The following is a 54294-nucleotide window of genomic DNA, read 5'->3' as shown; positions in this document are numbered from 1 at the left end:
GCTCACACTCGAGCAACTCAAGGATGAGGCGGCGGCGGGCCGGATCGACACGGTCCTCATCGTCATCCCCGACATGCAGGGACGGCTGCAGGGCAAGCGCCTGTCCGCCCGGTTCTTCCTGGAGGAGGTGGCCGGGCACGGTTCGGAGGGGTGCAACTACCTGCTCGCGGTGGACGTCGACATGAACACCGTCGACGGGTACGCGATGTCCTCCTGGGAGCGCGGCTACGGCGACTTCGTCATGCGCCCGGACCTGGCCACCCTGCGCCGCATCCCCTGGCACGACGGGACCGCGATGGTCTTCGCGGACCTGGAATGGGGTGGCGGAGACGCGGCCGAGGGATCGCATGGCGCCGACGTGGTCGCCGCGCCGCGGCAGATCCTGCGCCGCCAGCTCGACCGGCTCGCGAGCCACGGTTGGACGGCCTACGTCGGCACCGAGCTGGAGTTCATCGTCTACCAGGAGTCCTACGAGGAGGCGTGGAACCGCCGGTATCAGGATCTGACACCGGCGAACCAGTACAACGTCGACTACTCGGTGCTCGGGACCTCGCGCGTGGAACCGCTGCTGCGCCGGATCCGGAACGCCATGGACGGCGCCGGTCTGTACGTCGAGTCGGCGAAGGGCGAGTGCAATCTCGGCCAGCACGAGATCGCCTTCCGCTACACCGACGCGCTGTCCACCTGCGACAACCACGCGCTCTACAAGACCGGCGCCAAGGAGATCGCCGCCCAGGCAGGCATGTCGATCACGTACATGGCCAAGCCGAACGAGCGGGAGGGCAACTCCTGCCACATCCACATCTCGCTGCGGTCCGCCGACGGCACGCCGCTGCTCGCCGGCGACGGGCCGTACGGGCTGTCGCCGCTCGGCGAGCACTTCATCGCGGGGCAGCTGGCCTGCATCAGGGACTTCACGCTGCTGTACGCGCCGAACATCAACTCCTACAAGCGGTACGCGCCGGGCTCGTTCGCGCCGACCGCACTCAAGTGGGGGCTGGACAACCGGACCTGCGCGCTGCGCCTCGTCGGGCACGGCCCGTCGCTGCGCATCGAGAATCGGGTGCCCGGCGGTGACGTCAACCCGTACCTGGCGGTGGCCGCCCTGGTCGCCGCGGGCCTGCACGGCATCGAGAGTGAGCTGCCGTTGGAGGACCCGTTCACCGGCAACGCGTACGCGTCCGGCGCGGAGCAGGTACGCCCGACGCTGCGCGAGGCGTACGAGGACTGGTGCAAGAGCTCCCTGGCCCGCGAGGCGTTCGGCGACGAGGTCGTCGAGCACTACGCCAACAACGCGCGTGTCGAACTCGACGCCTACGACCGGGCGATCACCGACTGGGAGCTGTTCCGCGGCTTCGAGCGGCTTTGACCAGGCAATCCACCGGGATAGAGATCGTGACCGACTTCAAAGTGATCAATCCGGCGACCGAAGAGGTCGTCGAGTCCGTGTCGATGGCGAGCGCCGGAGAGGTCGACGCCGCCGTCGAGCGCGCCGCCGCCGCGTACGAGACCTGGCGGAACGTCGCGCCCGGCGACCGCGCGCGGCTACTGCGCGCCTTCGCGGCCAAGGTCGAGGAGAACATCGACGCGCTGGCCGCCCTGGAGGTCGCCAATGCGGGCCACCCCGTCGGCCAAGCCCGCTGGGAGGCCGGGAACGTCCGCGACCTGCTGACGTACTACGCGGCCGCGCCGGAGCGGCTGTTCGGACGGCAGATCCCGGTCGCCGGCGGGCTCAACGTGACCTTCCAGGAGCCCCTGGGCGTGGTCGGCGTGATCGTGCCGTGGAACTTCCCGATGCCGATCATGGCGTGGGGAATGGCGCCCGCACTGGCCGCCGGCAACACTGTCATCGTCAAGCCCGCCGAGGCGACACCGCTCACCGCGCTCCACATCGGCCGGCTCGCCCTGGAGGCCGGCCTGCCGGAAGGCGTCCTGCAGGTGGTTCCCGGCGAGGGCCCGGTCGCCGGGCAGGGGCTCGTCGAGCATCCCGGAGTCCGGAAGATCGTCTTCACCGGGTCGACGAGAGTCGGTAGGCAGATCATGGCGGCCTGCGCCACGGACGTGAAACGGCTGACCCTGGAGCTGGGCGGCAAGAGCGCCAACATCGTCTTCGCCGACGCCGACCTGGAGCAGGCGGCGGCGACCGCGCCGTACGCCGTGTTCGACAACGCCGGGCAGGACTGCTGTGCGCGTTCGCGGATCCTCGTCCAGCGCGACGTGTACGACCGGTTCATGGAGTTGCTGGAGCCGGCGGTGCTGGGAGTGCGGGTCGGCGATCCGCGGTCCGACGACACTGAGGTCGGCCCGTTGATCAGCGCCGCCCAGCGGGAGCGGGTGCGCGGCTACGTCGCCGGCGACATCGCCTTCCAGGGCCGATGCCCGGAAGGTCCGGGTTTCTGGTTCCCGCCGACCGTACTCGCACCCCCGGCCGCGCCCGGAGACGAGGCGTTCCGGCGAGCCTGGAACGATGAGATCTTCGGGCCGGTCGTGAGCGTCCTGCCGTTCGACGACGAGGCCGACGCCGTACGGATCGCCAACGACACGGCGTACGGCCTGTCGGGATCGATCTGGACCCGCGACGTGGGCCGCGCCCTCCGCCTCGCGCGGGCGATCGAGGCCGGCAACCTGTCGGTCAACTCCCATTCCTCGGTGCGGTACTGGACGCCCTTCGGCGGGTTCAAACAGTCCGGGTTCGGGCGCGAGCTCGGCCCCGACGCGGTCGCCGCCTTCACCGAGACCAAGAACGTCTTCATCGCCACCGACTGATCACAGCTTCACCATCGGAGGGAACACGAATGCAGCGTCTGCAGGACCGCGTCGCCGTCATCACCGGCGGCGGCAGCGGGATCGGGCTGGCGACCGCGCGGCGCTTCGCCCAGGAGGGCGCCAAGGTCGTCGTCGCCGACCTCGACGAGACCGCGGGCAAGGCCGCCGCCGATGAGGTCGGCGGCCTCTTCGTCCGGGCCGACGTCACCAGCGAGGACGACGTCACGGCCATGTACGCCGCGGCGAAGGAGACGTACGGATCGGTCGACATCGCCTTCAACAACGCCGGGATCTCGCCTCCGGACGACGACTCGATCCTCGAGACGGGACTGGACGCGTGGCGGCGCGTGCAGGAGGTCAACCTGACCAGCGTGTACCTCTGCTGTAAGCACGTCATCCCGTACATGCGCGCGCAGGGCAGGGGCTCGATCATCAACACCGCGTCCTTCGTCGCGGTGATGGGCGCGGCCACCTCCCAGATCTCCTACACGGCGTCCAAGGGAGGCGTGCTGGCGATGTCCCGCGAGCTCGGCGTGCAGTTCGCCCGGGAGGGCATCCGCGTCAACGCCCTCTGCCCCGGGCCGGTGAACACCCCGCTGCTCCAGGAGCTGTTCGCCAAGGACCCCGAGCGGGCCGCCCGCCGCCTCGTACACGTCCCCGTCGGCCGCTTCGCCGAGGCCACGGAGATCGCCGCCGCCGTCGCCTTCCTCGCCAGCGACGACGCGTCCTTCATCACCGCATCGGAGTTCCTCGTCGACGGCGGCATCTCCGGCGCGTACGTGACGCCGCTGTAGGCCGGGATGAGCGTCCCTTCCCCCGTCGTGGGCATCACGGCGTACGTCGAGCCCGCCCGCTTCACCGTCTGGGACATGACGGCCACGTTGCTGCCCCACTCCTACGTCGAACACGTCGTCCGGGCCGGCGGGCAGCCGGTGCTGCTGCCGCCGGTCGGCGATCCGGCACCGCTGGTCGAGCGCCTCGACGCACTGATCGTGGCCGGCGGGGGTGACCTGAACCCGGCCCGGTACGGCGTCGAGGCGCACGAGCGGACTGCTCAGGTCCGCGACTTCCGCGACGAGGCGGAACTCGACCTCGTACGGGCCGCGCTCGAGCGACGGCTCCCCGTCCTCGGCATCTGCCGTGGGCTGCAGATACTGAACGTCGCACTCGGGGGGACGCTTCACCAGCACGTACCGGAGGTCGTCGGCGACACCCGGCACTGCCCGGCACCCGGCGTGTACGGCCGCTTCCCGGTGAAGATCGGATCCGGGACCCGGCTCGCCGCCGTCTTCGCGGAGGAGCGGGCCACGGTGGCGCACTATCACCACCAGGCGATCGATCGGCTCGGCACCGGGCTGGTCCCGGTCGCGTGGGCGGACGACGGCCTGGTAGAGGCCGCGGAGCTCACGGGATACCCGTTCGGGATCGGCGTTCAGTGGCACCCGGAGGCGGGCGACGACGGCGCCCTCTTCGCCGCTCTGATCGCCGCGGCGGACGGGCGCACCCGCTCGTGATCAGTACGTCCCGGCGGTGGGGTCCACCGCCGGGACGTGCTTCGAACGATCAGGCGGTGAACTCGGCGGCGACCACTTCGGCGATCTCCGCGGCGTTCAGCGCGGCGCCCTTGCGCAGGTTGTCGCCGCAGATGAACAGCTCCAGCGTGTTCGGGAAGTCGATCGCCTGGCGGATCCGGCCGACGTACGTCGGGTCCGTGCCGACCACGTCGGCGGGCGTCGGGAAGACGCCGTTCGCCGGGTCGTCCATGACCACGACGGTCGGGGCGGCGTCCAGGATCGCGCGCGCGCCCTCCACCGTGACCGGCCGCTCGAACGTCGCGTGGACGGCCAGCGAGTGGGTCGTGATCACGGGCACCCGCACGCAGGTCGCGGAGACCTTCAGGTCGGGGATGCCGAGGATCTTCCGGGACTCGTTGCGGAGCTTGAGCTCCTCCGAGGCCCAGCCGTCCTCCTTGAGCGAGCCCGCCCAGGGCACGACGTTGAGCGCCATCGGGGCCGGGAACGGCGACTCGGTCTCGCCGAGGCGGTTCTGGATCGCCTTGCGCACGTCGCCGGCGGTCTGGCCGAGCGTACGGTCGCCGGCGACGGCCTCGATCTCGGCGTACATGCGCTCCGTGCCGGCCACGCCCGCGCCGGACACCGCCTGGTACGAGGCGACGACGAGGGAGTCCAGGCCGTACTCCGCGTGCAGCGCGCCCATCGCGGCCATCATCGACAGGGTCGTGCAGTTCGGACAGCAGATGATGTTCCGGGGCCGGTTCCGTACGGCCTCGGCGTTGACCTCCGGCACGACGAGCGGCACGTCCGGCTCCATCCGGAACGCGCCGGACTTGTCGACGACCACCGCGCCGCGCTCGGCCGCGATCGGGACCCAGACCTTCGACACCTCGTCGGGCACGTCGAACATCGCGATGTCGACGCCGTCGAAGACCTCCGGGGTCAGCTCCTGGACGACGAGCTCCTCGCCGCGTACGGAGAGCCGCTTGCCGGCGGACCGGGCGGAGGCGACGAGACGGATCTCGCCGTAGACGTCCTCGCGGGAGGAAACGATGTCCCGCATGACGGTGCCGACCGCGCCGGTGGCGCCGACGAGAGCGAGAGTGGGCTTACGACTCATCGACCGGTACCCCCGTAGATAACGGCCTCCACCTGGTCGGCGTCCAGGTCGAACGCCCGGTGGGCGGCGGTGACGGCGGCGTCCACGTCGTCCTGGTCGACGACCACCGAGATCCGGATCTCCGAGGTGGAGATCATCTCGATGTTGACGCCCGCGTCGGCGATCGAGCCGAAGAACTTGGCGGTCACGCCGGGGTGGGACCGCATGCCCGCGCCGATCAGCGAGACCTTGCCGATCTGGTCGTCGTAGCGGAGCGAGTCGAAGCCGATGCGCTCCTTGATCTTGTTGAGGGCCTTGATCGCCGTCTGCCCGTCGGTGCGCGGCAGGGTGAAGGAGATGTCCGTGCGGTTGGTCGCCGCGGCCGAGACGTTCTGCACGATCATGTCGATGTTGATCTCAGCGTCGGCCAGCGTGGAGAAGATCGTCGCGGCCTCGCCGACCTTGTCGGGGACCCCTACGACCGTGATCTTCGCCTCGCTCCGGTCGTGTGCGACGCCGGAGATGATCGCTTGTTCCATCTGGCTTCCCTCGATGCTGTTCTTGACCCACGTGCCGGTCTTGTTGCTGAACGACGACCGGACGTGGATCGGCATGCCATACCTCCGGGCGTACTCCACGCAGCGCAGGTGCAGGATCTTCGCGCCGCACGCCGCCATCTCCATCATCTCCTCGTAGGAGATGTCGGGGATGCGGCGCGCCGCAGGCACGATCCGCGGGTCGGCCGTGAAGATGCCGTCGACGTCGGTGTAGATCTCGCAGACGTCCGCGCCGAGCGCCGCGGCCAGCGCCACCGCCGTCGTGTCGGACCCGCCGCGGCCGAGCGTGGTGATGTCCTTGGAATCCTGGGAGACGCCCTGGAAGCCGGCGACGATCGCGATGGAACCCTCGTCGATCGCGTCCCGGATGCGGCCGGGCGTGACGTCGATGATCCGCGCCTTGCCGTGCGTGCCGTCCGTGATCACACCGGCCTGGGATCCGGTGAACGACCGCGCCTCGTGGCCGAGGTTGGCGATGGCCATGGCCAGGAGTGCCATGGAGATGCGCTCGCCGGACGTGAGCAGCATGTCCAGCTCACGTGCGGGCGGAAGGGGGCTGACTTTGTTGGCGAGATCGATGAGCTCGTCCGTCGTATCACCCATGGCGGAGACCACGACAACGACGTCGTGGCCGTCCCGCTTCGTGGAGACGATCCGCTGGGCGACGCGCTTGATGCTTTCAGCGTCGGCGACGGAGGAGCCACCGTACTTCTGCACGACAAGAGCCACGCGTGTGCACTCCTCGGATGGGGATCAGGCAGTCGAGACCCGAGTCTACCGAGGTCAGCCCAATACCCGGCCAGATTTGTCCCGATATGCGAGATTTCCTGAAAGTCGTGTAACGCCCCGGAAACCTTGCGACGGAAATGGATCCACGGCGGATCTACCCCGGCTCTACCCCGCGACCGGCTCCTCCATCACGTCGAGCCGGGCGCTCGCCGACACGGCGTACAGCGCCCGCAGAGCCGCACCGGCGTGGTTGCCCCAGTGATTGAAGTAGCTGTACTGCCACCACCACAGCGCCTCGAGCTTGCGGTCGGCGTCATAGTGACGCAGCCCGTGCACCAGGTCGCTGGCCACGTCCACGAGATCGTCCGAAAGGCGGTACGCGGTGGTCTCGGGGTCCTTGTACGGGTCGAAGACCTCGGTGTACTCGTCGACGTCGGTCAGACGCTCGGCAAGCCCCTGACGGGTGGAATCGAGATCCGGATCCTCCCCGACGTCCGGCTCCCAGTTGTCCGGCAGGATCACGTCGGTGCTGGCGCCGAGCTGGGCCCCGGCGAGCGCGATCTGCGACACCTCGAGCAGCAGCAATGGCACCGCATGGCCACCGGCCTCGCCGCGCGCCACGGCGGTCAGCCCCGTCAGGTAGTTTCCGGCGTGCTTCGCCACACGGTCGGCGAGCGTGATCCAGCTGAGCTCAGACTTGCTGTCCTCAGACATCGAGCAGCCTCCGTCCTTCGAACGCGCGACCGAGCGTGACCTCGTCGGCGTATTCCAGGTCGCCTCCCACCGGCAGTCCGCTGGCCAGCCGGGTGACGGTAAGTCCCATCGGTTTCACGAGCCGGGCAAGGTAGGTGGCGGTCGCCTCCCCTTCGAGATTGGGGTCGGTGGCAAGGATCAGCTCGGTGACCTCGCCGTCGGCGAGGCGCTGCATGAGCTCCCGGATGCGCAGATCGTCGGGGCCGACGCCCTCGATCGGGCTGATCGCCCCGCCGAGCACGTGGTAGCGGCCCCGGAACTCCCGCGTCTTCTCGATCGCGACGACGTCCTTCGGCTCCTCCACCACGCAGATCACGTGGGTGTCGCGGCGGGCGTCACGGCAGATCCGGCACTGTTCGGCCTCGGCGACGTTTCCGCAGATGCTGCAGAACCGGACCTTGTCCTTGACTTCCCGCAGCGCCTCGGTCAGCCGCGTGACGTCGGCGGGATCCGCGGCGAGCAGGTGGAAGGCGATCCGCTGTGCGCTCTTCGGTCCGACGCCGGGCAGCCTGCCCAACTCGTCGATGAGGTTCTGGACAACCCCTTCGTACACGGCCCCTCCCTTCTCCTCGTCGACGCGCTCACCGGGAGCGCCGTCTTCGGTGGTGTCGTCCGGGAGGCTCTTCTGACCTGGGCGATGGGCGGACGATCCTCATGCGACGCTCCGCGACCATGAGTCACATCCCCGGACGTCCTTCGAGACCTCCCTGATCGAAGAGCGTCCGGCGACCGTGGCGAGGCAGGTGCCGCCGCGAGGACGGCACCCGGCCGCCCGGGCTCACATACCGGGCAGGCCCAAACCGCCGCCCAGGCCGCCCAGGCCCTCGGTCAATGGTCCCATCTTCTCCTGCGCCAACTTCTGCGCCTCTTCCACGGCGTTGTGGATCGCCGCGAGGACCAGGTCGGCGACCGTCTCCGCGGTGTCCGAAGGGTCCCCAGGGTCGATCGCGGCCGGATCAATGACGATCTTGGTCACTTCGTTCTGCCCGTTGACCGTCGCGGAGACAAGGCCACCGCCGGCGGTGCCCTCGACCTCCGCCTGCGCGAGTTCGCGCTGCAGGCTCATGAACTGCTCCTGCATACGCTGCGCCTGCTGCAACATGTGCTGGATATTCGGCTGGCCACCGGGTTCCACGGTGCTCTCCTCATTCAGATCGTCCAATGAGACGAGACTACGGGGTCCGCCCCGAATCCGGTATGCGGCTCCGGGCAACCGGTACGGCCGTGCCGAAACGCCCCCGCCGGCCCGGCGAAGCCCGTACGAAAGGCCCGCGACCGATCGGCGCCGGCGCGGCATGACCGCGTCGTTACCGATCCTTTTGCCGATCGTCAGGTGTTGTCGAACTCCTGGATGACCTTTCCGCCGAGCACCTGCTCGATCAGGGCCATTCCGGTGAGCACGGCACCGCTGTCCGCGTCGGCGTCGCCTTCGGGGTCGACCTCGTCCGCCTCGTCCACGGGCTCGGGCGGCGGTGGCGGAGGCGGGCTGGGCGGCGGAACCGGCGCCGACTCGGGCGGCGGCGTCGTACGGGTCTCGCGCGTAGGGGCCGCCGGGGCACCCCAACCACCGGGATCCGGTGGCGGCGGCGCCGGCCGCGAGGCCTGCCCCGAACCGCCCTCGAGGACCGCGTCGATGCGCCACTCGACGCCCAGGATCTCCTTCAGCGCGTCGCGGAGGACGGCGTCCTTGCCCCCGGTCGTGAAACCGCGCCGCTTGCCCTCGTTGGCGAACGCGAGGGTCAGCACCTCACCCTGCAACGACGCGACCTCAACGCCCTCCATGAGGACGATCCAGGCGACCTTGCTCCGCTGCTTGACCGCCTCGAGAATGTCGGGCCACATCCGCCGGATCGCGGCGACGTCCACCCCACCGGCCGGGGCACTGGGGGCCGCCGAAGGCTCGGAGGCGGACGACTGGCCGTACGAAGGCGCAGATCCGGACGGCTGCCCCGAGGGTGCAGCGCCTGGGGGCCGGCCGGGCGCCGATGCCGATGGCTGACCGTACGAGGACGCCGGGCCGGCATCGGATGGCCGGCCGGACGACTGCCCACCGCTGGAAGGCCGAGCGGGAACCGGCCAGTCCGCACTCCCGCCCTGGGCGCCGGCGGGCCCGTCGCCCCCGGGCTCCCGTGCGGCGGGCCGCCGGTCCCCTTGGGACGTCCGGGTCTGACCTGTGGCCTGCGGCCCGGGCGCGGCGGAGGGCTGGGGCCGATCGGCCTCGGGCGGAGCCGCGACCCGTGCCTGTGGAGACTCCGGCTGCGGCCGAGCTTGAGCGGCCGGCGGCTGAGACGAGGGCTGCGGCGTGACCGACGGCGGCACGGCTGCGACCGGGGCCGGGCCGCCGACCGCGATACGGCGCTCGAGCCGCTCCAGGCGGGTGAGCAGCGACGCCTCGTCGTCGTACGCGTTGGGCAGCAGGATCCGGGCGCTGATCAGCTCGAGCAGCAGCCGCGGCGACGTCGCCCCGCGCATCTCCGTGAGGCCGGTGTGCAGCAGATCGGCGGCGCGCGTCAGCTCGGCGGAACCCAGCCGCGACGCCTGCGCCTGCATCCGCTCCAGCTCGTCCGGCGGAACGTTCAGCAGGCCCGTCGCGCCGGAGTCGGGGACGTTCGACAGGATGACGAGGTCACGGAAGCGTTCCAGCAGGTCGGCGGCGAACCGCCGCGGGTCCTGCCCGCCCTCCATCACGCGGTCGATCGCCGCGAACACCGCCGCCCCGTCATGGGACGCCACCGCGTCCACGACCTCGTCCAGCAGGGCCGAGTCGGTATAGCCGAGCAGCGACACCGCGCGGGCGTACGTGATGCCCTCCTCGCCCGCGCCCGCCAGGAGCTGGTCGAGGATCGACTCGGAGTCACGCGCCGACCCCGCGCCGGCCCGCACGACCAGCGGGATCGCGGCGGGCTCGTACGGCACGGCCTCCTTCTGGAGAATCTCCTCCAGCAGCTCACGGAGGGTGCCTGGCGGGATCAGCCGGAACGGGTAGTGGTGGGTCCGCGACCGGATCGTCCCGATGACCTTCTCGGGCTCGGTCGTCGCGAAGATGAACTTCAGGTGCGGCGGGGGCTCCTCGACGAGTTTCAGCAGCGCGTTGAACCCCTCACGGGTCACCATGTGCGCCTCGTCGATGATGTAGATCTTGTAGCGCGCCGCCACCGGCGCGAAGAACGCGCGCTCCCGCAGATCACGGGCGTCGTCGACACCACCGTGGGACGCCGCGTCGATCTCGATGACGTCGATGTGGCCCGAGCCGGAGGGCCCGAGCGCCACACAGGACTCGCACACGCCGCACGGATCCGGAGTCGGACCCTTCTCGCAGTTCAGCGAGCGGGCGAGGATGCGCGCACTCGAGGTCTTGCCGCAGCCACGCGGCCCGCTGAACAGGTAGGCGTGATTGATGCGCCCATTGCGCAACGCCTGCTGAAGCGGCTCGGCGACGTGCTCCTGCCCCTTGAGCTCGGCGAACGTCGCTGGCCGGTACTTGCGGTACAGAGCCAGACTCATGGGGGTCCGTCCTCGTCGAAAAAGAGGACCCCCCGCACACCCGTCAGAGCCTGCTTATCCTTGCTGCCTTCCGGCCCTGGGGAGGTTCACAGGATGGACGCCGTGCGAGGGGTCTGCCCCGAGTCTATGGCATCCGGTGGACGGGTTCGGCCCGTACGCTCTGCTTCATGGCAGGGGATCTCGAGGAGACGCGGACACCGATCTTCCACATCGCCGAACGGTCGGAATGGGAGGCCGCACGCGACGCCGGCCGCCCGTACGAGGTGTCGACCCGCGGCCGTACGCTGGCCGAGGAGGGCTTCATCCACGCCTCCCGGGACGAGGACCAGGTACGCAAGGTCCGGCGCGCCTTCTACGCCGACCTCGACGATCTCGTACTCTTGGTCATCGATCCGGAGGGTCTGGACGTCCGGCACGAGCCCGTCGGAGACGACGTCTTCCCCCATGTTTACGGCCCGATCCCGCCGAGCGCGGTTATCGAGGTTCGCGCACTGCCGGAGAACCGGTAGGCTCTGCGGCGGAGGATTCGCCTAGTGGCCTAGGGCGCACGCTTGGAAAGCGTGTTGGTGGCAACGCCTCGCGAGTTCGAATCTCGCATCCTCCGCCACTCTGAGCAGTAGAAACACAGGGCCGGTACCCAACGGGTACCGGCCCTGTGTGCTCTGTGGTCTCGGTTTTGCTCTCAGTTGGCCTCGTTAGAGCGGTGTCGTTGGGGGTCGGTCACCGGGCCGACCGCGCACAGCAACGCGTCGGTCGGCTCGAACAGCGCGTCCCCGCGCACGGTCAGGCAGTCGAAGAGGTCGTCCCGGAAGTGTGACGCCACCGCGAACGCTTCCCGCCGGACAGGTTGCAGCAGACTCATCCCCCCACGGCCTTCGCGCTGGTCAAGTGCCCCTGGTCGGAGCACAGGATCAGACGAAGGCCGTGTTCGCATCCCTGGAATCCTCGTACGAGCGGTCACGTTCCGCGGAATCGTTCGAGGTCAGACGATGAGGAGCAGGTCAGCGCATCCACACCAAGTAGTAGTTGGGGAGGCCGGGCTTGGGGTAGCTCTGGCAGGTGGCCTCGTGGTACTGGGGGTTCAGTGGCAGGTCCCTCTGCGCCTGGGCGACGCAGTCCTGGAAGGAGTCGTACGAGTCGCCACCGACCTGCACCCAGCCGTCATTGGGCGCAGTGTCGGCGAAAGCGCTCGTGGCGGCCAGCGGCACGGTGGCCGCTGCGGCTCCCGCGACGATACCGAGAGCGGCGAGACCGAGAGCGATACGAGAGCGCCAGGATTTCATGAATTCCTCCATCGGGTGTCTTCGGGTCTTTCTACGCGCAACTCTCCCGGGAAGTGCTGCGGCTGAAAGCCCCTCGGCTCTGTGCGTCGTTCACTAGGTTGGAAGCGCACACCGGGACAGAAGTTCACTAAAGTGGCGATTTTTTCGGGCCGGTGTGTTCCGTGGGCTTCTCGGCGCCCCACAACAGCCCGCCGATCTGGTGAGCGACGTCCAGCCGGATTGAGTCGATCACGTCTGATACCTCTTGGTCATGACTGCGCTCGACCGACCAATGACGGCCATGAAAGTGGGGGTCGAGAACGCCCACAGACCTTCGGCGGATCACCCACGAGTTCCCCGGCAGATCGCCCACCAAGGCTCCGGCAGATCGCCCACACGACGGAATTACCGCGACCGCGACAAAGTCGAGGTCGATATGACGCTTGAGCACCCTTGCGAGTTCGGATCTCGCATCCTCCGCCAGCTGATCAGGCAAGACGTCGGGCCGGTACCCCTGGGGTACCGGCCCGACATGCTTCCTGGTCTCAGTTGTCGCCGAGGGATGGCGTTACTGAGCCGACCTATAGACGCGCGGGCGGCCGCCGGTGATGAACGGCCGGACGACACGACCCAACCGGCCTCACGAAAGGTCGAGGCCAGGGAGCCCTTTCACCAGGGGTACAGTCCCCAGCCGCCGTCGTACGGCTGGCAGGAGAATCCGTGCAGCTTGCCCTGTTGGGCGAGGACGTTTCCGGCGTACTGACACTCCCCGTACGACGAGTACCACCTGGGAGACCAGCCCCCGTCGGCCGCAGATACGGATGCGGATGCGGATGCGGCGCCGGACAAGGAGAGTGCCGCAGCCGCCGCGGCGATGCCCAGTCTGCCAAGAGCAGCACGTCGCATGGGTTTACCTCATCTCGAAAGTCGACGGTCCTACCGAAGGTCTGATTCGACGAGAATGACAGGGTCATCACTCTGCGATCGCCCCGCAATGACGCCGAGTGGACCTCAATGCAATTTTGCACGTAAACGCCTATCCTGTCTCGGCCTAACGAGCTATTGTGATATACCACACAAAGCGGCATATTCGAGGTTTGCGCCAGAGAGCCTTCCGCCCCGTTGACCTGCGAAAATAAATCGCCTCCGACATGTCGCGCGGCCAGCCCAAAAGTCGCGACAGAAAAAGTCGCATCCGCGATTGAACGATTTCGCCGCCACATCCGTATACGACATCAACCCTCATCAGTCGGCCGGTCTCAATCGCCCCGCCGCCGAGCATCGCAGCCCGGCGTCTTTGAGCAGGTCTTTTCATCCGTGATAGTCGGTGTTCGGGTCCAGAGTGGACGCCCCACCGGTCACAGCGCGGTCACAGGTTCACGGACCGGGGTGTGACCGCCCGTTGTCTAGAACGGTTCACGACGTGAAGCCAGAGCAAAGGATCTTCGTTGTGAATCGTGCGACAACGGCCGGGATCGCTGGTGTGGCCTGCGCGATGCTGACGCTGAGCATCGCCGCGCCCGCCAGTGCCGCCACCTCCAGGCGGGCCGGCCTCAGCCGGCCTCCGGTCGGGAGTGTGCAGAAGGCGATGGACGCCCTCGCCAAGACCACCGGCGTGGTGGGCGCCATCGGCGAGGCGTACGTCGACGGTAAGCGCGTCGGCAAAGGGTCGGCCGGCTCTCGCCTGCTCGGCGGTAAGGGCGGCAGGATCCCCGCCGGCTCCCGCTACCGCATCGGGTCGCAGACGAAGCAGATCACCGCCACAGTGCTGCTGAAACTGGTCCAAGAGGGCAGGCTCACCCTGGACGACAAGCTCAGCAAGGTCCTGCCGGAGGTGGCTGCGCAGGATCTGGTGGAGCGGGCCGATGACATCACCGTGCGGGAGTTGATCCGGCACACCTCCGGCATCCCGGATTTCTTCGACAGCGGACGGTTCGACGACTTCGACTTCACGACCTACTACCGCCCGATCGACCTCGTGAAGGCCTCCCGGAGTCTGCCCCGGACCGGGGAGCCGGGGGAGAAGTTCTCCTACTCCAACACCAACTATGTGCTCATCGGCATGATCATCGAGCGGCTCACCGGCCATGCCCTGTCGGATGAGCTCACCCGGCGGATATTCGCGCCTCTCGGAATGAAAAGCACGTATCTGACCTTCAGGCCTCCGCAGGGCGTCAAGGGGCCGCACGGGCATGGCTACTTCCCCGATGCCGAAGGCAGGCCACGCGACATGGACCGGCAGAATGCGAGCTTCGGCGGCGCGGCCGGAGGGATCGTCTCCACCGCGCATGACATCAGCGTCTTCCGGCGCGCATTCAGCCAGGGCCGACTGCTGCCGCCAGCGCTTCAACAGGAGATCGTGCCGCCGGCGCCCAAGCCACAGGCGAGTGGGGCGACGCCGCCCCCTCGTATATGCGGAGGTAAGCCCGCACTGGAGATGCAGGCGGGAAGTGGGCCGGGATTCGCCGCCGTCACCTTCGCCACACCCGACGGCCGCCTGCAGTTCGCCGTGTCGGCCACGCTGAGCGTTTCCAACATGACCTTCAACCCGGCCGCTCTCAACAAGGCCGCCGAAGCGGTGCTCTGCCCCACGAACTAGCCTCGGTCGGCCGCACCTGGCGGACTCAGATCACCAGGCCGTTGCGGTAGGCGTAGACCACCGCCTGCACGCGGTCGCGCAGGTCGAGCTTGGTGAGGATGCGGGACACGTACGTCTTGACGGTCTCCTGGCTGATCACCAACGTCGCGGCGATCTCGCGGTTGGACAGGCCATCGGCGATGAGGCGCAGGACCTCCAGTTCGCGCGGGGTCAGCGCATCGTCGTCCGGCGTGCTCTCGGCGGGGCGGATCCGCGCCGCGTACCTGCCGACGAGCTGCCGCGTCACCTCGGGTGCCAGTAGCGCGGCGCCGCTCGCGATGGTGCGGATGCCGTGCAGCCGTTGCGCGGGTGGGGCGTCTTTGAGCAGGAATCCGCTCGCTCCCGCGCGGAGCGCCTCGTAGACGTACTCGTCCAGGTTGAACGTCGTCACCACGAGCACTTTGGTGGGATGTTCCACCCCGGCGCCGGCGAGCAGGCGGGTCGCCTCGATGCCGTCGAGGACCGGCATCCGTACGTCCATCACGACCAGGTCCGGGTTCAGCCGGCCGGCGAGGTCGACCGCGGCGCGGCCGTCTCCGCACTCGCCCACCACCTCGAGATCGGGTTGCGCGTCGATGATCGTGGTGAACCCGGTGCGGATCAGCGCCTGGTCGTCGCAGATCAGGACCCGGATCGGCGCGCTCACGACGGGTTCCGCGCGGGGATGCGCGCCCGTACGAGGAAGCCGCCGTCCGGCTGCCGGTCCGCGCTGAACTCACCGCCCAGAGCCGCGACGCGTTCGCGGAGCCCGGCCAGGCCCCGGCCGCTCCCGCCGAGGGAGCCGGTCTGCGAGCCGGAACCGTCGGTGCCGACCTCCACGGTGATCTCTCTTTCGTCGTAGCGTACGCGGACCACGGTGCGGCTGCCGTGGGCGTACTTGAGGGCGTTCGTCAGGGCTTCCTGCACGACCCGGTAGGCCACGAACTCGGCGCTGCGGACCGAGTTCGCCGGCCTGCCCTCCTTAGTGAACTCCACCGGGTGCCCGGCCCGGCGGGTCTGTGCCACGAGGGTGTCGACTTCACCGACGGACGGTGTCCTGGTGTCGGTGTCGTGATCGGGTTTGAGCAGGTCGAGCAGCTGCCGCAGGTCGCTGATGGCCTTGCGGCCGGTGTCGGTGACGGCGTTCAGGGTCTCATCGAGGCGATCGGGTGCGGCGGTCAGGTAACGTGCCGCCTCGGCTTGGACGACCATGGCCGTCACGTGGTGGGTCACGACGTCGTGGAGTTCGCGGGCGATGCGGGTGCGTTCGGCGGTGCGGGTGGCCTCGGCGATACGCCGGCGGCGTTCGGCCTCGGCGGCCCGGGTCGAGCGCAGCCAGCACCCGGTCCCCCAGGCGAGGACCAGCGCCAGGTAGAACACCACGAATCCGGACAGCCGCTCGGCCCCGCCGAGCCGGTGAAGCGCGACCGCCAGCGGAACGTACGCCACCGAGAAGAGGACCGCGGTGACGCGCCGGTGACGTTCCAGATGGGCGGCCGTGCTCAGCAGCGCGATGGGCAGAGCGGTGCCCGCTACTTCGTGGTAACCGCGGAGCTGATCGAGGGCGAAGCCGACCACCACCAGGACGGCGCAAACGGCCGGCCACCGTCGGCGCACGGCGAGTGGGAGGCACTCCAGGACGACCGCCACGACGGCCAGCGCGTCGAAGGGGCGGGTCGGCAGGTCGCCGAGCTGCGTCCCGAAGCCGTGGAAAGCCGGCAGGAGCGATCCGACGGTCAGCACCAGCGCGAGCGGGAGATCTCGGACTGTGACGTCACACCGCCGCCACAGGTCCGGGACCCGCCGGAGATCGATCACTGGGCGAGGTTAGCGGCCACGGCGGCCCGGGCGCTGCGCCGACGGGGCACCAGGTTGCCGCGCCGGTGGGCCACCCACAGGAAGACGATCGTCAGCAGCACACCGAACACGACCGTGTACGGGCTCGCCTCCGGTCCGAACCGGCCGCCGGTGAGCAGGGCCGAGCCCGAGGTCACGCCGTGCAGCAGCCCCTCGGTCTTGCCATTACCGGACACTTCGGTGCCGAAGATCCCGGCCTCGGCGAAGTTCCAGCCGAAGTGCAGGCCGATCGGCACCCACAGGGTGCGGGTGGCGGCGTACGCGGCGGCGAGCGTGCCGCCGGCCTCGATCGCGATGGCGATCGCGCCCCATACGGTGGCGTCCGGGTTGAGCAGGTGCCACCCCCCGAAGAGCACGCTGGTCAGCGCCAGCGCCATCCACGTGCCGCCGCGTTCCTCGACGATCCGGAACAGGACGCCGCGGAACATCAGCTCTTCGGTCACGGCGGCGGCGGCCATGAAGCCGAACAGCCCTGCCGCGCCCGCCACCGACCCGAAGCCGTCGACCCGGTAGCCGCGCAGGAAGGCGATGTTCACGATGACGGCCGCGAACCACCCGACGCCGATCAGCACCCCCAGGCCGATGCGGGCGGTGGCACCCTTGGCCGCCACCTCCACCGGCGCGCGGCGCTCGGACCACCGCACCATCCAGGCGTACACGAACACCGCGAGCACGGCCGTCGCGACACCGAGGACCAGGCTCAACAGCGCATTCCCCTGCACCGCCGCCACGCCCTGGCCGCCGACGAAAGCGACCACCATGACGGGCACGAGCTGCTTCAACAAGCGCATGACGACTCCCTTGCACGATTCCGTTACGCGATTTCGCGGCCGGAGCGCCGCGGCGACGTCGAGAACGCTATGGATTCGACGGCTTGGAATCGTCACCGCGCGGTGGACACTCGCGGGTAGCTCGCACGGGGGACAAAGGGATCCCGTCAGGGGTCGCTGAAACAGGTCGACAGACCGGTCAGGAATCGAGAAGCGCCGGTCAGCGGGCCACGCCTAGCGTTGCGGCCATGGACATCACCATTCACTGGACCTTCCTCCCGCACGACGACCCGGACGCCTCCCTGGCCTTCTACCGCGACACCCTTGGCTTCGAGGTCCGCCAGGACGTCGGGAGCGGCAAGATGCGCTGGATCACGGTCGGCCCTGCCGGCCAGCCCGGAACGTCGATCGTCCTGCACCCGCCGGCCGCCGACCCCGGCATCACCGAGGACGAGCGCCGCACCATCGCCGAGATGATGGCCAAGGGCACCTACGCCCGCCTCGTACTGGCCACCGCCGACCTCGACGGCACCTTCGAGAAGGTACGGGCCGGCGGCGCCGAGGTCGCCCAGGAGCCGACCGAGCAGCCGTACGGGACTCGCGACTGCGCCTTCCGCGATCCCGCGGGCAACATGATCCGCATCAACGAAGTCCGCTGAGCCTCCCGGCGAGGCTGGAGACACGCAAGCCCGGCATCTCCCGATGCCGGGCTTGTCGATCTCGACCAGGGCGCCTCTGCGCGCGTCCCGATCGCCGATGTCAGATCCGAGTCGTCAGCACTTGATCATGTACAGCCCGGACTGACGCTTGTCGCCGATCTGCTCGTGGTTCTTGTTCTCGAACCACGCCACCGACTTCACCCCGTGCCAGATGCCCTTCTTGCCACACTTGATGTCCTTCGACCCGATGCCGCCCGAGACAGGGTGGGGGACCGAACCGCAGTTCCTGGTGGACTTGTAACTGCTCACCTGCACGCAGACCCTGGTGATCGAGGTCTTGCCCTTACTGAGCTCGTAGTAGGCGCTGGCGTGCAGCCATACGACCTTCTTCTTGACGAGGCGAGACGGCCTCTGCGCCGTAAGCTTCACCGACTGCACGCTGACGGAGCCCTTTGCCTCGGTGGCGGCGTCGGCGGCCGGAGCGGCCAGTGTCATCGCCGCGAAACCCGCGGCGACGGCCACAGGCACCAGCTTGGCTCGTTTCATAGGTCACTCCTCCTTGGCGGGGGGGAAGCTGCGTACAAGAAGTTGATCTTGCCCGACCCGCGGCGGTCCGAGACAGAGTCCGGAGGCCCATCTATCCGGGCTGCGAGTTGAAGCTCAGGACCTATGAAGAATGTCGGATCGCCCTACACGAGCACGTCCGGTGCCGCTACGCGCCGGGGGCCGACAGTGAGGCGTTGATGTTCGCGACGCGGCCGTACTGGTCGAAGTCGATGGCCGCTTCGAGGCCGGGCCCGGTGAGGGTGAGCTTGGCGTAGTCCGGGCTGAAGGCCGCGCCGAGCTGCCGCCGTACCGCGTAGGCGTGCAGCGCGCGCCGGTGGTCGGTGATCCAGAGGCCGGAGAGCGCCTGCTGGATGAGGCGCATGACGCGGGCGGGCTCGGGCGGTGGCAGTTGGAAGTCCGGGTGCTCGATGAGGAACGCGGCGCGCGTACCGCCGCCGACGGGGCCGTTGTAGGAGGTCCAGTTGGCGCTCACGGCCTTGGCGGCGTCGGTGAGGAGGCCGACGACCACGGCCGGTTCGGTGGGTGAGCCGGGCAGCGCGTCGAAGGGGACCTCGGGGGACGAGAGCTCCGCGATGCCGTGCTGTTGCCCGAAATCGCGCAGCGTCGCGGACAGCGCCGTCACCGGCTCCGGGAATCCGGACGGGTTCGCCCAGGCCCACATCCACGACTGTGGGCCGGGCGCGGCGCTGCCGAGCAGGTGGAGGCCGGTGCAGGTGAGGGGCCGGCTCCCGGTGAATTCGAACAGCGGAGCCTGTAGGTCGGCGTGCCAGCTGCTCTCGCCGATGACCTCCCCCAGGTGCAGTTGGTGTTCGAGGGAGAAAATCGCCGCGTCGTCGAGGACATTGGCCAGAGAGAGGGCTTCAGGCATGTGCGGCAGCGTACTTCTCGTCCTCGAGCACCCAGGCGCAGACCTGATCGGCCGTGGCCGGGGCGGTGGCGCTCGTCGTGTCCAGGAGCCGCACCGGCGGTGCCATCGAGGCGGCCTCGGCACGGACCCAGTCGTTGTACTCCAGCATCTCGGCGATCCGCGGCTCAGACCATTCCCGCCACGCCGGACGCGTCCGGAGCCGGGCGGCGAGGACGTCCGGGTCGCAGGTCAGCGCGAGGTATCTGATCTCCGTGAACAGCGCCCGCTCGGGCAGCGGCTCGAACTCGGGCGGCACGACGGTGCCGCACAGCAGCACCGGCCGGCCGTTCTGCTGAATCATCGCGGCCATCGCCAGCCACGCCGAGCGGAAGCGTACGGGGTCGCGGAGGCCCGCCTGCCAGAGCACGTCCTGCTCCAGAACGACGAACCGCCCGCCCAACCGCTCGACGAGAAGCCGGGCCACCGTCGACTTGCCGCAGCCGCTGGGGCCGGTGAGGGACCACAGGGGGAGCCGGACGAACGGCTGCCGGTGGCCGCACGCGGCGCAGACGACGGCCGGCGGCTCGGCGATGACCTGAGGTGAGTCCGCGCGGGCCTCGCAGCGTGCGCAGATGAGCGGATTCACCGGGCGGTCAGTCGAAGAGATCCTCGAGGAAGCCCCGTCTGCGACCTTTGCGGCCGTACGGCGGGGGTGAGTCCTTGTAGTGCCCGTGGTGGGGGGCCTGGCCCGGGTGATACGGGGGCGGCGAATCACGGTGCCTCTGGTACGGGGGCGGAGAGTCGCGATGCCCCTGGTACGGAGGCGGAGAGTCGGAGTAACCGCCGGGGTAGGGCGGCGGCGGCGCGGCATAGTGCCGTTGCTCTGCCATCACGATCTGCTCGAGCTCGCCACGATCGAGGAAGATGCCGCCGCAGCCGGCGCACTGCTCGATGTGGATCCCTTGTCGGTTGAACGTCTGCATCGGGCTGTGGCACTTGGGGCAGGTCACAGCACAAGAGTAAACGATTGGCAAAGTCCCCTGGTAACAGATCGGGCGATCCGGCCGCAGCGGGTCACTGCGCGCCGGGAGGCCAGGAGCTCCCGAACGTCGTTCCTTCGGTTCAGCGCCCCAGGCTACGTACGCCCCGGGAGCTTTGGGGTGCCCTGTCATTACATGTAACGGCAGAGCCTTCTTTGCCCTGAACACCGGCTGTTACATGGGTAGTGCGAGCGAAGCCACGCCTTGCCGCCGGTCGCCGACCAGGAGCGACCCGGCCGCCGCGGCCGGCGGGACGCCTGAGCCGCACCTCACATATCCGCTTCCGCCGTGAGCGCCGAAGCGGCAACACCTCACCTCAGCGCGAAATCAAGGAGAACACGATGGAACTGCTTAAGCAGCCGCCGACCGCCAAGGGGCCGGCCGAGTGGTTCACCGGTGACGTCTGGTTCAACGCGATCTACCGGGGCGACGAGCCCTCTCGGGCTCGGGCGAACCTGGTCAGGTTCACGCCCGGGGCCCGTACCGCCTGGCACTCGCACGGCCTGGGCCAGACGCTCTTCATCGTCGAGGGCGTCGCGCTGATCCAGTCCCGTGGCGGGGAGCTCATCGAGGCCCACCCGGGCGACGTCGTCCACACCCCGGCGGGTGAAGAGCACTGGCACGGGGCCGCCCCGGACCGGTTCATGAGCCACCTCGCGCTGTGGGAAGGCGACGACGTCTCCTGGCTCGAGCACGTCACCGACGCCGAGTACGAGGGCCCCCGCGTCAGCACACGCCGCTGACCCACCGATCGCACCGACCGGGCGGGCACGGCCCGCCCCAAGAGCAAGGACACCATCATGCGCGGAGCCGTCATTCACGCTCCCGGGGACGTGCGCTTCGAGCAGCGCGACGACCCGAAGATCATCAATCCCACCGACGCGATCATCCGTACCGTGGCGACCTGCGTATGCGGGTCGGACCTGTGGGCGTACCGGGGCATCGATCCGGTCACCGAGCCACAGCCGATGGGCCACGAGTACGTCGGCGTGGTCGAGGAGGTCGGCGGCGAGGTGACCTCGGTCAAGCCGGGCCAGTTCGTCATCGGCTCGTTCCACCTCGGACAACACCTGTCCCAACTGCCGCAACGGCTACCAGTCCTCCTGCGTGAACCGTGAGTTCATGAGCACCTGCCAGGCCGAGTACGTCCGCATCCCGCAGGCTCAGGGCACCCTGGTGGCCACCCCCGACCGGCCCGCCGACGAGCTCGTGCCCAGCCTGCTCACGCTCTCGGACGTCATGGGCACCGGCTGGTACGCCGCCGTGGCGGCCGAGGTCAAGCCGGGCTCCACCGTCGCCGTCGTCGGTGACGGCGCCGTCGGCCTGTGCGGGGTGATCGCGGCCAAGGAGCTCGGCGCCGAGCGCATCATCGCGATGAGCCGCCACGAGTCCCGTCAGAAGCTCGCCCGCGAGTTCGGCGCGACCGACATCGTCACCGAGCGCGGCGACGAGGGCGTGGCCCGCATCAAGGACCTGACCGACGGTGTCGGCGCCGACTCGGTGCTCGAATGCGTCGGCACCAGCGAGGCGATGCGGCAGGCCCTGCGCTCGACCCGACCCGGCGGGAACGTCGGCTTCGTCGGCGTTCCGCACGGCGTGGCCGTCGACGGCGAGGAGCTGTTCTTCTCCCACGTCGGGCTGCGCGGCGGGCCCGCGCCCGTGCGCGGCTACCTCCCCGATCTCATCGACCGGGTCTGGGACGGCCGGATCGACCCCGGCAAGGTCTTCGACCTGACCCTGCCGCTCGAGGAGGTCGCCGAGGCGTACCGCGCCATGGACGAACGCCGCGCCATCAAGGCACTCCTGCGCCCCTAGGGAGCTGAGGTGGCGGCCGCTACAGCGCGACCTACGTCGACCCGATGGTCGCCCCCGACGCACGCGCGACGACCCTCCGGCTCGTGCCGCGTTGAGCGGAGGTTCCGAGGGCCTGTGACGGGCGATTGAGCCCTCGTGCACCAGATCAGGGGGCGCTGATGCCGAGGACCGACCGTACGACGTCGTCGGTGTCGGAGAGGTCGGCTAGGACGAGTTCCGCGCCGGCCGCCCTGAGCGCCGCCTCATCGCTCGCGCCGGTCGCCACGGCGACGACCCGGGCACCGCCCCGGTGACCGGCCAGGACGTCGTGCGGCGTGTCACCGATCAGAACGGTGTGCGCGGGATCGAACGAGCCGCCGTACTTCTCGGCCGCGCGTGCGCGGGCCAGCCCGACGAGCGGCGGGCGTTCCACGCCGTCGAACCCGAAGGCGCCGATGTCCAGGTCGACGAAGCGGTGCAGGCCGAAGGCGGTCAGTTTGGCGGACGCGATCGAATCCATGTTGCCGGTGAGGACGGACTGCACGACCTCGGGCCGGGCCGCCAGCGCCGACAACGCCTCTTCGACGCCCGGAAGGATCCGGCCGCGCCTCCGGAGGTCATCGGCGCGGTTCGCGAAAGATGCCGCCAGCGCGTCGCCGAAGGCGGTCATCACGTCCTCGGTGGGCGTGAGGGAATGCAACCCCAGCGTTTCAGAGATGATCGCGCGGTCGGTCCGCCCGGCCATGTGCGCGAGGCGTTCGAGAGGGCGGCCGGTGATCTCCTGGAACACCGCCGCGTAGATCTCCGCGCTGAGTCCGGCGATGCTGACCAGCGTGTGGTCGATGTCCCAGAGGACCAGTGTCCGCACGCCGGAATGCTACTGGTGGCGGTCGGCCCGGCGCCGCAGGAGCTCGGCGGTGGCCTGGTCGGCGGGCAGGAAGGCCTCCAGGTGGAGTTCGGCGAGCGTGATGTCGGTCGCGGTGGCGAATGACGTCAGCGTGGTGATCAGGCGGAGTTCGCCGTCCGCCGACGCCAGCCGCATCGGCACGGAGAAGCCCAGGTGCTCCGGGCCGACCGGGACTTCGGGTACGTATCCGGCAAGTTCCTCGACGAAGTCGTCGAGGCGGGGGTCTGGGCTGCGGCGTGCCCGGGCGCGGAGGTTCTCGATGACGTGCCGGCCCCACTCGCCCAGATTGCTCACCCTTCGGCCCATGCCGTCCGGGTGAAGCATGAGCCGCAGCATGTTGACCGGGGGCTCGAGCAGTGCGGGAGACGCGCCCTCGGTGAACACCTCGACGGCGTCGTTGACCGCCACCGCCCGGCCGTACGGGGCGATGACGAGCGCCGGATAGGGCAGATGGCCGTAGAGGATCTGCTCCAGCGCGGTCCGGATCGGGCGCAGGGCCTCCTCGTCCAGGCCCGACTCGCTGAACACCGGTGCGTAACCGGCCGTGGTCAGCAGGTCGTTGCGCTCCCGCAGCGACAGGCCGAGGGACTCGGCCAGCCGGATCACGATCGCGCGGCCGGGCTGGGAGCGGCCGCTCTCGATGAAGCTCAGATGCCGCTGGGTCGTGCCGGTGAGGATGGCGAGCTCGAGCTGGCTCAGCCGTCGAGCCCGGCGCCAGCGCCGCAGCTCCGCGCCGATGCCGATCCGCTCCGTCGTAATGGTCACAAACGCAGTTCTACCGGGCGTTCGGGGAGGCCGACGATTCCCTCGAAGGAATTGCCGGACGTCAGGTGCCCTCCGGAGGATCACGTCCGGCGGCCCGCCGTGGGCCGGCCAAGACGCTGAGAGGCCGTTCGATGAAGAGCTATCACCTTGACCCGGGCCGGGGACTCGCCGGTCTGTCAGTCCAGGAGCACACTGAGCCCGAGCCCGGACGGGGGCAGGTGGCGGTCAGAGTACGCGCGAACGCCATCGGCTTCCGTGACCTGATGGTGCTCGCCGACAACTATCCCCTGCCGATCAGACCGGGCGTGGTGCCCGGGTGCGAGGGGGCCGGAGAGGTCGTGTCGGTCGGGGAGGACGTCGGCCGGGTCAAGCCGGGCGACCGGGTGGCGGCCACCGTCTTCCCGTACTGGCTCGACGGCCCGTTCCGGCGGGACAACGCCGCGCAGCTCGGCACGATGATCGACGGCATGCTCACCGAGTACGCGGTGCTGAGCGAGGACGGCGTCGTACCCATCCCGGAGCACCTGTCGTACGAGGAGGCCGCGGCATTCCCGCTGGCGGCGGTGACCGCGTGGAACGCCCTGACCAGCGGCGGCGCGCCCCGTCCCGGCGAGACCGTGCTGACGCTGGGGTCCGGGGCGGTGTCGCTGTTCGTCCTGCGGTTCGCCAGGCTGGCGGGCGCCCGGGTGATCGTGACGACGTCCAGCGCCGCCAAGGCCGCGCGGCTGCGGGAGCTGGGCGCCGACGAGGTGATCGATTACCGGGAGAACCCCGAGTGGTCGGGGCGGGTACGCGACCTGACCGGTGGCGTGGGCGCCGATCGCGTCGTCGACGCGACGGGCCCGCTGGAGCAGTCGTTGAAGTCCGCCGCGCCGAGCGGGCAGGTGGCCTTCGTCGGCTACTGGCTGTCCGGCGCGGACGGGGCGAAACCGATCGATCCGGGGCTTCTCTTCGGCGCGGGCGCCGCGCTCCACCGCGTCGCCACGGGCAGCCGGGCGCACTTCCTCGAACTGAACCGCGCCGTCGCGGCGCATCGGCTGCGCCCCGTGATCGACCGGGTCTTCCCGTTCGAGAAGGTCCACGACGCCTTCGCCTACTGCGAGTCCGGCGGCGGCTTCGGAAAGATCATCATCAGCCACGCCTGACGGGCGATTAGGTCGTGGGACCTGGTCGGTGGCGTGAGAATCGGGTCTCACGGATCTAGTTGACACCCTCTTTTCGCTGCCAAGATCACCACTCGTTGCATCTACGGACGGTCGAGTGAGGCGTTCCGACCCCGGATCGTCCGATCGGCCGTGATCACCGCTTCGTGACGAGAGGATGTCGCATGTCTCGAATCGCACGTGCCGGCGCTCTGCTGGGGACCGGCGTCGCGCTCACCGCGGCGCTCAGCGGTGTCGCCCACGCCGCCCCAGCGCCCAAGACGCAGGCGGACTGCTATGTCATTGTCTACTCGGGGAAGAACTTCACCGGTCATCGGGCCTGCATCTCGGGGTCGGGAAACTTCGCCGGCGTCGCCTGGCCCGGTACCCGGTCGTCCATGGACAACAGCGTCAGGTCGATCAAGATGGACAAGGCCTGCACGGTGACCCTCTACCAGAACCCCTACTTCAGAGGTAAGCACACCACCTGGAAGAAGCTCAAGCCGCGTCCGGGCAGTGGCTGGCAGAAGGACGGCAACCTTTCCAACAACGCGGTGGGCGACAAGAAGGCGAGCTCGATCAAGCGAACCTGCTCCTTCGACACCTGATGCGATGAGCGGCGGCGCCCCCGGACCCCACGGTCCGGGGGCGCCCGCATGTTCAGGGGCCGGCCGGACGATGACGCGACACGTCAGGTCTCTTCGGCGCAGCTTCCGTCGTCGGCGCCGGGCCGGACGCGTTCGAGGATGTGCTGCAGCGCGGCGAGCTCGTCGGGGGCCAGGTCGGCGAACAGCTCCGCCTCGACGACCGCGACGGCGCGGTCGACCTCTTCGAGCAGCTCCTTGCCGCGGTCGCGGATCTCGACGATGTGCCGGCGGCGGTCGGCCGGGTCGCGGCGGCGCTCGGCCAGGCCCGCGCTCTCCAGGTCGTTGAGGATGGCCACCAGCACGCTCGGGTCGACCCGGAGCTCTTCCACGAGGGCCTGCTGCCCCATGGCGCCGTTGCCGATGAGGAGCATCAGGACGTGGGAGTGGGCGGGCTTGAGACCGTGCGCCGCCAGGGCCTTCTTGATCCGACCGTTGGCGATCTGCCCCGCGTAGGCGAGGGCGAGGCCGGGACGGTCTGAGATCACTCCTCGATGATACAAGCCGCAGATAGTCGGCGGATCTAGATCATTGAAAGTCTTCAACGATCTGCTACCCTCCATGCTCCACATGTTCCAATCATCGGGAGCCCCGCAATGTTCGTCGCCTATGCCATCGTCGGCCTGCTGCTGACGGTCGCGCTGCTGTTCTCCGCGTTCGGCAAGCTGACCCGCCAAAAGATGATCGTCGAGGGCATGACCGCCGTCGGTGTGCCGCTCGGCATGTTCCCGTTCCTGGCCGCCTGTGAGATCGCCGGCGCGGCGGGCCTGGTCATCGGGCTGTGGTACGGCCCGCTGGGGGTCGCCGCCGCGATCGGCGTCGTCCTCTACTTCATCGGCGCCGTGGGCGCCCACCTGCGCAAGAGCGACTTCAAGGGCCTGCCCAACGCGCTGGTGATGCTGATCATCGCCGCGGTCGTCCTCACCCTGCGGACGCTGTCTCTTTGACGCGACCTTCGGTGCACCACGCGAGGAGGGCCAAGACGGGCAGGGCGGCGCCGAAGCCGGCCAGCGCGGTCCAGCCGCCCTCGTGGTACGCGACCGAGCCGAGCTGTGACCCGACCGCGCCGCCCAGGAACAGGGTCGCGATGTAGGCGCTGTTCAGCCTCGCGCGGGCGGTGGGGTCCAACGCGTAGATGGTGTGCTGGCCGAGGACGAGCGTGGTCTGCACGGCCATATCGATGAGGATCGCCGCGACGGCGAGCAGGATCACGCTGTGCCGGCCCACCCCGGCGACGACGAAGGAGAGGGCGGCGACGACGAAGGCGACGGCCGTCATCGGGCGGGTCAGTCCCCGGTCGGCCCAGCGTCCCGCCCAGGGGGCGATCAGCGCGCCACCCGCGCCGACCAGGGCGAACAGTCCGACGCCGAGCTGGGAGTAGTGGAACGGCGGGCCGGTGAGGACGAAGGAGATCGTCGTCCAGAAGGCGCTGAACATCGCGAACATCGCGGCCTGGTAGAGCGCCCGCCGCCGCAGCGGCGCGTGGACGCGCACGAGGTGGGCGGTGGTGCGCAGCAGCCGGCCGTACGAGAGACCCGTGCTGGGGGCGCGGGTCGGCAGGGCCGAGCGGAGCACGAGCGCCAGGACCGCCATGAGGACGGCCGACGTGAAGTAGATGACGCGCCAGCCGGCGAGGTCGGCCAGCAGGCTGCTCAACGTGCGGGAGAGCAGGATGCCGGTGAGCAGGCCGCTCACCACGCGTCCGACGATGCGGCCGCGGGAGTGGTCCGGGGCGAGGTCGGCGGCGAACGGGACGAGGATCTGCACGACGACGGAGGTCGCCCCGCTGACGAGCGAGGCGGCCAGGAGCACGGGGAACACCGGCGCGGTCGCGGAGACGAGCAGCGCCGCGCAGGTCAGCAGGAGCAGGGTCGAGACGAGCCGCCGGTTCTCGACGCGGTCGCCGAGGGGGACGAGGAACACCATGCCCGCCGCGTATCCGACCTGAGTCACGGTGATCAGGCCACCTGCGGCGAGGCCGCTGATGCCGAAGGAACGGCTGAGTTCGGCCAGGAGCGGTTGGGCGTAGTACAGGTTCGCGACGGTCAGGCCGCAGGAGACCGCGAGCAGCAGCACCAGCCAGCCCGGCGGCCCGGATTCGGGCGCGGATCGGGCGGATTGTGATGCCTCGGTGGGGGGAGAGGGTCGGGGGGACACGGCACCTCACTAGCAGAACCGATTTAACTGGTTCTCTAGACGGTACCAGTTAAACCGGTTCCGGCGTTAAGGTGGGGTATGGCCACGACGAGCGACACCGTGCGGTTCCGGGAGGGAGCAGGCCGGCTGTGCCTGGACTTCATCCGTACGCTGCGGTACCGAGGGACGCCCTCGGAGGCGGAGGAACTGCCCGACGGCGCCGCTCTGGCCGCCTGGATCCGGCAGTGCGGCTCGTACCGGCTCGACGAGACCGTCGCGCCGAGCCCTGACCAGGCCGCCGGTGCCCGTGAACTCCGGGAGGCGGTCCACGCCCTGGTCATCGCGGCCGTCCGTACCGGAGACCCGGCGTCCTGCGGCGACGCCGCCCGCGATCACCTCAACCAGGCCGCCGCCGCCCCCGTACCGGTGCCGAGCCTCGACGCGTCCGGGCAGGTCCAGTGGCGGGCGGACGACCCCGTCACGGCGACGCTCGCCCTGATCGCGCGGGACGCCCTGGACCTCGTCACCTCGGCCGCCATCGCCCGCGTCCGCGAATGCGCGGGCCCGCGGTGCGGGGCGCTCTTCCTCGACGGTTCACGACCGGGCACCCGGCGCTGGTGCTCGATGGGGACCTGCGGCAACCGCGCCAAGAAGACCACCCTGCGCGACAAGGCGAGAGCCGCCTCACCCGAGGTTTGATCTTCGTCCTGTGGGAGATCTCTTGGGCGTCTCGGGGGGACGCGGATCTACCTCAGGAGGCAACGATGTTCGTCTTGGTCGCGGCGGCCTGCTTCGCCATCGCCCTGCTCGCGGACTGGCTCGGCAAGGGCTCTGACTTCTTCAACTATCCGACCCTCGACACGCTCGGACTGCTGTTCATCGCGCTGCACCTCGCCGGGTTCGGCACCCGATACGACTGGCGGGCGCGTGGCCGGGCCTGGCGGACGAGGCGCCGATGAGGTCGTACCCGCATTAAACTGCATGGCGTGATCTTCAAGGCAGTAGGCGAGGGCCGCCCTTACCCGGAGCATAAGTTCAGCTCCCGGGACTGGGCGAACGTCCCCCCACGCCAGGTCCGCCTCGACCAGTTGATCACGACGAAGGCCGGGCTGGACCTGAACTCCCTGCTGGCCGAGGACTCCACCTTCTACGGTGACCTGTTCCCGCACGTCGTGCAGTGGCGCGGCCAGCTGTACCTGGAGGACGGCCTGCACCGGGCGCTCCGGGCGGCCCTCCACCAGCGCCTCGTGCTCCACGCCCGCGTGCTCGACCTGGACGAAGTCGCCCGCTAGTCAGCACTTGAGACCGGGCCCCGGCGGGCAGGGAGTGGCGTTCCACAGCCGTGGCGTCGCCCACTCGAACATCTTGGGGAACGCCTCCCGCCAGGCGCCGTAGTTGTGCTGGCCGCCCTTGATGATCAGGAACGGCACGTCCGGCTGGAACCGCTTCACCAGGTCGACGAACGCCTGCGCCTGCACCAGGTCGACCTGGACGCCGCTGCCGGTCATCACCCAGAACTTCGGCATCCGGCCGTTCAGGCGCGGCTGTGCCAACACCTTCAGCGGGGAGTTCGCGTCGCGCAGCGCCTTGTTGCGGGCGAACGGGTCGACCGGCTGCGGCAGCCGGTTGTGTCGCAACGGCTCGTAGTAGCCGCTCAGCGAGGCCGCGATCCCGTACCGGTCCGGGTGACGCAGCGCCAGGTTGGCCGCGCAGTAGCCGCCCTCGGAGAACCCGGCGATTTCCCAGGCGGGGCCGGGCGGCTCCACGCGCAGCCGCGAGGCGACGAGGTCCGGCACGTCATAGGCCACGTACGTCTCGTCCTGCTCGCCGCCGACGGTGTTCAGGCACTGCGTGGTCCGGTCCGGCCCGCCGCCGACGTCCGGGATGACGAGCACCGCCGGCTTGGCCTTGTGCGCGGCGATCAGCTTGCGGAACATCCCGGAGATCTTCAGCCTGCCCTCGTAGTCACCCGGGTTCCCGGGCGCGCCGTGGATGAGCTCGATGACGGGGAGCCGCTGCGCCGCGTACGGCCGCTGGAAGTACTGGGGCGGCAGGTAGATCATGCCCTGACGGGTGATGTTGCTCTTCACACCGGTCAGCACGGTCTCGAGGGCGAACCCGTTCTTACGCGCATTCCGTTTCTTCACCGCCTCGTTCAGCACCTGGTCGAGGCGGTCACCGAGGTCGGGCACGCGCGCGACGCTCGCCGGTGCCTGGTTGGTCAGGTCGCGCCAGGCGTCGTCCCAGCTCTGGTAGTAGCCGTAGAACTTGTTCACCAGCGCGACCCCGAACAGCATCGCCGGGGCGAAGGCGACCACCCCGGCGACCATCTTCAGGGCCAGCATCCGCGTCCTGACCAGCCAGTACAGCGCGCCCATGAAACCGATCACGAGCACGGTGAAGGTAAAGAAGCCCTGTGGACCGAACACGACCCTCCCTACCCCCGTGGCGCTCGGCCGGACGACTCCGGTCAGTAAGCATGACGTCCGTGGCGACGTGTTAGTTCGCGATGCGGGCGACCCGAGCGCCAAGTTTCCTTTACCTTCGGGACAGGTCGTCAGCACCTCCAGTCGACCGAGAACGCCCGCGCCGGGTTCGCCACGAAGATCTTTTCGGCGACGTCCGCGCCCAGATCACGGATGATCCTCGGCCGCATCACGCGCAGTAGGTACGGTATCCCGGGCCCGCCACCGGTCGACGCCCTGGCGGCCGCGGTCGTCGTGTCACCACCCAGCAGCAGCCGGTCCGCGTGCCCCTCCTCGACGAGCGCGGCGAGCAGGTCGAACAGCCGCCAGTCGGTCGCGTGGTTGGCCCTCGACGGACCGTCGAACGCCAGGAACGCACCGGCCTCGCCCGCCTCCGCGTGCACACGCGGGTCCGGGAAGCGGTTCAGGTGCCCGAGGATCACCCGCTCCGGAGGCACGCCGTGCCGACCGCAGAGCAGATCGAGGACGTGCAGCGACGCCGTCCCGAGCTCATGGTGCACGCCGATGGGCGCGCCGGTCGCCTGATGGGCCCGCGCCGCAGCGGCCAGCACGGACCGGGCGTGCTCGTCCAGCCCGTGGAAATCGCCCGCCACCTTGATCATCCCGGCCCGGGGGAGCCCGTCCCCGCGCATGCCCTCGGTCAGCTCCTCGACGAACAACTCGTCCAGCCGCCCGCGCACCTCCCGGAGGACCTCCGGCTCATAGTGCACCGCCTGGTGCAGCCCGGTCGCGGCGATCACGTGCACGTCCCCGGCCCGGGAGACCTCCGCGAGCGCGTCCGCGCGCCGGCCCATCCCGTACGGCGTCCACTGCACGACCGTACGGCCGCCCAGCGCGTGAAACGCCCGCACCTCATCGGTCGCCGCGGGGACGTCGTCGAGCTCCTGCCCCGGCAGCCGCGCGCTCCGGAAGAACAGATGGTCGTGGGCGTCGCAGATCCCGAGGTCCTCCGCCGGGACGTCGCCGAGAACGGTACGAGCGGCCCTCACTCCTCGTCCTCCAGCACGGCCGCGGCGACCCTCAGTCCGGCCAGGGCCTTCGGCACCCCGATGTAGGGCGCCAGGTGAACGAAGACCTCGACGATCTCGCTCGCGGTCAACCCCACTCGCAGGCTCGTACGAACATGGCCGGTCAGCTGCGGATCCACGCCGCCCAGCGCGGTGAGGGCCGCGAGGTTCACCAGCTGCCGATCGCGGAGTGACAGGCCGTCGCGCTGGTACGTGCCGCCGAAGAGCGCGGTCACGACCCAGTCGGGGAATCCGGGCGCGAGCTCCTCCAACCAGGGGAACGTGCCCTGCCGGGTCCGCTCGTCCTGGAGGACCTCGAGCAGGCGGTGCCCGGCCTCCCGATCCAGACGGGCCTCTCGCAGATCGTGGTTCACCACTGCCGCCCTCTCGCCAAGTCGTGCAGGTGCGGCGCGGAAACGTGCAGCACCTCGTAGCGGTCGCCGTCCGCCGCTGCGGGCCAGTCCGCCCAGAGGGTGAAGTGCACGAGCTCCCACCGCCCGGGGTCGACGGCCAGCGCCGCCGCGTGCACGCCCTCCGTACGGGCGCGGCGCCCCAGCTCCTCCAGCGCCGACTCGACCACGCCCGCCGGGTCCACTCCCACCGCGATCGGCTCCGTACGGCGGGTCGCCGCACGCGGCGTCGCACCGTACGCCGGCCCGCGCTCGAACCCGGCGCCCGTCCAGTGCCGCACCCCCGGCCGCCCGAAGTCGTCCACGATCCCGCGGAACCCGCCGCCGCCCCACAGGAAGCGATTCATTCCGTCCACGGAGTCCCACAGGTAGAAGGGCGCGTACTGGTTCACCGGCGATCCGCCGACCCCGCGCTCCCGCATCAGGAACGCCTTCAATCCCAGTCCCCCGAAGCCGTCCATGGCCCGCCCCCGCGTCGCCACCCGCTCCCGGATGATCTTCATGTCGTAGTCGGCGGGCAGCGTGATCTCGTACTGCATCGCGTACACGCGCGTGCTCCCTCTCGTCAGACGGCGTTACTCGGTAGTCGTCTGGGCGGCGAGCAGGCCCAACACACCCTTGATCGCATACTCGAACGGCTCGACCGACTGAGCGGCCCGGGCCAGCACGTAGCCGCCCTGCAGCGTGGCCACGATCGTCGCCGCCGCGGCCACCGGGTCGAGGCCGCTCCGCAGCTCTCCGCGTTCCTGCCCCTCCGCCAGAACCTCCGCCAGGCGTCGCCGCAACCAGTCGAACGTCTCCTCCAGAGGCCGCCGGAGCGCCGCGTCCGCGATGACGTCCGGATCCTGGGTCAGCCGCCCGACCGGGCATCCGCGCAGAACCTCCCGCTCGCGGAGCAGGTACGTCTCGATCCGCTCGTACGCCGTCCCCGGCCCGGAGAGCTCACGCTCGGCCTTGGCCCGCATCTCCTCGGCGCTGCGCCGCACCGCCGCCAACGCGAGATCCGGCTTGCCGGTGAAGTGGTGGTACATGCTGCCCTGACCGGCCCCGGCCCGCTGCTGAATCGCCTTCGGGCTCGTCCCCACGTACCCGCGTTCCCACAACAACTCCCGCGTGCTCTCGATCAGCCGCTCCCTGGTGTCCATAGAAAGAGCGTACATACCAGTAGGTACAGAAGCAATCGCAAGCCGGCCGGCCGCGGCGCGGGCACGCGCTACGGCGTGTAGACCTGCTGCAGGGAGGTGATCCGCCCGTCCGCGCCAACCCGGACCTCGAAGGCGACCTTGGGAAGAAAGCCGCGATTCTTGGCCAGCGCCCCGACGAAAGCGGCCGCGGTGACCCGGTGGGGATTGGGGTCCATTCCGTACAGCGGCACCATGAGCACGATCCGAACGTCGGGACTCAACTCGAGTGTCGCTCGCGGACCCGTGACGCTGACCTTGTTGTACTCGCTGTACTTGTCCACAACGTGCTTGATCGTGGCCGCCCGGTACGTCACCTCCGTACGCCCGGCCGCACTGCGCGCACTCACCATGACCGCACTGAGACGACGCGGCGTCGCGGAGGCCCGCACCGTGGGCGAGGTGGCCGTGGCAGACGGCCTCGCCGAGGAGTGATGGCCGGGCCGATCGTCCTTACAGCCGCCGCACAGGACGGCGGCAAGCGCGGCAAGCGCCGCGAACCGCAGACGGACGGTACCCACCGGTCCTCCTTGTCCGGCCATTCGGGTGCATATCTCCAACGATGGCCATGAATCACTACACCTCATCAAGGCGCCTGCTGCGGCGTCGGCGCGCCGGGGTGATCATCTGGCTGCCGGTTGACCTAGAGCCGACTCTAGGACGAATAATCCCGCCGAACGCCCGACATGGACGGGCGACAGGAGAGGGATTTGACGTGAAATACCGCACGATTGGCAGCGATCCGAAGAGTCGCCGTGAAGTCAGTGTGCTGAGCCTTGGCGCGATGCTGTTCGGCACCGTCACGGACGAGGCGACGTCGTACGCTATCCTCGACCGCTTCGTCGAGGCCGGCGGCACCTTCATCGACACCGCCAATAACTACGCCTACTGGGTCAACGGCACTCAGGGAGGTGAAAGCGAAGCGCTGCTCGGCCGCTGGCGACGCAGCCGCAACGTCACCGATGAGATCATCATCGCCACCAAGCTCGGAGGGCGGCCCAACGCTCCGGCGACCGGCCTCACCCACGATCTTGAGGGCCTGTCCGCCCAGGTGATCAAGGAATCCTCGGAGCGGAGCAGGGAACGGCTCGGGGTGGACAAGCTGGACCTGCTGTACGCACACGCGTATCTCGAGGGTTCCAAGGTGCCGTTGGAGGAGACCGTCGAGGCTTTCGCGGGTCTGGTCGAGGACGGCAGCGTGGGTCTCCTCGGGGCGAGCAACCACTGGGCGTGGCGACTCGAGCGGGCCAGGAACCTGGCGACCGCGGCAGGGCTCCCCGTCTATGAGGTGTTGCAATATCACCACTCCTACCTGCGACCGCGCACCGATCTGCCGACTCTGCGGTCCGAGGACGGCAACCTCGGCGTCGTCGACGGAAACCTGCTCAGCTACCTGCGAGCCGAGCCCGAGCTCACGCTGGTCGCCTACTCGCCCTTGCTGGGTGGCGGCTACGTCCGTGACGACAAGCCGCTCGATGCCGCGTTCGACCACCCGGGCACCCCTCGGCGCCATGCGGCGCTCCGGGAGGTGGCGAAGGAGACGGGAGCGACCGTCAACCAGGTGGTGCTCGCCTGGCTGATCGGCGGCGAGATCCCGATGATCCCGCTGATCGGTGCCTCCTCCGTCGAACAGCTCGCGGAGAGCCTGGCCGCAGTCGACCTGGACCTCACAGCGGAACAGCGGGCAAGACTCGACGCCGCGTACTAACACTCACCCGACGCAACCCCACATCAGAGCACCCCTGAAGAACCCGAAGGCGCCTCCGAGGCCCGCCGAGCGCAGCGGGGGCGCCCCCGGACGGAATCCGGGAAGCGGGAAGGCACCCCCGAAGAAGCACCGAACACGCGGAGGCGCGGCGCAACCGCACTGGGGTCCCGGGGGTCAGTCGCCCCCGGATGGAATCCCGCAGCGGCGAAGATGCCCGAAGGGCACCGAGGATCGCGGCGGAGGCGCGCACCGGGGGGTCTGGGGGGGTCGTCCCCCCGGACGGAATCCCGTAGAGGCGAAGGCGGCGGAGGCGCGGCGAAGCCGCGCACCGGGGGGTCTGGGGGGTCGTCCCCCCAGACGGAACCCGCAGAGGCGAAGGCGCCCGAAGGGCACCGAGCATGGCGGTGGAGGTGGGATTTGAACCCACGGATGAGTTGCCCCATCACACGCTTTCGAGGCGTGCGCCCTCGGCCACTAGGCGACTCCACCAAGAGGGGAGCCTACCGGAAGTCGGACGGTCCTCGGTCCCGTCGGCCGGCGAAGAATTCGGTGAGGAGAGCGGCGCATTCGTCGGCGAGGACGCCGGCGATGACTTCGGGGCGGTGGTTGAGCCTGCGGTCGCGTACGACGTCCCAGAGGGAGCCGACGGCCCCGGCCTTGGGGTCGAAGGCGCCGAAGACGATGCGGTCGAGCCGGGCGAGGACGGCGGCTCCGGCGCACATGGTGCAGGGTTCGAGGGTGACGACGAGGGTGCAGCCGGTCAGTCGCCATTCGCCGTGGTAGGCGGCGGCCTGGCGGATGGCGAGGATCTCGGCGTGCGCGGTCGGGTCGCCGCTGTGTTCGCGTTCGTTGTGGCCCGCGCCGATGACCTGGCCGGTGGGGGCGAGCACGATCGCGCCGACGGGCACGTCGGCGGCGGCCCGCCGTGCCTCCTCGAGGGCGAGCCGCATCGCCTCGTCCGCCGTCGGCCCTCCGGTGTCCATGACGGCCCCGGCTATCGGAGCCGGTCGTACTCCTCGGCGAACCCGGCTCCTTCGGCGACGACCGAGAGCGCGTCGCCGGGGAGGGTTCGCTCGCCGAGGGCGGTCAGGGCGTCCGGGGTGGTTCCGAGGTCGGCGAGGAGTTCGGTGTCGCCGACCGGGTCGTCGGTGGACGCGTCTTCGGTGTCGAGTTGCGCGCTGAGCATGTCGGCCAGCTCGCTGCCGACGGGGGCTCGACCGTCGGAGAGGAAGACGCGGGGGTCTTCGCCGTCGTCCAGGCGGACCACGGCGAACCATTCGTCCTCCTGCTCGACGAGGAGCACGACCGTGTCGGCCGCCGTCTCGACGGCGGCCTCTCGCATGATGTCTGCGATGTCGTCGAGACCGGTGACCTCGCTGAGGTCGGGCTCGGTCCCGATCCATCCGGCGTCGCCACGCGCGAACACCGCGGAGAAGTACGGCACGATTCTATTCTCTCCCGAACCCGGGGTCACCCGATCGCACGCTCGAAGGCGGCGCCGAATCCGAGCCGTTTGGCGATGCTCGCCAGCATCTCGTCGGGGTAGAGGTCGAGGTCGCCGGACAGGGCGCCTAGCTCCATCTCGTCGAGGCCGAGGTCCGCGAAGATCGACATGTCTCCGGCGGGAAGCACCTGGTCGAGCTCCTCGTCGTCGGGGATGTCGAGTTCGAGGTACTCGACGATCTGCCGGGCCAGCACCCAGTCGACGGACGCGGTGACGTCCGAGAGGAAGACCAGGACCTCGTCGGCGAGCATCCGGAGGGCCACGAAGAAGTCGTCGCCGACCGCGACCAACCCGATCGTGCCCCCGATGCTGGGCTGCTGTCGTAGGGCGTGGATCAGCCCTTCGAGGTCTTCTGTCAGTGCGATGGGAAGCTGTTCTACTTCCCACGCGTCGTCTTCGCGATAGACCACGACAGCGAAGTCCGTCGTGTCCAGTTCAGTCATCTTCACCCCAGCCGCGCGCGTCCGCCTCGGGCATCTTGGCAGATGCGGAGCCCAAAGATTCGCGGCACTGGAAAACCCGGGTTCGGTCAGTTGGCTCGGAAGGTGCGCATGCGGACTGCCTCACGGACCCGTTCTCGGCGTGATCGGCGGGGGGACACGCGTTTCCGGAGCTCCCGTGCCTCGGCCAACTCCCGGAGGAAGACCGCTCTGCGGCGCAGCCGCTCGCGGACCTCCTCGGGGCTCATCCCTTCGCTCATGGCCGGTACGTTCCCCATGCTCAGGCATCCATTCGGATACCGTTCGGGATATGAAGACCCTCGTCGTCGATCACCCCCTCGTCGCGCACAAGCTCACGACGCTCCGCGACGCGACCACCGACTCGCCCACGTTCCGCCGCCTCGCCGACGAGCTTGTGACCCTGCTCGCGTACGAGGCGACCCGTGACGTTCGTGTCGCTCCTGTGACGGTCGACACACCCGTCGCGCCGGCCGAAGGCGTACGGCTGACGCGGCCGCAGCCCCTGGTGGTGCCGATCCTGCGCGCGGGGCTCGGGATGCTCGACGGGATGACCCGGCTGCTGCCGACGGCCGAGGTCGGGTTCCTCGGCATGGTGCGGGACGAGGGCACGCTGAAGGCGACGACGTACGCGACGCGGCTGCCGGACGACCTGTCGGGCCGCCAGTGTTACGTCCTGGACCCGATGCTGGCCACGGGCGGCACGCTCGCCGCGGCGATCCAGCTGCTCATGGACCGGGGCGCCGACGACGTCACCGCCATCTGCCTGCTCGCCGCGCCCGAGGGCCTCTCCCACATGGAGGAGAAGCTCGCGGACTGCAAGGTGCCGGTCCGGATCGTCACCGCCGCGGTCGACTCGCACCTGAATGAGAACGGCTTCATCGTCCCCGGCCTCGGCGACGCGGGCGACCGCCTGTACGGCGTCGTCTAGCGCGCAGCCCCGGCGCGCGCGCCCGTGCCCCGACGCGATCCGGTGCCGTCGGCGCATCCGTTCGCGCGGCTCTTTGCGGCTGGATCGTCGCCTGGTGTACAAATTAAATGGGTCAGTGGGTCGGCCTTCGGGAGGCGGGGTTTCCTTGAAGAAGTACCTCACTCGGGCGGACGGGGCCTTGACGCCCGTGTCGTTGGGGAAGTCCCACGGCACGAGACCCATCGCCCGTCACGCGTCCGGCGGTCTGGCTCCGGCGAGCGATTCGCCCTCTGAATTCGTGACCGCGCTATGAGGCTGGTCACTCCCGGCGATTCGGCGCCGGCATCGATTCACCGATACCTCCTGCCGCACGAGCACCAAGTGATCACTGTCCGGCGCCATCCGGCGGTGCTCATGACCCCGATCGGCTTCGTGCTCGGCGGCCTCATCGTCGCCGGGGTGCTGAGCAACCTGCTGGCCAAGCAGGGCGGATCGGTCGTCAGCTGGATCTGGTGGGCCTGGCTGATCCTGCTCGCGTGGTTCGTGTGGAAGGTCGCGGAGTGGTCCGTTGACTACTTCGTCATAACGAACCAGCGCATGCTCCTGACCACGGGCCTGCTGACCCGTAAGGTGGCGATGATGCCGCTGTCGAAGGTCACGGACATGAGCTTCCAGCGGTCCATCACCGGGCGGATGCTCGGCTACGGAGAGTTCGTTCTCGAGTCTGCAGGTCAGGACCAGGCGTTCCGCGTCGTCAGCTTCCTCCCCTACCCCGAACAGCTCTACCTCGAGGTCTGCAGCATGATCTTTCCGAGCAAGGACGACGCTGACGACTGATTCGACCCACGTCTTGACCAAAACTTCTCCACGTTGTCCGTGTCGTTTGGGTTACTCTCCATGTGTGAGGTAGTGCACCCTACGAACAAGACGTAACCCATTCCGGGTGAAACCCTTCGGTAAGTGAGTCGAGATGCCGGGTCAAGGAAGCGTCGGTGAGCGAGTCCGTAACCTACGTCTGAGTAAACATCTGTCTCAGGCGCAGCTGGCGGGGACGGAGCTGTCCGACAGTTACATCTCATTGATCGAGTCGGGGAAGCGAACCCCGACGCCCGCAGTTGTCCGGCTACTCGCGAGCCGACTGGGCTGCCTGCCGGAGTACCTGTCCGAAGGCATCGAGCCGGAAGAGCGCCTGCATCTCCAGGTCCGCGTCCGCCACGCGGAGCTCGCTCTGCTGGCCGGCGACGCCGATCAGGCGCTCAGTATGTTCGGCGACATCCTCTCCGCGGTCGACAACGACCCCGACCTGGCCAAGCGAGCCCGGTGGGGGCAGGCCCGCGCGCTGGAGGCCCGCGGCGACGGCGAAGAGGCCATCAGGGCGCTCGAGGAGCTCCGTGAGGAGGCCGGGAGGGACCGCGGCCGGGCGGGATGGCTGCCCGTCATCGTCGTCCTCGCCCGCTGTTACCGCGCCGCCGGCGACCTCGGCCGTACGATCGCGCTCGGCGAGTCCGCGCTGGAGCGCTTGGCCGAGCTCGGCCTACTCGGCGGCGAGGAGGCCGCGGAGGTCGGACGTACCCTCATCAGCACCTACCTCGATCGCGGCGACGCCGCGCAGGCACGGACGCTCGCCGAGCGTCTCCTCGCCGCGTCCGAGCTGGACCCCACCGTCATGATCACGGCCTACCGGAAGGCCAGCCGGCGGGCGCTCGAGGAAGGCGCGGGCGGAGAGTCCCTCTACCTCGCCGACCAGGCGCTCGCGCTGCACGCGGGTGACACGCTGACGACCGCGCAGGCACGCCTCCGCGTCGCGTCGGCGCGCAGCCTGCTGCCCGGCGACGCGTCGCCGGAGGCCGCGAACAAGGCCCTGGAGCTCCTGCACGCGGCGGAGCAGGCGCTGAGCGGCGCCGACGCGGCCGAGTGCCTCATCGAGACGGCGCGTTCGAAGATGGTGCTCGGGGAGCCCGACGCCGCGGTGACGATCGCCCAGCGGGTCCTGACCGAGCTCGCCTCCCACCCCGGCGGCTCGGTCACCGTCATCCGGGCCCGGCTCATGCTCGCCCAGGCACTCGTGGCCACCGGGAAGCACGAGGAGGCGCTGACCGCGCTCCGCGCGACCGGCGGCGAACTCGACGCGCTCCCCCCGTCGCGGGCGACCGCGCGGGTCTGGCGGGAGCTGGGCGACCTGTTCGGCGCCGCGGGAGACACCGAGGCGATGATGGAGGCCTACCGGAAGGCCCTCGAATCCGCCGGCCTCCGGTCGACCCCTCAGCACTCGAACGCCGTCGCCAACCTCAGCAGCCACTGACCCGTACCCGTCGGGCCGGTCCCGACGGGTCGTACGCCGAAGACGGCCGGGCCGCGCATCCGCGCCGCCCGGCCGTCTCGTTCGGTCATGACGATCCACGGCATTACGGCGGCGTACGCTCCTGTCCGCCGCGGCGGTCGATGGCACCCGCGCCGACCGACGCCTTCCGCAGCGCTCCGCCCCGGCCGGCCGTCTCAGCCGGTCGTGACGAGAGTGACGCCGACGACCGCGATGGCGAGGCCGAGGCGCTGGACCGGCCGCAGCCGTTCGCCGTACACCAGGCGGGCCAGCAGCACGGTGCTGGCCGGGTAGAGCGAGCTGAGCACCCCGGCGATGCTCAGCGCACCCGCCCGCGCGGCGAAGACGTACAGCGCGTTGCCGAGCATGTCGAGGACGCCGGCGAGCAGCGCGATGCCGAGGGTGCCGCGGTTCCTGAGCAGTGGAAGGGGGCCACGACGCGCCAGGACGGCCACGACGACCACCACCCCGAGACCGGCCGCCTTGGACGCCGCCAGCGGCCACAGGGTGCCGTCGTCGCCCAAGTGGATGATCACGAAGAACAGGCCGAAAGATGTACCCGCGATCACCGCCAGGACGGGGCCGCCCGTCAGCCGGACCGGCCCGCCGCCCCGCTCAATGCTGACGAAGCAGACGGCCAGGAGGCACAGGACGATCCCGGCGATCGCCGTCAGGCTCAGCCGGTCGCCGCGCGCGATGCCGACGACCGCGGGCACGACGGCGGCCAGCAGCCCGGACACCGGGGCGACCACGCTCATCGGGCCCATGGCGAGGGCCCGGTAGAAGACGAGCAGCCCGGCTCCCCCGGCGATGCCGGAGAGGGCGCCCCAGCCGAGCGCGGACGCGTGCGACGGACCGCCGAACACCGCCACCCCGAGCAGCAGGAGCAGCCCGGCGGGGAGGCTGACCAGCAGGACGCGAAGGTCGTCGATCCGCCGCGAGGCCGCACCGCCGCAGAAGTCGCCGGCGCCGAAGGCGATCGCGGAGGCCAGGGCGAGTGCGATGATCACGGTTCGATCAGGCGCGTACGGACGACGGCGCCCGGGGAGATCTCGGTGAGCAGGCCGCTCAGCGCTGCACCTGCGGCGGCCAGCAGGTCCATCGGGTACGGCTCCAGCCGTTCCAGGATGAACAGGGCGTTCTTGGTGTCCTCGGTGATGCGGGTGCGGGTGCACTGGCGCCAGTTCCAGCGACGGCAGGTCACGCCCGTGTCGTCGCGCCAGATCACCTCGCCGGGGTCCGGGTGCTCGACGACCGCCTCGCCGTTCTTGACCGTGTCGAAGGGCTCGTCCCCGGTGGCGCGGACCAACCGGGCCGGACCGGCGTACGCGTCGAGGTCCTCGCCGCCGATCGGCAGCTCGAACCGGACGCTGATCGTGTTGTAGGCGTCCACGACACGGTTGATCTCCGGCAGGTCGCCACGGCGCAGGAGTGCGTCCACCGACGGCCGGGCACGCTTGGGGTTGACGCCGAACCCGCGGTACGCCTCCCGCCAGGCCTCGACGTGGCCGCCGTCGGCGCCTTCGGCCCCGGCGGTGTCGACGACGCGACCGTCCGACGGGCCGTTCGCCAGCCCTTCCGCGGTCATGAGCAGCACCGCGAAATCAGGACGCAAGGCGCGGATCGCATCATCGATGACGATCTGCTCGAGCATGGACTCATCCTCTCGAATCATCGGTCGGTTCAGCATACCGGGCGGTTCAATGGAATGACCATCTAGGGTGTCCTGCGTGACGGACAAGGTCGGCGACGCGGTCGCCCGCACCGTACGCTCCCTGCGCGCGGCGCACGGTTGGAGCCTCGATCAGCTCGCCGCGCGGGCAGGGGTCAGCAAGGGCGTCCTGGTCGCGCTCGAACAGGCCCGGGGCAACCCCAACCTCGGCACCCTGATCCGCGTGTCGGAGGCCCTCGGAGTGCCCCTCACGCGGCTCGTGCAGGTCGAGGAGGAGCCGCCGATCCAGTTCTTCCCCGCCGAGCGTCACGTCGTCCTGTGGCACGGGGCGTCCGGCGGCACCGGCACGCTCCTGGCCGGCAGCGATCCCCGCCCGTCCATCGAGCTGTGGCGGTGGGTCCTGCACCCGGGCGAGTGCCGTGACAGCGAGGCGCACACGCCCGGCACGCGGGAGGTCGTCACCGTGGACTCCGGATGCCTGAGCCTCACCGTCGACGGCAGCCGTACCGAGATCGGGGCCGGCGACGCGGCCGTCTTCCACGGCGACCGACCGCACTCGTACGCGAACGAGGGGGATGAGGACGTGCACTTCGTCCTCGCCGTCATGGACCTGTGACCAGGCCGCGCGCCGCGCGCACCGACCGAGCTCTGATTACCTCGCACGTAATCGATCTTCCGCTCGCGCTCCGGCATCTTTGAGGCATCGGATCTCAGAGAGGAACACCATGAGCGACATCAACGAGCTGGTCGGCCGCTACATCGACACCTGGAACGAGAAGGACCCCGCCGCCCGCCGCGCCGCGGTCGAGGCACTGTGGACCGAGGACGGCACCTACCTGGACCCGCTGGCCGACGTGGCCGGGCACGAGGCCATCGACGCGGTCATCGGTGCCGTGCAGGCCCAGTTCCCCGACTTCGTCTTCCGGCCCGGCCCGGCGGTCGACGCCCACCACAACCTCGCCAGGTTCACCTGGGAGCTCGGCCCGGCCGACGCCGAGGCGATCGTCATCGGGTTCGACGTGGTGGTCCTCGCCGAAGACGGCCGGATCCAGAACGTCCACGGCTTCCTCGACAAGGTGCCCGCCGCCTGACCGGGGCAACCGACACCGTGCCCCGGCGGCCCGCGCCACGCCACGGCTCGATCCCGAGCCGGCGCGCGGGCCACCGCGGATCGGTGCCCGGCCGCCTGTGTATCGCCTTCGGTCGATGCCGAAGCGGCGGGTCGCGCCCCTCGATACCGAGCCGGCGTGGGTCGTGGCCGATCGGGACCGCGACTGCCCACGCCGCGCCACCGGCCGGCGCGCGGGTATCGCCGCCGGCCGGTGTGGAAGTGCGTATCCACATTCGCCGTCGGTCGATGCCGGGGCTGTGTGCGGATCGCCTACGCTTGCGGAACATGCGCATCCTCGTGACCGGCGGCGCCGGCTTCATCGGCTCTCATCTGACGGACGTCTTCCTCGACAACGGCGACGAGGTCACGGTGCTCGACGACCTGTCCCGTGGCCGGCCGGGGCGCCTCGACCCCTCCGTCGTCGTCCACAAGGCGAGCATCACGGACGCGGCCGCCCTGCGCTCGATCGTCGAGCGCGTACGGCCGGAGCTGATCTGCCATCTGGCCGCGCAGATCGACGTACGGGTGTCGGTGGACGCCCCCGCCGACGACGCGGTCGTCAACGTCGTCGGCACGGTCAACGTGCTGGAGGCCGCCCGCGCGGTCGGCGCCCGGGTGCTGTTCGCCAGCACCGGAGGCGCGATCTACGGGGTGGACGCGCCGATACCGACGCCCGAGGACGTGCTGCCCGGGCCGGAGGCGCCGTACGGCACGGCGAAGTACTGCGCCGAGCAGTACCTAGGCCTTTACAACCGGCTGTACGGCACGCGGCACGCGGCGCTTCGGCTCGCCAACGTCTACGGCCCGCGCCAGGACCCCGCCGGTGAGGCGGGCGTGGTCGGCATCTTCTGCGGGCGCGCCGTCCGGGGGGAGCGGCCGACGGTGTTCGGCGACGGCAACCAGACGCGCGACTACGTGTACGTCAAGGATGTCGCAAGGGCCTTCCTCGCCGCCGCCCAGACCGACCAGCCGGGCATGTGGAACATCGGGACCGGCCACGAGACGAGCGTCCGGGAGCTGATCGACCTGCTCGGCCAGGCGGCCGGTCGTGACCTGGACCCGGAGTTCGCGCCGGCCCGCGCCGGCGAGCTGCAGCGCAGCGCCCTGGCCGTCGACGCCGCCGAGCGGGACCTCGGCTGGACACCGCGTACGACGGTCGCCGAGGGCGTCGAGGCGGTCTACCGCTGGGTGGAGTCCGGCTCGCCCGACCGCGCCGGCCGCTGACGGCCGGGCAGTCCGCCCCGGGCCCGCTCTCGGGGGCGCTCCTCTCGCCAGGTCGCTCCGGTCAGGGGGCGATCCGGTAGTGGTAGGCGTATGACGGGGTGAAGCCGACGTTTTGGTAGAGCCGCCAGGCGGCGTCGTTGTCCGTCTCGACCTGGAGGTAGAGCCGGTCCGCGCGCTGGCGGGCGGCCCACCGGGCGCCGGCGCCCAGGACGGCGGTGCCGACGCCCTGCCGCCGAAGGTCCGGGCGGGTGGCCATGCAGAAGGCGCCCGCCCACCCCGCGTCGGCTACGAACAGCCCCATCCCGACGGCCTTGCCGTTCCGCGTCACGCTCGCGAACCCGGTGGGCCGCGCGATCCGGGAGATCACCTTCTCCCCGACCGCGGTCGTGTCGGCGTGGTCGTCCAACTCGGCGAAGACCCGCAGTGGACGCTCCAGGTCCTCGTCGAGGTCGACGGACGGCGTCTCCGCGCCGGCCGTGGCCGCGACGACCTCCTCGGTGAACGCCGTCAGTACCGTCGTCGGCGCCTCCCGGCGATAGCCTCGGCGGTCCAGGAGAGCGTCGAGGTCGCCGAGGGCGTCGGGGATCTGGACGATCACCGGCCGGTCGCGGTCCCGGTAGAACCTCTCAACGTCGCCGATCGTCGCCTCGCCGCCCGACGGCGGCGGCACCGCGGAGTTCGAGCGGCGGCGTCCGACGTCCGGGGTGTGCCGTAGCAGCCAGCCCTCGTGTTCGTCGGTGAACTCCGCCGGCCAGGCGGCGCGGGCCCGGGATTCGACCACCGCGGCGACCGACGAGCGGCACGCGTCCGCGATAGGACGGATCAGGTCGGCGAGGAGGTCCTGATCCTCGGGCCGCGCGGGCTCGTACTCGGTGATGCCGAGTCCGGCCACCTCGAACCGCCGTGCGAGGGCGGTCACCATCGCGAGCAGCCGGTCCGGGGTCAGCCCCTGTGGGGTGGGCACGCCGACGGAGCGGAACACCTCCGGGTCGAGGACGTCGAGGTCGATGTGGACGTACACGGCGGACGCGTCGCCGACCGCCTCGACGAGGGCTTCCGGGTCGCCGACGGTCGGGATGCCGGCGGCGGCCGCGTAGTCGCGCTCGGCCGGGTCGAGGTCCCGTACCCCGGCGAGCACGACCTGGCGGGGTTTCAGGGGCCGGTCGGGCACCAGATCCGCGGGCCCCTCGCCGAGCAGCGTGCGCAGCACCATGCCGTGGAACGCGCCGGACGGCGAGGACTCCGGTGTGTTGAGGTCGCCGTGCGCGTCGAACCACACGACGGCGAGCCGGTCTCCGTACCGGCGCGCCGCGGCGGCGATCGGCTCGAGTTCGACACCGCAGTCGCCGCCGAGCGTGACGGTGAACCGGCCATCGGCGCGTTCCAATGCGGCGCGTGTCCGCTGGGCGTTGGCCGCCAGCGCCCGGCGGCCGTCGTCGCTCGCGACATCGACGCACACCCGGTCGGCGGCGGGGACGAGGTCGCCGAGGAGGCGGGCTCCGGCGCGTAGGCGATGGGCGGTCGCCGAGGACGATCCCTGCCACTGCGGCACCTCGACGACCGTCACGTCAGGCCGAATCGGCTCGTTTCCCATCGGGGCTCTCCCGGAACGTCGTCGGGCACCTCCCGCGAGCGCAGCAGGTCCTCGGTCATCCTACGAAGCCGGTCGATCCACCGGTCGACCCGCCTTCCCCGACCCGGCCGGCTCCAGGCCATTGGCCCAATCAGTATGTAGCACATTGGTCCTTACGCCCGGCCATTCTGCTTCCTAGTCTGACCGCGTGATCAGTGCTGACATGTGGTTCGACCCCAAATGCCCGTGGGCGTGGATCGCCTCCCGCTGGCTCCTCGAGGTGGAGAAGGTGCGCGACGTCCAGGTGCGCTTCCACGTCATGAGCCTGGCGATGCTGAACGACGGCCGTGAAGGCCTGGAGGACTGGTACGTCGAGTGGCTGCGCGACGCGCGGGGACCCGTGCGCGTCGCCATCGCGGCCGAGCGGAAGTACGGAAACGAGGTGCTGCGCGACCTCTACACGGCGCTCGGCACCCGGATCCATCACGACAAGGCGCCCATCGGGCGGGCCCTCTACCTGGACGCGCTGGCCGAGGTGGGGCTGCCGGCGGAACTCGCCGACGCGGCCGACGTGACCGACCATGACGAGGCCCTCCGGGAGAGCCAGCACGCGGGTCTGGACCCGGTCGGGGAGGACCTGGGCACGCCGGCGATCCATGTCCCAGGGCCGGACGGTGAGCGGATCGCGTTCTTCGGCCCGGTCGTCAGCCCCATTCCCCGTGGCGAGGCGGCCGGCCGACTCTGGGACGGCGTGCTGCTGGTGGCGGGCACGGACGGCTTCTTCGAGCTCAAACGCGCCCGGACCCGCCGACCGATCACCCGGTGACCACGGCGTCCTCGCCCGGATCGGTCCGCGTGGGGTCACGGTCGGCGTGGCGGGGTTCCCTCGACGCGGCGGTGGCCGGCGAACTCCGTCAGGAACACCCCTTCCCCACGCGTCTGCCCCGGCAGCCGCCGCCCGAACTCGTGCACTCGCCCGAGCGGGATCACGCCCGTCACGTACGCGGTGTCGCGCCGTACGGCCATGTCGTCGGGCGTCCCGCCGACCTCGGTGAGAGTGCCCAGCACCCCGCTGACCAGGTCGGCCGGCACCTCCAGCTCGAAACGGCCCACCGGCTCGCACACGTAGGTCCCGGCCTGGCGCAGCGCCCGCTCCAGTAGCCGGGGCGTCAGCGTCCGGAAGTCGCCGGCGGTCGTGACCGGGCTCTCGTAGCCCGAGTGCGTCAGGGTGACCGCGCAGTCCGTGACCTCCCAGCCGTACGGCCCGCGGCGGAGGGCGGCGTGCACGCTGTCCTCGATGGCCGCGTGGAACGCGGCGGGCAGCGACCCGGCCTCGACCTCCAGCCCGTACCGCACGCCCGTCCCCGCCTCGGCGGGCTCGATCCGGAAGCCGGCGGTCGCGCACACCTCGTGGTCGCCGTGCCGGTCGATCTCGTGGAACGCCGCGCCGACGTCGGCGGGCCGCTCGATGTGGACGGTCCGCGTGGCGTCGAAGGTGACGGCGATGCCCGCCTCCTCTTCCAGCCGCGCCTGGAGCACCTCTTTCTGCACCTCGCCGTACAGCAGCACGGAGATCTCGTCGCCGACGCGGACGTTGATCAGCGGGTCCTGCTCGGCCAGCCGCAGGAGCGCGCCGTGGAGCAGCGGAGCGTCGGCCGGGCGCACGCTCCGTACGACGGTCTCCAGGGTCGGGGGCGCGAAGTGCGGTTCATCCGGCCCGTCGGCGGGCGCGCCGATCCGGTCGCCGATCCGGTCGCCGATCCGGACGTCCTTGAGGCCCCAGAGCTTCACGATGTCGCCCGCCCCCGCCTGGCGAGCCGGTGCCGCGCCGCCCCGATCGAAGACCTCGAGAGCGGTGATCTTCTCGCGGTGCTCCTGCCACGCGGTGGGCCCGCCGGTACGCCGGTGGAGAGTGAGGTGCTCCCGTACGGCGACGGTCCCGGAGCGCAGTCGCGCGTACGCCGCCTTCCGGCCGGAGGCGTCACGCTCGATCGTGAACACCGTGCCGGAGAGGTCGTCGTCCCGGTTTCCGCCGGCCGGTGGAAGGAGCTCGCGGACGCCGCGGACGAGTTCGGCCACGCCCACGCCGGTCACGGCCGAACCGAAGAACACCGGGTGCGCCGCCGCCCGGCCGGTCTGCTCGACGAGCCGCCGCCGGCAGTCCTTCGCGTCGACCCGGCCGTCCGCGCGCACGTAGGCCGCCAGGAAGGAGTCGTCGCCCTCGGCCAGCACCTCCGTCACCTGGTCGAGGTGCCGCGGATCGTCGAGGGCGTACGGCCGGGTCGCCGCGTCCCGCGTGCCCAGGCCGGTGACCGTGCCCATCGCCACCGCGCCGGGGGCGAGCCTGCGGGTGATGTTCCGCAGCAGGTCGTCGTGGCGAGCGCCCACCCGGTCGATCTTGTTGACGAAGATCAGCGTGGGGATGCGCAGCCTGGCCAGCACGCGCATGAGGACCCTCGTCTGGACCTGCACGCCCTCCACCGCCGAGACGACCAGCACCGCGCCGTCCAGGACCCGTACCGCGCGTTCGACCTCGGAGACGAAGTCGGAGTGGCCGGGTGTGTCGATCAGGTTGACCTTCAGGTCGTCGATGGTGAACGAGACCACCGCCGACCGGATGGTGATCCCGCGTCGCCGCTCCAGCTCCAGGGAGTCGGTCTGCGTCGTGCCCCGGTCTACGCTGCCGAGCTCGTCGATGACGCCCGCGTGGAACAGCAGCCGCTCGGTGAGCGTCGTTTTGCCCGCGTCAACATGCGCGAGCACCCCGATGTTCAGGGAATTCATGAAGTGTCGTCCTCGATGCCGCCGAGTGATCCTCTGTCGTGATGACCTGTGACCACTGGCGCATCGCCGAGCCCCCATTCCTCGTACGGACGACGACGGCGTCCACGCGACGCCGATGCGGCCGGAGCCTAACAAGGGGCTCGCGAGGGGGCAGCTCATTTATTCGCGGCTCTCCCGAGCCGCCTCCCGGAGGATCTGCAGCTCCTCCGGGATACCGGCCGTCTCGGCCGGGGAGACCGTCAGCTCAGCCGGGCGCGGGCGTACGCGGCCATCGCGTCACGCTGGAACTCGGCCAGGCCTTCGGTGATGTTCTCGTAGTTGTCGCGGAACCGCGCGTCATCCACGTACATCTTCCCGAGACCCGTGTACGCGCAGGCGTCGGGCTGCCAGAACCGGCTGATCGACCGGTAGTGCCAGTCGACCTCGTCCAGGACCAACGGGTCGTCCGCCGCCGCACCGGCGACCTTCAGCTCGGCCATCCGGACCATGTGCGCGGTCATCTCCCGCTGCGCGGTCTCCATCTGCTCCGGCGTGAACCCGGCCGCGGCCTGGCGGCTCTGCTCGTACTGCTCCGGCCACCGCTCGCGGGCCTCGTCCTCGTACTGCGAGGGGTCGAACCCCGTGAAGAGGTTCTCCGGACGGTTGATCTTCGGTGCCATGATGTCACCTCCTCCTTCGAGTTCGGCGATGGTGCGGGCCACGGTGTCGGCGAGCGTGCCGAGCCGGTCGCGTTCGGCCAGCAGCCGGGTGTGGTGGCGGCGCAGCGCCGCGACCGTACTCGGCTCCGAGTCGATCGCCTCGGCGATGTCGGCCAGCCCGACGCCCAGCTCCCGTAGCACCAGGATCTGCTGGAGTCGCAGCAGTTGCTCGTCCTCGTAGTAGCGGTAGCCGTTGACTCCGACGTACGCGGGGGCGAGCAGACCGATCTCGTCGTAGTGCCGGAGCGTCCGCGAGGTCACCCCGGACATCCGAGCGACATGAGCGATCGACCAGGCCATGATCCGTCCCATTCACCGATGCGGCCGGGCTCTCCGGCCGCGTCTTCGACGATAGGAGTTGACGTAACGGCAAGGTCAACCGCGTGTGTCGCCGTCCACCGCGCTCAGGCTCAGGCCGGGGAGAACTCCCAGATCGGGTTGGCCGCCACGCGGGAGATCCGCCACCCGCCGGCGGTGCGGGCGGCCTCGAGCCGGTACCGCTCGCCGAGGATCCGCTGTCCCGTGGGTGCCGCGAAGACGACGAGGAGGTTGGCGTCGATGGCGGCACGGTCGCCGTCCACCTCGATGCGGGGGTTGGTGATGAAGTGCTGGGTCGCCACGTCGTCCGGGTGCGATCGGTGAGCCTGGGCGGCGAGGGCGTCGACGCCGTGCACCGTGCCGCCCAGGGTGTCCGCGCTCGCGTCCTCGGTGAAGATCGTGCGCGCCTCGTCGAATCGCTTCTCGTCCAGCCAGGTCCCGAGGCGGGTGACAAGCTCGACGAGCTCGGCAGAGTCGGACCGTTCCATGACATACCTCAATTCATTGGCCTGGCCAACATTGGTATTGCCAACGGTACCATCATTCATTGGAATGACCAACGGCTAGACTGCGCCCCATGACGGCCGACGAAACGACGCCCACGCTCCTGCGGCAGGCGCCCAGCCGGCTGCTCGGGCAGGCGTCGATCCACAGCGGCCGGCTGGTAGGTGAGTGACCGAGATCCAGGACGCCCTCCTCGCCCCTCTCTCGGCCCCGAACGCGAGCAGCTCACCGCCCTGCTGCGCCGGATCGTCGACCACCACACGGCCCGCCGCTGACGTCCCGCCTCACTCGACCCGAGCCGCGGTCATGCGGAACACGGAAGCGTGACGGACAGCGACGTCCCTTCCCCGACCGGACTCTCGACCTGGAGCGTTCCGCCGAGCACCTCGATTCGCTTCTTGAGAGCGGCGAGCCCGGACTCATCGTCTAGAGGGTGGGCGCCCCCGATACCGTCGTCGCTGATCGACAGCCGGATCCCCTCGCCGGCCCTGGTGAGATCGATGCGGACCGCGGAGGCGTGGGCGTGCTGGATCGCGTTCAGCAGCGCCTCCGCAACGATGTGATAAACGGTCATCTCGACCTGTTCGGCCAGGTCCTCACCGGACGGGACGTTGAGATCGACGGGCACTGGGCAGCGGCGGGTGAGCGCCTCGAGGGTGGCCGCCAATCCACCGTTCGCCGAGACCGCGGACCGCAGGTCCCTGGAGACCTGCCGAAGCCGACCGTCGATCTCCGACGCCTCCTCGGCGAACCGGGACAGACTTCGTCGGAGCTCCTCATCCGAGATTCCAGACTTCGCCTCCTGAAGCTGCACGGTGAGCGCCTCCAGACTCTGCTGTGGTCCATCGCTCAGATCGGCCGCGACGCGTTGGCGTACGGCGTCGGCGGCCGTGACCATGCCGGCGTGGCAGGCGATCAGCTCCGCGTGGGCGTCGGCCTCCGCGATCGCGCAGTTCAGCAGCTGCACGAACTCGCCCATACTCCGTTCGGCGTCATCGGGCGGCGAGTTGGTCTCCCGGTACAGCGTCGTGATCACTCCCCACAGCCGGTCCTCGACCGTGATGGGACCGGCCACACCGACTCCCAGGCCATGCGCCCTGGCCCAGGGACCGAAAGCACTCTCGCTGCAGGCCACGGTCAGACGCGCCGGCCATCGCGTCTCCACCACGATCCCCCCCAGCGTGCGCGGTGCGACGACCCAGCGGCCTCCGAAGGGGACGTCGAGCTCCGGGAGGTCGGGACTGTTCCACTTGGCGACCAGGGTGAGCGTCCGGTCTGCCCGGTAACGCGTGATCGTCGTATAGTCCGCCCCGAGCAGCCCGCCCATTTCGCCGGCTACCGCCGTGAAGACCGCCGACGGTGAGGCGCCTGCGGCCACCAGGGTCGCGACGCGCCGAAAGGCTCCCTCGCGTGCCACGATCCGCCGGAGCTCTTCATGATCTGGCTCCGGGGCGTACAGCCGATCCCAGATCATCCCCAGCTGTCGAAGCAGTCTCCTCGGCACGGCCATCATCCCCGGCGTGCAGCCTCCGCTGCCATGGTCCCTCCCGATCCGACCTGACCTGCGAATACGGGCTGGTCACCCAGCGTATAACCACGTCGACGGGGGACCGATGGCCGACCTCGCACCGGGCTCGACGCGTGATCGGGAAGATGCCGCCGAAGCATCTCTCGTCAGGGCATGGAGAGGGTGGCGATCGCCTGGCCGATGGTGGTTTGGTCGGCGTCCGGCAGCCATCTCGCGGCGTGGACCATGTGCAGCGCGGTCGTCAGGCGGACGCGGTCGGTGTCGGTGCCGAGGTCGCCCAGGTAGGCGGGCAGGATCAGGCCGAGTGCCTTGAGGTCGGCGCGGGCGCAGAGCCGGGTCAGCAGGTCCGGCAGGAGGTCGTCGGCGGGGCGGTGCTCCAGGCCGCCGGTCGAGCGTAGGCCCTCGGCGATCGCGAATCGGTTCCAGTCGCCGTACTGGCCCTGAGGCGCGTCGTCGACGCACGCGGCGGCGAGGAGGAAGTGTTCGCGTGCCTTGGTGAGGTCGCCGAGGTCGCGGTACGCCGTTCCCAGGTTGATGTGCAGGGACGGGTAGAAGCCGCGGACGCGTTCGTCGCCGACCTTGTCCGCGCGGGCGAGGCATTCCCGGTTCCAGTGGAGCGTGTCCTCGGGGGTCGGCTGGTGCCGGGCGAGGTAGTGCGCGGCGACGCAGGCCTCGTAGTCGTCGGTGGCCGTCTCCCAGGCCTTCTCGAAGAGGTCGTGGGCGTCGGCGGCTCTGCCGTCGGCCTCCGCGCGCATGCCTTCCGCGCACAGCCGTACGACCGGATTGTCCGGGTTCATGGTTCTCCCTTCGCGCGGGCTCAGGCGCCTTCGTGGACTGGCATGACGACGGTGGTGAAGCCGCCCTGGTCGGCGGAGCGGACGACGACCGGGTGCGTCGCCGAGGAGATCTCCAGCAGCACGTCGGGGCCCACACTGGCGTCGACCGCCGGGAGGAGCACCTTCGGGTCGAAGGCGATGCGCACCGGCGGCCCCGTACGGATGGCACGGAGCGGGGTCTCGTCCGATCCGCGGCGTACGACCAGGCCCTGCCCGTCGTCCGCCCGGAGGGTGACCGGCCCGTCCGCGTCACGCGCGAGCACCGTACGGAGGGCGTCCCGCTCGATGATCAACCGGTGCCGGGCGGCCGGGCGCTCGTCGAGGATGACCCGGTAGGAGGGGAACGTCCCGTCCGTCACCGGGATCACCCGACGGTCGCCGTCGCCGTACGCCCAGGCGCCCCGGCCGTCGATCTCGATGCCCACCTCCGGCAGCCGTACGGCCCAGGACGCGATCTCCGTCAGGGCGGCGGTGTCGACCAGCGCCTGGTGCGGGCCGCCGGTGACGACGCTCGGGCGGAGCGCGCGGACGGCCAGCCGGTACCGGTCGGTGGCCACCAGGCGTACCTCCTGCCCGGTGATCTCGACCAGCACGCAGCCGAGCACAGGGAACTCCTCTCGGGCCTCGCCATGGGCCGCCGACGGAACGACCTGCCGGACGGCGCCGGCCAGTTCCGGGCCGCCGACGCGGGCTTCCGCACCTCCTGGGGGACCGGAGAGGTCGCGGAGGATCGCGTCGATCGCCGCCTGGGCCGCCGTCGCCGTCTCGCGGGTCCGGCGCGCGTGCGCGGCCAGGACGGCGCGGGCCTCGTCAGGGTCGCCGTCGAGCACGGCCGAGGCATCGACCAGCGGCAGCCCGGCCTCGCGGAGCCGCCGTACGAGGACGGCCCGGGACTCCTGGTCCGGGGCGTAGTACCGGTATCCCGTCGCGCCGTCCACGTGGGCGGGTCGCAGGAGGTCGCAGTCGTCGTAGAACCGCAGCGCGCTCGGGCTCAGCCCCACCCGGCGGGCGAAGGCCCCGATGCTCAGCAGCGTTCCGGTGTCGTCCATGGCGGCCATCGTGGGCCTTCGACCCGCTTGAAGGTCAACCGCCGGAGGCGCCGGCCTCGTACGTCTCGATGGTCCGGACGAACAGCGCACGCTCTTCCGGGGACAGCGGCTCGAACGCGGCGCGCCAGGCCGTGGCCCCGCCGGCGAGCCAGCTCTCGATCGCCGCGCGGGTCTCGGGGTCCTCGGTGAGGTCCACGATCGTGCGCCGCGCGTCGCGGGGGTCGGAGCGGCGCTGCAGTACCCCCTGCTTGGTCAGGTCGCTGACCATGAGGCTGACGGTGGTCGGGGCGACCTGCAGCCGGGCGGCGAGCTCACCGACCACCATCGGCCCGTCGAACAGCAGGTACGACAGCAGCGACAGGTGCCGTGGCGCGAGGTTGAAGGACCGTAGTCGTTCGGGGATCGGCGTGCGCTTCAGCCGTGCGGCCAGACGTGGCATCAGCAACAGCATGGCCCGGACCGCCTCGTCCGCGCCCAGGCCGGGCTCCGGCTCCGTTGACATCCCCGCGATCACCCATATACGTTTGCGATCAAATCATATTTGCTTTCAAAGCAAACATTCCCACGGCAGCCACACCGTACCGGACACCCCTCCGGTGGAGGTCTCCATGAACGCGACGCCCACAGCGACCCTCAACGAACGGATCATTGAGGAGTTCCGCGCGAACAACGGCAAGGTCGGAGGGATGTTCGACGGCGTACCCCTCGTGCTGATCACCACGGCGGGCCGGAAGACCGGACGGCCCCGCACCACCCCGGTCGTCCACCTGCGCGACGGAGACCGCCACCTCGTCTTCGGCTCCAACGCCGGCAGCTCGGAACACCCGCAGTGGTACCACAACATCGTGGCGAACCCGCAGGTCACGCTCGAGATCGGCACCGCGGACGGCGTCCGTACGCTCGCCACCCGGGCGGTGGTCCTCGAGGGTGAGGAGCGGGACCACTGGTACGAGCGCCAGTGCGCGCTCGAACCCGGCTTCCGCGCGTACCAGGAGAAGACCACCCGCACGATCCCGGTGATCACCCTGTACCCCCTCGACCTGTCCGCCGACCCCGCGCGCAACCGGGTGGTCGGCGAGCAGCT

At 70.1% G+C, this 54294-nt stretch carries 62 protein-coding genes, 2 tRNA genes, 1 other RNA gene and 1 pseudogene (2 of these 66 running past the window's edge); 25 read left to right on the top strand and 41 right to left on the bottom strand.

The genetic code is table 11. The annotated features are described in order from the left end of the window. The 4 genes in view from AB0I04_RS11890 to AB0I04_RS11875 are tightly spaced (at most 29 nt apart) and all read left to right on the top strand, a layout consistent with a single transcriptional unit that may run on beyond the window. Positions 1-1369 carry the 3' portion of a glutamine synthetase family protein gene (locus AB0I04_RS11890; protein ID WP_360882377.1) on the top strand. Its footprint begins 17 nt before the window's first position, so only the last 1369 of its 1386 coding nucleotides appear in the window; its start codon lies off the left edge, out of view; it ends in the stop codon at positions 1367-1369. Positions 1370-1395: 26 nt separating this feature from the next. Continuing rightward, positions 1396-2766: an aldehyde dehydrogenase family protein gene (locus AB0I04_RS11885; RefSeq protein ID WP_360882375.1), complete on the top strand. Its 1371-nt coding sequence runs from the start codon at positions 1396-1398 to the stop codon at positions 2764-2766. Between the two features lie 29 nt (positions 2767-2795). Then, positions 2796-3560 carry a 3-oxoacyl-ACP reductase gene (locus AB0I04_RS11880; protein WP_360882373.1) on the top strand — a complete coding sequence of 255 codons (765 nt, stop codon included), beginning with the start codon at positions 2796-2798 and terminating at the stop codon, positions 3558-3560. A 6-nt stretch (positions 3561-3566) separates the two neighbouring features. Continuing rightward, entirely contained in the window at positions 3567-4280 is a 714-nt protein-coding gene (locus tag AB0I04_RS11875) for a gamma-glutamyl-gamma-aminobutyrate hydrolase family protein (protein WP_360882371.1), read from the top strand. Positions 4281-4329: 49 nt separating this feature from the next. Here AB0I04_RS11875 and AB0I04_RS11870 read toward each other — a convergent pair whose 3' ends face one another. The 7 genes from AB0I04_RS11870 to ffs form a co-directional block, all read right to left on the bottom strand. Next, positions 4330-5400 (bottom strand): aspartate-semialdehyde dehydrogenase, encoded by a 1071-nt coding sequence (locus AB0I04_RS11870; protein ID WP_360882369.1) that lies wholly within the window; start codon positions 5398-5400, stop codon positions 4330-4332. Next, positions 5397-6665 (bottom strand): aspartate kinase, encoded by a 1269-nt coding sequence (locus AB0I04_RS11865; RefSeq protein WP_360882367.1) that lies wholly within the window; start codon positions 6663-6665, stop codon positions 5397-5399. The genes AB0I04_RS11870 and AB0I04_RS11865 overlap by 4 nt, the downstream gene beginning before the upstream one ends. A 165-nt stretch (positions 6666-6830) precedes the next feature. Further along, positions 6831-7379 carry a DUF5063 domain-containing protein gene (locus AB0I04_RS11860; protein WP_360882365.1) on the bottom strand — a complete coding sequence of 183 codons (549 nt, stop codon included), beginning with the start codon at positions 7377-7379 and terminating at the stop codon, positions 6831-6833. Then, entirely contained in the window at positions 7372-7971 is a 600-nt protein-coding gene (gene recR, locus AB0I04_RS11855) for a recombination mediator RecR (protein ID WP_360882363.1), read from the bottom strand. Before recR ends, AB0I04_RS11860 begins: the two co-directional genes overlap by 8 nt. Before the next feature lie 225 nt (positions 7972-8196). Further along, on the bottom strand, positions 8197-8580 hold the full coding sequence (locus tag AB0I04_RS11850; protein WP_360882361.1) for a YbaB/EbfC family nucleoid-associated protein: 384 nt from the start codon (positions 8578-8580) through the stop codon (positions 8197-8199). A 167-nt stretch (positions 8581-8747) separates the two neighbouring features. Further along, positions 8748-10922: a DNA polymerase III subunit gamma and tau gene (locus AB0I04_RS11845; RefSeq protein WP_360882359.1), complete on the bottom strand. Its 2175-nt coding sequence runs from the start codon at positions 10920-10922 to the stop codon at positions 8748-8750. 20 nt (positions 10923-10942) lie between these two features. Continuing rightward, positions 10943-11039, bottom strand: an RNA gene (ffs, locus tag AB0I04_RS11840) — signal recognition particle sRNA small type. Between the two features lie 50 nt (positions 11040-11089). On the opposite strand from ffs, the gene AB0I04_RS11835 reads away from it, so the two are divergent. After that, a complete protein-coding gene (locus tag AB0I04_RS11835) occupies positions 11090-11431 on the top strand; it encodes a DUF952 domain-containing protein (RefSeq protein ID WP_360882357.1) in 342 nt (113 codons plus the stop codon). A gap of 10 nt (positions 11432-11441) precedes the next feature. Beyond that, positions 11442-11529, top strand: a tRNA-Ser gene (locus tag AB0I04_RS11830). Positions 11530-11604: 75 nt separating this feature from the next. Here the strand turns inward: AB0I04_RS11830 and AB0I04_RS11825 are convergent. Together AB0I04_RS11825 and AB0I04_RS11820 are read right to left on the bottom strand one after the other, a co-directional pair. Beyond that, positions 11605-11784 carry a hypothetical protein gene (locus AB0I04_RS11825; protein WP_360882355.1) on the bottom strand — a complete coding sequence of 60 codons (180 nt, stop codon included), beginning with the start codon at positions 11782-11784 and terminating at the stop codon, positions 11605-11607. A 139-nt stretch (positions 11785-11923) separates the two neighbouring features. Next, positions 11924-12205, bottom strand: a complete 282-nt coding sequence (locus AB0I04_RS11820; RefSeq protein WP_360882353.1) for a hypothetical protein — start codon at positions 12203-12205, stop codon at positions 11924-11926. A 1429-nt stretch (positions 12206-13634) separates the two neighbouring features. On the opposite strand from AB0I04_RS11820, the gene AB0I04_RS11815 reads away from it, so the two are divergent. Next, positions 13635-14783, top strand: a complete 1149-nt coding sequence (locus AB0I04_RS11815; protein ID WP_360882351.1) for a serine hydrolase domain-containing protein — start codon at positions 13635-13637, stop codon at positions 14781-14783. Between the two features lie 25 nt (positions 14784-14808). Here AB0I04_RS11815 and AB0I04_RS11810 read toward each other — a convergent pair whose 3' ends face one another. From AB0I04_RS11810 to AB0I04_RS11800, 3 genes are read right to left on the bottom strand one after another with little or no spacing between them, the layout of a single operon-like run. Further along, a complete protein-coding gene (locus tag AB0I04_RS11810; RefSeq protein ID WP_360882349.1) occupies positions 14809-15468 on the bottom strand; it encodes a response regulator transcription factor in 660 nt (219 codons plus the stop codon). Beyond that, the gene (locus AB0I04_RS11805; protein ID WP_360882347.1) at positions 15465-16619 is read right to left on the bottom strand and encodes a histidine kinase; all 1155 of its coding nucleotides are present in this window, start codon (positions 16617-16619) and stop codon (positions 15465-15467) included. The genes AB0I04_RS11810 and AB0I04_RS11805 overlap by 4 nt, the downstream gene beginning before the upstream one ends. Then, a complete protein-coding gene (locus AB0I04_RS11800; RefSeq protein WP_360882345.1) occupies positions 16616-17449 on the bottom strand; it encodes a CPBP family intramembrane glutamic endopeptidase in 834 nt (277 codons plus the stop codon). Before AB0I04_RS11800 ends, AB0I04_RS11805 begins: the two co-directional genes overlap by 4 nt. 227 nt (positions 17450-17676) lie before the next feature. Here AB0I04_RS11800 and AB0I04_RS11795 point away from each other — a divergent pair, with 227 nt between their 5' ends. Further along, positions 17677-18087: a VOC family protein gene (locus AB0I04_RS11795; RefSeq protein ID WP_360882343.1), complete on the top strand. Its 411-nt coding sequence runs from the start codon at positions 17677-17679 to the stop codon at positions 18085-18087. Between the two features lie 114 nt (positions 18088-18201). Here AB0I04_RS11795 and AB0I04_RS11790 read toward each other — a convergent pair whose 3' ends face one another. The 4 genes from AB0I04_RS11790 to AB0I04_RS11775 form a co-directional block, all read right to left on the bottom strand. After that, on the bottom strand, positions 18202-18633 hold the full coding sequence (locus AB0I04_RS11790; protein WP_360882341.1) for a hypothetical protein: 432 nt from the start codon (positions 18631-18633) through the stop codon (positions 18202-18204). A gap of 166 nt (positions 18634-18799) precedes the next feature. Next, positions 18800-19522 carry a DUF6882 domain-containing protein gene (locus AB0I04_RS11785; RefSeq protein ID WP_360882339.1) on the bottom strand — a complete coding sequence of 241 codons (723 nt, stop codon included), beginning with the start codon at positions 19520-19522 and terminating at the stop codon, positions 18800-18802. Beyond that, positions 19515-20093 carry an AAA family ATPase gene (locus AB0I04_RS11780; protein ID WP_360882421.1) on the bottom strand — a complete coding sequence of 193 codons (579 nt, stop codon included), beginning with the start codon at positions 20091-20093 and terminating at the stop codon, positions 19515-19517. The genes AB0I04_RS11785 and AB0I04_RS11780 overlap by 8 nt, the downstream gene beginning before the upstream one ends. A 61-nt stretch (positions 20094-20154) precedes the next feature. After that, on the bottom strand, positions 20155-20511 hold the full coding sequence (locus AB0I04_RS11775; protein ID WP_360882337.1) for a zf-TFIIB domain-containing protein: 357 nt from the start codon (positions 20509-20511) through the stop codon (positions 20155-20157). A 371-nt stretch (positions 20512-20882) separates the two neighbouring features. Between AB0I04_RS11775 and AB0I04_RS11770 the strand changes: the two genes are divergently transcribed. Further along, positions 20883-21284 (top strand): cupin domain-containing protein, encoded by a 402-nt coding sequence (locus AB0I04_RS11770; protein ID WP_360882335.1) that lies wholly within the window; start codon positions 20883-20885, stop codon positions 21282-21284. Between the two features lie 57 nt (positions 21285-21341). Then, a pseudogene (locus AB0I04_RS11765) lies at positions 21342-22356 on the top strand (zinc-dependent alcohol dehydrogenase family protein). 145 nt (positions 22357-22501) lie between these two features. Here the strand turns inward: AB0I04_RS11765 and AB0I04_RS11760 are convergent. Together AB0I04_RS11760 and AB0I04_RS11755 are read right to left on the bottom strand one after the other, a co-directional pair. Next, a complete protein-coding gene (locus tag AB0I04_RS11760) occupies positions 22502-23203 on the bottom strand; it encodes a haloacid dehalogenase-like hydrolase (protein WP_360882333.1) in 702 nt (233 codons plus the stop codon). Positions 23204-23212: 9 nt separating this feature from the next. Further along, positions 23213-24007, bottom strand: coding sequence for a helix-turn-helix domain-containing protein (locus AB0I04_RS11755; protein WP_360882331.1), 795 nt, complete (start codon positions 24005-24007; stop codon positions 23213-23215). 218 nt (positions 24008-24225) lie between these two features. Between AB0I04_RS11755 and AB0I04_RS11750 the strand changes: the two genes are divergently transcribed. Both AB0I04_RS11750 and AB0I04_RS11745 read left to right on the top strand, forming a co-directional pair. Then, positions 24226-25152, top strand: coding sequence for an NAD(P)-dependent alcohol dehydrogenase (locus tag AB0I04_RS11750; RefSeq protein ID WP_360882329.1), 927 nt, complete (start codon positions 24226-24228; stop codon positions 25150-25152). Between the two features lie 182 nt (positions 25153-25334). Next, positions 25335-25757, top strand: a complete 423-nt coding sequence (locus AB0I04_RS11745; RefSeq protein WP_360882327.1) for a peptidase inhibitor family I36 protein — start codon at positions 25335-25337, stop codon at positions 25755-25757. Positions 25758-25840: 83 nt separating this feature from the next. Here AB0I04_RS11745 and AB0I04_RS11740 read toward each other — a convergent pair whose 3' ends face one another. Next, positions 25841-26281: a MarR family winged helix-turn-helix transcriptional regulator gene (locus AB0I04_RS11740; protein WP_360882325.1), complete on the bottom strand. Its 441-nt coding sequence runs from the start codon at positions 26279-26281 to the stop codon at positions 25841-25843. A 108-nt stretch (positions 26282-26389) separates the two neighbouring features. On the opposite strand from AB0I04_RS11740, the gene AB0I04_RS11735 reads away from it, so the two are divergent. Next, positions 26390-26740: a DoxX family protein gene (locus AB0I04_RS11735; RefSeq protein ID WP_360882323.1), complete on the top strand. Its 351-nt coding sequence runs from the start codon at positions 26390-26392 to the stop codon at positions 26738-26740. On the opposite strand, the gene AB0I04_RS11730 is transcribed toward AB0I04_RS11735, so the two are convergent. Next, positions 26715-27950, bottom strand: coding sequence for an MFS transporter (locus AB0I04_RS11730; protein WP_360882321.1), 1236 nt, complete (start codon positions 27948-27950; stop codon positions 26715-26717). The genes AB0I04_RS11735 and AB0I04_RS11730 overlap by 26 nt on opposite strands. A gap of 78 nt (positions 27951-28028) precedes the next feature. On the opposite strand from AB0I04_RS11730, the gene AB0I04_RS11725 reads away from it, so the two are divergent. The 3 genes from AB0I04_RS11725 to AB0I04_RS11715 all read left to right on the top strand — a co-directional run bounded on the left by AB0I04_RS11725 (position 28029) and on the right by AB0I04_RS11715 (position 29221). After that, a complete protein-coding gene (locus tag AB0I04_RS11725) occupies positions 28029-28628 on the top strand; it encodes an ABATE domain-containing protein (RefSeq protein ID WP_360882319.1) in 600 nt (199 codons plus the stop codon). A gap of 65 nt (positions 28629-28693) precedes the next feature. Next, positions 28694-28888, top strand: a complete 195-nt coding sequence (locus AB0I04_RS11720; protein WP_360882317.1) for a hypothetical protein — start codon at positions 28694-28696, stop codon at positions 28886-28888. A gap of 27 nt (positions 28889-28915) precedes the next feature. Beyond that, on the top strand, positions 28916-29221 hold the full coding sequence (locus tag AB0I04_RS11715; protein ID WP_360882315.1) for a type II toxin-antitoxin system VapB family antitoxin: 306 nt from the start codon (positions 28916-28918) through the stop codon (positions 29219-29221). On the opposite strand, the gene AB0I04_RS11710 is transcribed toward AB0I04_RS11715, so the two are convergent. The 6 genes from AB0I04_RS11710 to AB0I04_RS11685 form a co-directional block, all read right to left on the bottom strand. After that, entirely contained in the window at positions 29222-30358 is a 1137-nt protein-coding gene (locus AB0I04_RS11710) for an alpha/beta hydrolase-fold protein (protein ID WP_360882313.1), read from the bottom strand. It abuts the gene before it with no gap. A 128-nt stretch (positions 30359-30486) separates the two neighbouring features. Beyond that, the gene (locus tag AB0I04_RS11705) at positions 30487-31404 is read right to left on the bottom strand and encodes a hypothetical protein (RefSeq protein WP_360882311.1); all 918 of its coding nucleotides are present in this window, start codon (positions 31402-31404) and stop codon (positions 30487-30489) included. Continuing rightward, positions 31401-31796: a carboxymuconolactone decarboxylase family protein gene (locus AB0I04_RS11700; RefSeq protein WP_360882309.1), complete on the bottom strand. Its 396-nt coding sequence runs from the start codon at positions 31794-31796 to the stop codon at positions 31401-31403. The genes AB0I04_RS11705 and AB0I04_RS11700 overlap by 4 nt, the downstream gene beginning before the upstream one ends. After that, positions 31793-32371, bottom strand: a complete 579-nt coding sequence (locus AB0I04_RS11695) for a DUF4865 family protein (protein ID WP_360882419.1) — start codon at positions 32369-32371, stop codon at positions 31793-31795. Before AB0I04_RS11695 ends, AB0I04_RS11700 begins: the two co-directional genes overlap by 4 nt. A 36-nt stretch (positions 32372-32407) precedes the next feature. Then, a complete protein-coding gene (locus tag AB0I04_RS11690) occupies positions 32408-32977 on the bottom strand; it encodes a TetR/AcrR family transcriptional regulator (RefSeq protein WP_360882307.1) in 570 nt (189 codons plus the stop codon). 68 nt (positions 32978-33045) lie between these two features. Then, positions 33046-33534 (bottom strand): hypothetical protein, encoded by a 489-nt coding sequence (locus AB0I04_RS11685; protein ID WP_360882305.1) that lies wholly within the window; start codon positions 33532-33534, stop codon positions 33046-33048. Between the two features lie 194 nt (positions 33535-33728). Between AB0I04_RS11685 and AB0I04_RS11680 the strand changes: the two genes are divergently transcribed. Beyond that, positions 33729-34721: an aldo/keto reductase gene (locus AB0I04_RS11680; RefSeq protein ID WP_360882417.1), complete on the top strand. Its 993-nt coding sequence runs from the start codon at positions 33729-33731 to the stop codon at positions 34719-34721. Positions 34722-35120: 399 nt separating this feature from the next. Here the strand turns inward: AB0I04_RS11680 and AB0I04_RS11675 are convergent. The 5 genes from AB0I04_RS11675 to AB0I04_RS11655 form a co-directional block, all read right to left on the bottom strand. Beyond that, a tRNA-Ser gene (locus AB0I04_RS11675) sits at positions 35121-35210 on the bottom strand. 11 nt (positions 35211-35221) lie between these two features. Next, positions 35222-35704: a tRNA adenosine(34) deaminase TadA gene (gene tadA / locus AB0I04_RS11670; protein WP_360882303.1), complete on the bottom strand. Its 483-nt coding sequence runs from the start codon at positions 35702-35704 to the stop codon at positions 35222-35224. Positions 35705-35715: 11 nt separating this feature from the next. Continuing rightward, positions 35716-36165 carry a tRNA adenosine deaminase-associated protein gene (locus AB0I04_RS11665; RefSeq protein ID WP_360882301.1) on the bottom strand — a complete coding sequence of 150 codons (450 nt, stop codon included), beginning with the start codon at positions 36163-36165 and terminating at the stop codon, positions 35716-35718. A gap of 26 nt (positions 36166-36191) precedes the next feature. Beyond that, positions 36192-36668 (bottom strand): tRNA adenosine deaminase-associated protein, encoded by a 477-nt coding sequence (locus AB0I04_RS11660; RefSeq protein ID WP_360882299.1) that lies wholly within the window; start codon positions 36666-36668, stop codon positions 36192-36194. Between the two features lie 86 nt (positions 36669-36754). Continuing rightward, a complete protein-coding gene (locus AB0I04_RS11655; RefSeq protein ID WP_360882297.1) occupies positions 36755-36943 on the bottom strand; it encodes a hypothetical protein in 189 nt (62 codons plus the stop codon). Positions 36944-36975: 32 nt separating this feature from the next. Between AB0I04_RS11655 and upp the strand changes: the two genes are divergently transcribed. From upp to AB0I04_RS11640, 3 genes are all read left to right on the top strand, one after another. Beyond that, positions 36976-37614 (top strand): uracil phosphoribosyltransferase, encoded by a 639-nt coding sequence (upp, locus tag AB0I04_RS11650; protein ID WP_360882295.1) that lies wholly within the window; start codon positions 36976-36978, stop codon positions 37612-37614. Between the two features lie 288 nt (positions 37615-37902). Then, positions 37903-38430 (top strand): PH domain-containing protein, encoded by a 528-nt coding sequence (locus AB0I04_RS11645; RefSeq protein WP_360882293.1) that lies wholly within the window; start codon positions 37903-37905, stop codon positions 38428-38430. Positions 38431-38563: 133 nt separating this feature from the next. Then, the gene (locus tag AB0I04_RS11640; RefSeq protein ID WP_360882291.1) at positions 38564-39895 is read left to right on the top strand and encodes a helix-turn-helix domain-containing protein; all 1332 of its coding nucleotides are present in this window, start codon (positions 38564-38566) and stop codon (positions 39893-39895) included. A gap of 194 nt (positions 39896-40089) precedes the next feature. Here AB0I04_RS11640 and AB0I04_RS11635 read toward each other — a convergent pair whose 3' ends face one another. After that, complete coding sequence (locus AB0I04_RS11635; protein WP_360882289.1) at positions 40090-40923, bottom strand: DMT family transporter; 834 nt, start codon at positions 40921-40923, stop codon at positions 40090-40092. After that, the gene (locus AB0I04_RS11630; protein WP_360882287.1) at positions 40920-41567 is read right to left on the bottom strand and encodes a phenylalanine--tRNA ligase beta subunit-related protein; all 648 of its coding nucleotides are present in this window, start codon (positions 41565-41567) and stop codon (positions 40920-40922) included. Before AB0I04_RS11630 ends, AB0I04_RS11635 begins: the two co-directional genes overlap by 4 nt. Positions 41568-41643: 76 nt before the next feature. Between AB0I04_RS11630 and AB0I04_RS11625 the strand changes: the two genes are divergently transcribed. From AB0I04_RS11625 to AB0I04_RS11615, 3 genes are all read left to right on the top strand, one after another. After that, complete coding sequence (locus tag AB0I04_RS11625) at positions 41644-42201, top strand: XRE family transcriptional regulator (protein WP_360882285.1); 558 nt, start codon at positions 41644-41646, stop codon at positions 42199-42201. A gap of 109 nt (positions 42202-42310) precedes the next feature. Beyond that, the gene (locus tag AB0I04_RS11620) at positions 42311-42676 is read left to right on the top strand and encodes a nuclear transport factor 2 family protein (protein ID WP_360882283.1); all 366 of its coding nucleotides are present in this window, start codon (positions 42311-42313) and stop codon (positions 42674-42676) included. 305 nt (positions 42677-42981) lie between these two features. Further along, positions 42982-43920 (top strand): NAD-dependent epimerase/dehydratase family protein, encoded by a 939-nt coding sequence (locus AB0I04_RS11615; RefSeq protein WP_360882282.1) that lies wholly within the window; start codon positions 42982-42984, stop codon positions 43918-43920. Positions 43921-43981: 61 nt separating this feature from the next. Here the strand turns inward: AB0I04_RS11615 and AB0I04_RS11610 are convergent, their stop codons facing one another. After that, positions 43982-45514: a GNAT family N-acetyltransferase gene (locus tag AB0I04_RS11610; RefSeq protein ID WP_360882280.1), complete on the bottom strand. Its 1533-nt coding sequence runs from the start codon at positions 45512-45514 to the stop codon at positions 43982-43984. A 202-nt stretch (positions 45515-45716) separates the two neighbouring features. Here AB0I04_RS11610 and AB0I04_RS11605 point away from each other — a divergent pair, with 202 nt between their 5' ends. Further along, complete coding sequence (locus tag AB0I04_RS11605) at positions 45717-46319, top strand: DsbA family protein (protein WP_360882415.1); 603 nt, start codon at positions 45717-45719, stop codon at positions 46317-46319. 35 nt (positions 46320-46354) lie between these two features. Here the strand turns inward: AB0I04_RS11605 and AB0I04_RS11600 are convergent, their stop codons facing one another. The 7 genes from AB0I04_RS11600 to AB0I04_RS11570 form a co-directional block, all read right to left on the bottom strand. Continuing rightward, complete coding sequence (locus tag AB0I04_RS11600; RefSeq protein ID WP_360882278.1) at positions 46355-48277, bottom strand: translation factor GTPase family protein; 1923 nt, start codon at positions 48275-48277, stop codon at positions 46355-46357. Positions 48278-48516: 239 nt separating this feature from the next. Continuing rightward, positions 48517-49275 carry a MerR family transcriptional regulator gene (locus tag AB0I04_RS11595; RefSeq protein WP_360882276.1) on the bottom strand — a complete coding sequence of 253 codons (759 nt, stop codon included), beginning with the start codon at positions 49273-49275 and terminating at the stop codon, positions 48517-48519. 110 nt (positions 49276-49385) lie between these two features. Continuing rightward, positions 49386-49781 (bottom strand): nuclear transport factor 2 family protein, encoded by a 396-nt coding sequence (locus AB0I04_RS11590; protein WP_360882274.1) that lies wholly within the window; start codon positions 49779-49781, stop codon positions 49386-49388. 320 nt (positions 49782-50101) lie between these two features. Further along, positions 50102-51301, bottom strand: coding sequence for an ATP-binding protein (locus AB0I04_RS11585; protein ID WP_360882272.1), 1200 nt, complete (start codon positions 51299-51301; stop codon positions 50102-50104). Between the two features lie 170 nt (positions 51302-51471). Next, complete coding sequence (locus tag AB0I04_RS11580; RefSeq protein ID WP_360882270.1) at positions 51472-52122, bottom strand: hypothetical protein; 651 nt, start codon at positions 52120-52122, stop codon at positions 51472-51474. Between the two features lie 20 nt (positions 52123-52142). Next, positions 52143-53210, bottom strand: a complete 1068-nt coding sequence (locus AB0I04_RS11575; RefSeq protein ID WP_360882268.1) for a MerR family transcriptional regulator — start codon at positions 53208-53210, stop codon at positions 52143-52145. Between the two features lie 34 nt (positions 53211-53244). Then, positions 53245-53712: a MarR family transcriptional regulator gene (locus AB0I04_RS11570; protein ID WP_360882266.1), complete on the bottom strand. Its 468-nt coding sequence runs from the start codon at positions 53710-53712 to the stop codon at positions 53245-53247. A 106-nt stretch (positions 53713-53818) separates the two neighbouring features. Here AB0I04_RS11570 and AB0I04_RS11565 point away from each other — a divergent pair, with 106 nt between their 5' ends. Then, positions 53819-54294 carry the 5' portion of a nitroreductase/quinone reductase family protein gene (locus AB0I04_RS11565; protein ID WP_360882264.1) on the top strand. Its footprint extends 439 nt past the window's final position, so 476 of the gene's 915 nt are visible here — the first part of the coding sequence; its start codon is at positions 53819-53821; its stop codon lies off the right edge, out of view.

The organism is Actinoallomurus sp. NPDC050550 (assembly GCF_040655075.1).
In the GTDB taxonomy this organism is placed as follows: domain Bacteria; phylum Actinomycetota; class Actinomycetes; order Streptosporangiales; family Streptosporangiaceae; genus Actinoallomurus.
Note: the sequence above shows the minus strand (reverse complement) of the source record. Positions and strands in the feature narration are given on the sequence as shown.

Coding starts and splice junctions, on each gene's coding strand:
- tadA (WP_360882303.1), bottom strand. CDS start 35,704: ATGGACACCGGAGGGCCGACGGCGGACGAGGCGATGCGGCTCGCCCTC.
- AB0I04_RS11620 (WP_360882283.1), top strand. CDS start 42,311: ATGAGCGACATCAACGAGCTGGTCGGCCGCTACATCGACACCTGGAAC.
- AB0I04_RS11860 (WP_360882365.1), bottom strand. CDS start 7,379: ATGTCTGAGGACAGCAAGTCTGAGCTCAGCTGGATCACGCTCGCCGAC.
- AB0I04_RS11690 (WP_360882307.1), bottom strand. CDS start 32,977: ATGGACACCAGGGAGCGGCTGATCGAGAGCACGCGGGAGTTGTTGTGG.
- AB0I04_RS11580 (WP_360882270.1), bottom strand. CDS start 52,122: ATGAACCCGGACAATCCGGTCGTACGGCTGTGCGCGGAAGGCATGCGC.
- AB0I04_RS11695 (WP_360882419.1), bottom strand. CDS start 32,371: ATGCAGTACGAGATCACGCTGCCCGCCGACTACGACATGAAGATCATC.
- AB0I04_RS11660 (WP_360882299.1), bottom strand. CDS start 36,668: ATGACTGAACTGGACACGACGGACTTCGCTGTCGTGGTCTATCGCGAA.
- AB0I04_RS11875 (WP_360882371.1), top strand. CDS start 3,567: ATGAGCGTCCCTTCCCCCGTCGTGGGCATCACGGCGTACGTCGAGCCC.
- AB0I04_RS11655 (WP_360882297.1), bottom strand. CDS start 36,943: ATGGGGAACGTACCGGCCATGAGCGAAGGGATGAGCCCCGAGGAGGTC.
- AB0I04_RS11605 (WP_360882415.1), top strand. CDS start 45,717: ATGTGGTTCGACCCCAAATGCCCGTGGGCGTGGATCGCCTCCCGCTGG.
- AB0I04_RS11800 (WP_360882345.1), bottom strand. CDS start 17,449: ATGCGCTTGTTGAAGCAGCTCGTGCCCGTCATGGTGGTCGCTTTCGTC.
- upp (WP_360882295.1), top strand. CDS start 36,976: ATGAAGACCCTCGTCGTCGATCACCCCCTCGTCGCGCACAAGCTCACG.
- AB0I04_RS11615 (WP_360882282.1), top strand. CDS start 42,982: ATGCGCATCCTCGTGACCGGCGGCGCCGGCTTCATCGGCTCTCATCTG.
- AB0I04_RS11600 (WP_360882278.1), bottom strand. CDS start 48,277: ATGAATTCCCTGAACATCGGGGTGCTCGCGCATGTTGACGCGGGCAAA.
- AB0I04_RS11640 (WP_360882291.1), top strand. CDS start 38,564: ATGCCGGGTCAAGGAAGCGTCGGTGAGCGAGTCCGTAACCTACGTCTG.
- AB0I04_RS11825 (WP_360882355.1), bottom strand. CDS start 11,784: ATGAGTCTGCTGCAACCTGTCCGGCGGGAAGCGTTCGCGGTGGCGTCA.
- AB0I04_RS11595 (WP_360882276.1), bottom strand. CDS start 49,275: ATGGCCTGGTCGATCGCTCATGTCGCTCGGATGTCCGGGGTGACCTCG.
- AB0I04_RS11630 (WP_360882287.1), bottom strand. CDS start 41,567: ATGCTCGAGCAGATCGTCATCGATGATGCGATCCGCGCCTTGCGTCCT.
- AB0I04_RS11575 (WP_360882268.1), bottom strand. CDS start 53,210: ATGGACGACACCGGAACGCTGCTGAGCATCGGGGCCTTCGCCCGCCGG.
- AB0I04_RS11590 (WP_360882274.1), bottom strand. CDS start 49,781: ATGGAACGGTCCGACTCTGCCGAGCTCGTCGAGCTTGTCACCCGCCTC.
- AB0I04_RS11570 (WP_360882266.1), bottom strand. CDS start 53,712: ATGTCAACGGAGCCGGAGCCCGGCCTGGGCGCGGACGAGGCGGTCCGG.
- AB0I04_RS11820 (WP_360882353.1), bottom strand. CDS start 12,205: ATGAAATCCTGGCGCTCTCGTATCGCTCTCGGTCTCGCCGCTCTCGGT.
- AB0I04_RS11790 (WP_360882341.1), bottom strand. CDS start 18,633: ATGAAACGAGCCAAGCTGGTGCCTGTGGCCGTCGCCGCGGGTTTCGCG.
- AB0I04_RS11845 (WP_360882359.1), bottom strand. CDS start 10,922: ATGAGTCTGGCTCTGTACCGCAAGTACCGGCCAGCGACGTTCGCCGAG.
- AB0I04_RS11795 (WP_360882343.1), top strand. CDS start 17,677: ATGGACATCACCATTCACTGGACCTTCCTCCCGCACGACGACCCGGAC.
- AB0I04_RS11745 (WP_360882327.1), top strand. CDS start 25,335: ATGTCTCGAATCGCACGTGCCGGCGCTCTGCTGGGGACCGGCGTCGCG.
- AB0I04_RS11610 (WP_360882280.1), bottom strand. CDS start 45,514: ATGGGAAACGAGCCGATTCGGCCTGACGTGACGGTCGTCGAGGTGCCG.
- AB0I04_RS11880 (WP_360882373.1), top strand. CDS start 2,796: ATGCAGCGTCTGCAGGACCGCGTCGCCGTCATCACCGGCGGCGGCAGC.
- AB0I04_RS11645 (WP_360882293.1), top strand. CDS start 37,903: ATGAGGCTGGTCACTCCCGGCGATTCGGCGCCGGCATCGATTCACCGA.
- AB0I04_RS11720 (WP_360882317.1), top strand. CDS start 28,694: ATGTTCGTCTTGGTCGCGGCGGCCTGCTTCGCCATCGCCCTGCTCGCG.
- AB0I04_RS11770 (WP_360882335.1), top strand. CDS start 20,883: ATGGAACTGCTTAAGCAGCCGCCGACCGCCAAGGGGCCGGCCGAGTGG.
- AB0I04_RS11725 (WP_360882319.1), top strand. CDS start 28,029: ATGGCCACGACGAGCGACACCGTGCGGTTCCGGGAGGGAGCAGGCCGG.
- AB0I04_RS11870 (WP_360882369.1), bottom strand. CDS start 5,400: ATGAGTCGTAAGCCCACTCTCGCTCTCGTCGGCGCCACCGGCGCGGTC.
- AB0I04_RS11785 (WP_360882339.1), bottom strand. CDS start 19,522: ATGCCTGAAGCCCTCTCTCTGGCCAATGTCCTCGACGACGCGGCGATT.
- AB0I04_RS11835 (WP_360882357.1), top strand. CDS start 11,090: ATGGCAGGGGATCTCGAGGAGACGCGGACACCGATCTTCCACATCGCC.
- AB0I04_RS11735 (WP_360882323.1), top strand. CDS start 26,390: ATGTTCGTCGCCTATGCCATCGTCGGCCTGCTGCTGACGGTCGCGCTG.